The sequence below is a fragment of the Rhodoferax sp. ZS1R25 genome (assembly GCF_056521335.1).
Window position 1 is genome coordinate 1 of sequence record NZ_JBWMAZ010000002.1, and the last position, 55,360, is coordinate 55,360.

At 61.8% G+C, this 55,360-nt stretch carries 53 protein-coding genes and 5 tRNA genes (1 of these 58 cut by a window edge); 33 read left to right on the forward strand and 25 right to left on the reverse strand.

Annotated features, from left to right (window positions below; genetic code table 11):
• From AC097R_RS10780 to AC097R_RS10830, 11 genes are all read left to right on the forward strand, one after another.
• The coding region (locus AC097R_RS10780; protein ID WP_479598123.1) for an RHS repeat-associated core domain-containing protein at window positions 1–688 on the forward strand (688 nt) is incomplete at its 5' end.
• A 4-nt stretch (window positions 689–692) separates the two neighbouring features.
• Window positions 693–1,238, forward strand: coding sequence for a hypothetical protein (locus AC097R_RS10785; RefSeq protein WP_479598124.1), 546 nt, complete (start codon window positions 693–695; stop codon window positions 1,236–1,238).
• A gap of 485 nt (window positions 1,239–1,723) precedes the next feature.
• Complete coding sequence (locus AC097R_RS10790; protein ID WP_479598125.1) at window positions 1,724–2,059, forward strand: ankyrin repeat domain-containing protein; 336 nt, start codon at window positions 1,724–1,726, stop codon at window positions 2,057–2,059.
• 588 nt (window positions 2,060–2,647) lie between these two features.
• On the forward strand, window positions 2,648–4,132 hold the full coding sequence (locus AC097R_RS10795; RefSeq protein ID WP_479598126.1) for a sigma-54 interaction domain-containing protein: 1,485 nt from the start codon (window positions 2,648–2,650) through the stop codon (window positions 4,130–4,132).
• Between the two features lie 161 nt (window positions 4,133–4,293).
• On the forward strand, window positions 4,294–5,493 hold the full coding sequence (locus AC097R_RS10800; protein WP_479598127.1) for a substrate-binding domain-containing protein: 1,200 nt from the start codon (window positions 4,294–4,296) through the stop codon (window positions 5,491–5,493).
• Window positions 5,494–5,549: 56 nt separating this feature from the next.
• On the forward strand, window positions 5,550–6,323 hold the full coding sequence (locus tag AC097R_RS10805) for an ABC transporter ATP-binding protein (RefSeq protein ID WP_479598128.1): 774 nt from the start codon (window positions 5,550–5,552) through the stop codon (window positions 6,321–6,323).
• Entirely contained in the window at window positions 6,320–7,057 is a 738-nt protein-coding gene (locus AC097R_RS10810; protein WP_479598129.1) for an ABC transporter ATP-binding protein, read from the forward strand. Before AC097R_RS10805 ends, AC097R_RS10810 begins: the two co-directional genes overlap by 4 nt.
• A complete protein-coding gene (locus AC097R_RS10815) occupies window positions 7,054–8,034 on the forward strand; it encodes a branched-chain amino acid ABC transporter permease (RefSeq protein ID WP_479598130.1) in 981 nt (326 codons plus the stop codon). Before AC097R_RS10810 ends, AC097R_RS10815 begins: the two co-directional genes overlap by 4 nt.
• Window positions 8,035–8,046: 12 nt before the next feature.
• Complete coding sequence (locus tag AC097R_RS10820) at window positions 8,047–9,111, forward strand: branched-chain amino acid ABC transporter permease (protein ID WP_479598131.1); 1,065 nt, start codon at window positions 8,047–8,049, stop codon at window positions 9,109–9,111.
• A gap of 27 nt (window positions 9,112–9,138) precedes the next feature.
• Window positions 9,139–10,293, forward strand: a complete 1,155-nt coding sequence (locus AC097R_RS10825) for an ABC transporter substrate-binding protein (protein WP_479598132.1) — start codon at window positions 9,139–9,141, stop codon at window positions 10,291–10,293.
• Window positions 10,294–10,312: 19 nt separating this feature from the next.
• The gene (locus AC097R_RS10830) at window positions 10,313–11,197 is read left to right on the forward strand and encodes an alpha/beta fold hydrolase (RefSeq protein ID WP_479598133.1); all 885 of its coding nucleotides are present in this window, start codon (window positions 10,313–10,315) and stop codon (window positions 11,195–11,197) included.
• A 65-nt stretch (window positions 11,198–11,262) separates the two neighbouring features.
• Here the strand turns inward: AC097R_RS10830 and AC097R_RS10835 are convergent, their stop codons facing one another.
• Window positions 11,263–12,048, reverse strand: a complete 786-nt coding sequence (locus AC097R_RS10835; protein ID WP_479598134.1) for a TOBE domain-containing protein — start codon at window positions 12,046–12,048, stop codon at window positions 11,263–11,265.
• 53 nt (window positions 12,049–12,101) lie between these two features.
• Between AC097R_RS10835 and modA the strand changes: the two genes are divergently transcribed.
• The 4 genes from modA to AC097R_RS10855 all read left to right on the forward strand — a co-directional run bounded on the left by modA (window position 12,102) and on the right by AC097R_RS10855 (window position 16,349).
• Entirely contained in the window at window positions 12,102–12,851 is a 750-nt protein-coding gene (gene modA, locus AC097R_RS10840) for a molybdate ABC transporter substrate-binding protein (RefSeq protein ID WP_479598135.1), read from the forward strand.
• Window positions 12,841–13,518: a molybdate ABC transporter permease subunit gene (gene modB / locus AC097R_RS10845; RefSeq protein ID WP_479598136.1), complete on the forward strand. Its 678-nt coding sequence runs from the start codon at window positions 12,841–12,843 to the stop codon at window positions 13,516–13,518. The genes modA and modB overlap by 11 nt, the downstream gene beginning before the upstream one ends.
• Entirely contained in the window at window positions 13,515–14,615 is a 1,101-nt protein-coding gene (gene modC / locus AC097R_RS10850) for a molybdenum ABC transporter ATP-binding protein (protein WP_479598137.1), read from the forward strand. The genes modB and modC overlap by 4 nt, the downstream gene beginning before the upstream one ends.
• Before the next feature lie 105 nt (window positions 14,616–14,720).
• Entirely contained in the window at window positions 14,721–16,349 is a 1,629-nt protein-coding gene (locus AC097R_RS10855) for a GGDEF domain-containing protein (protein WP_479598138.1), read from the forward strand.
• 12 nt (window positions 16,350–16,361) lie between these two features.
• On the opposite strand, the gene AC097R_RS10860 is transcribed toward AC097R_RS10855, so the two are convergent.
• From AC097R_RS10860 to AC097R_RS10885, 6 genes are all read right to left on the reverse strand, one after another.
• Window positions 16,362–16,997 carry a LysE family translocator gene (locus tag AC097R_RS10860; RefSeq protein ID WP_479598139.1) on the reverse strand — a complete coding sequence of 212 codons (636 nt, stop codon included), beginning with the start codon at window positions 16,995–16,997 and terminating at the stop codon, window positions 16,362–16,364.
• A gap of 20 nt (window positions 16,998–17,017) precedes the next feature.
• On the reverse strand, window positions 17,018–17,230 hold the full coding sequence (locus tag AC097R_RS10865; protein WP_479598140.1) for a SlyX family protein: 213 nt from the start codon (window positions 17,228–17,230) through the stop codon (window positions 17,018–17,020).
• A 52-nt stretch (window positions 17,231–17,282) separates the two neighbouring features.
• Entirely contained in the window at window positions 17,283–17,858 is a 576-nt protein-coding gene (locus AC097R_RS10870; RefSeq protein WP_479598141.1) for a hypothetical protein, read from the reverse strand.
• A gap of 23 nt (window positions 17,859–17,881) precedes the next feature.
• Window positions 17,882–18,154, reverse strand: a complete 273-nt coding sequence (locus AC097R_RS10875; RefSeq protein WP_479598142.1) for a chorismate mutase — start codon at window positions 18,152–18,154, stop codon at window positions 17,882–17,884.
• A 167-nt stretch (window positions 18,155–18,321) separates the two neighbouring features.
• Window positions 18,322–18,783, reverse strand: coding sequence for a hypothetical protein (locus AC097R_RS10880; RefSeq protein WP_479598143.1), 462 nt, complete (start codon window positions 18,781–18,783; stop codon window positions 18,322–18,324).
• 95 nt (window positions 18,784–18,878) lie between these two features.
• On the reverse strand, window positions 18,879–19,658 hold the full coding sequence (locus AC097R_RS10885; protein ID WP_479598144.1) for a DUF2711 family protein: 780 nt from the start codon (window positions 19,656–19,658) through the stop codon (window positions 18,879–18,881).
• 181 nt (window positions 19,659–19,839) lie between these two features.
• On the opposite strand from AC097R_RS10885, the gene AC097R_RS10890 reads away from it, so the two are divergent.
• A complete protein-coding gene (locus AC097R_RS10890; protein WP_310338557.1) occupies window positions 19,840–20,049 on the forward strand; it encodes a hypothetical protein in 210 nt (69 codons plus the stop codon).
• Window positions 20,050–20,096: 47 nt separating this feature from the next.
• Window positions 20,097–20,318, forward strand: coding sequence for a hypothetical protein (locus AC097R_RS10895; protein WP_477887376.1), 222 nt, complete (start codon window positions 20,097–20,099; stop codon window positions 20,316–20,318).
• A 70-nt stretch (window positions 20,319–20,388) separates the two neighbouring features.
• Here the strand turns inward: AC097R_RS10895 and hemH are convergent, their stop codons facing one another.
• The gene (gene hemH / locus AC097R_RS10900; RefSeq protein WP_479598145.1) at window positions 20,389–21,492 is read right to left on the reverse strand and encodes a ferrochelatase; all 1,104 of its coding nucleotides are present in this window, start codon (window positions 21,490–21,492) and stop codon (window positions 20,389–20,391) included.
• Between hemH and AC097R_RS10905 the strand changes: the two genes are divergently transcribed.
• Window positions 21,491–22,210, forward strand: coding sequence for an HAD family hydrolase (locus tag AC097R_RS10905; protein WP_479598146.1), 720 nt, complete (start codon window positions 21,491–21,493; stop codon window positions 22,208–22,210). The two genes, hemH and AC097R_RS10905, sit on opposite strands and share 2 nt — an antisense overlap.
• Here AC097R_RS10905 and AC097R_RS10910 read toward each other — a convergent pair.
• From AC097R_RS10910 to hpnC, 10 genes are all read right to left on the reverse strand, one after another.
• A complete protein-coding gene (locus AC097R_RS10910; RefSeq protein WP_479598147.1) occupies window positions 22,207–24,606 on the reverse strand; it encodes a penicillin acylase family protein in 2,400 nt (799 codons plus the stop codon). The genes AC097R_RS10905 and AC097R_RS10910 overlap by 4 nt on opposite strands.
• A gap of 36 nt (window positions 24,607–24,642) precedes the next feature.
• Window positions 24,643–25,968, reverse strand: coding sequence for an ABC1 kinase family protein (locus tag AC097R_RS10915; protein WP_479598148.1), 1,326 nt, complete (start codon window positions 25,966–25,968; stop codon window positions 24,643–24,645).
• Window positions 25,943–26,491 (reverse strand): DUF2867 domain-containing protein, encoded by a 549-nt coding sequence (locus tag AC097R_RS10920; RefSeq protein WP_479598149.1) that lies wholly within the window; start codon window positions 26,489–26,491, stop codon window positions 25,943–25,945. Before AC097R_RS10920 ends, AC097R_RS10915 begins: the two co-directional genes overlap by 26 nt.
• Window positions 26,488–27,225, reverse strand: coding sequence for a TetR/AcrR family transcriptional regulator (locus AC097R_RS10925; protein ID WP_479598150.1), 738 nt, complete (start codon window positions 27,223–27,225; stop codon window positions 26,488–26,490). Before AC097R_RS10925 ends, AC097R_RS10920 begins: the two co-directional genes overlap by 4 nt.
• Before the next feature lie 13 nt (window positions 27,226–27,238).
• On the reverse strand, window positions 27,239–27,613 hold the full coding sequence (locus AC097R_RS10930; RefSeq protein WP_479598151.1) for a hypothetical protein: 375 nt from the start codon (window positions 27,611–27,613) through the stop codon (window positions 27,239–27,241).
• A 14-nt stretch (window positions 27,614–27,627) separates the two neighbouring features.
• Entirely contained in the window at window positions 27,628–27,993 is a 366-nt protein-coding gene (locus AC097R_RS10935) for a DUF6463 family protein (protein WP_479598152.1), read from the reverse strand.
• A 67-nt stretch (window positions 27,994–28,060) separates the two neighbouring features.
• Window positions 28,061–29,350: a hydroxysqualene dehydroxylase HpnE gene (gene hpnE / locus AC097R_RS10940; RefSeq protein ID WP_479598153.1), complete on the reverse strand. Its 1,290-nt coding sequence runs from the start codon at window positions 29,348–29,350 to the stop codon at window positions 28,061–28,063.
• On the reverse strand, window positions 29,347–30,186 hold the full coding sequence (hpnD, locus tag AC097R_RS10945) for a presqualene diphosphate synthase HpnD (RefSeq protein WP_479598154.1): 840 nt from the start codon (window positions 30,184–30,186) through the stop codon (window positions 29,347–29,349). Before hpnD ends, hpnE begins: the two co-directional genes overlap by 4 nt.
• Window positions 30,187–30,216: 30 nt before the next feature.
• Window positions 30,217–31,137, reverse strand: coding sequence for a hypothetical protein (locus tag AC097R_RS10950; protein WP_479598155.1), 921 nt, complete (start codon window positions 31,135–31,137; stop codon window positions 30,217–30,219).
• 149 nt (window positions 31,138–31,286) lie between these two features.
• Complete coding sequence (gene hpnC / locus AC097R_RS10955; RefSeq protein ID WP_479598156.1) at window positions 31,287–32,168, reverse strand: squalene synthase HpnC; 882 nt, start codon at window positions 32,166–32,168, stop codon at window positions 31,287–31,289.
• Between the two features lie 146 nt (window positions 32,169–32,314).
• Between hpnC and AC097R_RS10960 the strand changes: the two genes are divergently transcribed.
• The 13 genes from AC097R_RS10960 (at window position 32,315) to AC097R_RS11020 (ending at window position 45,481) form a co-directional block, all read left to right on the forward strand.
• On the forward strand, window positions 32,315–33,484 hold the full coding sequence (locus tag AC097R_RS10960; protein ID WP_479598157.1) for an efflux RND transporter periplasmic adaptor subunit: 1,170 nt from the start codon (window positions 32,315–32,317) through the stop codon (window positions 33,482–33,484).
• A 7-nt stretch (window positions 33,485–33,491) separates the two neighbouring features.
• Window positions 33,492–36,647: an efflux RND transporter permease subunit gene (locus tag AC097R_RS10965; RefSeq protein WP_479598158.1), complete on the forward strand. Its 3,156-nt coding sequence runs from the start codon at window positions 33,492–33,494 to the stop codon at window positions 36,645–36,647.
• A 113-nt stretch (window positions 36,648–36,760) separates the two neighbouring features.
• Window positions 36,761–36,847: transfer RNA gene (locus AC097R_RS10970), tRNA-Leu, on the forward strand.
• A 71-nt stretch (window positions 36,848–36,918) separates the two neighbouring features.
• Window positions 36,919–38,229, forward strand: coding sequence for a trigger factor (gene tig / locus AC097R_RS10975; RefSeq protein WP_479598159.1), 1,311 nt, complete (start codon window positions 36,919–36,921; stop codon window positions 38,227–38,229).
• A gap of 137 nt (window positions 38,230–38,366) precedes the next feature.
• Window positions 38,367–38,996: an ATP-dependent Clp endopeptidase proteolytic subunit ClpP gene (gene clpP, locus AC097R_RS10980; RefSeq protein WP_479598160.1), complete on the forward strand. Its 630-nt coding sequence runs from the start codon at window positions 38,367–38,369 to the stop codon at window positions 38,994–38,996.
• A gap of 101 nt (window positions 38,997–39,097) precedes the next feature.
• On the forward strand, window positions 39,098–40,363 hold the full coding sequence (gene clpX, locus AC097R_RS10985; protein ID WP_310338598.1) for an ATP-dependent Clp protease ATP-binding subunit ClpX: 1,266 nt from the start codon (window positions 39,098–39,100) through the stop codon (window positions 40,361–40,363).
• 143 nt (window positions 40,364–40,506) lie between these two features.
• Window positions 40,507–42,948 (forward strand): endopeptidase La, encoded by a 2,442-nt coding sequence (gene lon / locus AC097R_RS10990; RefSeq protein WP_479598161.1) that lies wholly within the window; start codon window positions 40,507–40,509, stop codon window positions 42,946–42,948.
• Between the two features lie 68 nt (window positions 42,949–43,016).
• Window positions 43,017–43,092 (forward strand) — tRNA-Gly (locus AC097R_RS10995).
• Window positions 43,093–43,134: 42 nt separating this feature from the next.
• Window positions 43,135–43,210 (forward strand) — tRNA-Gly (locus AC097R_RS11000).
• A 44-nt stretch (window positions 43,211–43,254) separates the two neighbouring features.
• Window positions 43,255–43,328 (forward strand) — tRNA-Cys (locus AC097R_RS11005).
• Window positions 43,329–43,399: 71 nt separating this feature from the next.
• Window positions 43,400–43,492 (forward strand) — tRNA-Leu (locus AC097R_RS11010).
• A 14-nt stretch (window positions 43,493–43,506) separates the two neighbouring features.
• On the forward strand, window positions 43,507–44,136 hold the full coding sequence (locus AC097R_RS11015; RefSeq protein WP_479598162.1) for a DUF6806 family protein: 630 nt from the start codon (window positions 43,507–43,509) through the stop codon (window positions 44,134–44,136).
• A 106-nt stretch (window positions 44,137–44,242) separates the two neighbouring features.
• Complete coding sequence (locus AC097R_RS11020; protein WP_479598163.1) at window positions 44,243–45,481, forward strand: HD-GYP domain-containing protein; 1,239 nt, start codon at window positions 44,243–44,245, stop codon at window positions 45,479–45,481.
• 109 nt (window positions 45,482–45,590) lie between these two features.
• On the opposite strand, the gene AC097R_RS11025 is transcribed toward AC097R_RS11020, so the two are convergent.
• The 4 genes from AC097R_RS11025 to AC097R_RS11040 form a co-directional block, all read right to left on the reverse strand.
• Window positions 45,591–46,865 carry an acyl-CoA dehydrogenase family protein gene (locus AC097R_RS11025; protein WP_479598164.1) on the reverse strand — a complete coding sequence of 425 codons (1,275 nt, stop codon included), beginning with the start codon at window positions 46,863–46,865 and terminating at the stop codon, window positions 45,591–45,593.
• A 54-nt stretch (window positions 46,866–46,919) separates the two neighbouring features.
• The gene (locus tag AC097R_RS11030; protein WP_479598165.1) at window positions 46,920–48,005 is read right to left on the reverse strand and encodes a phosphotransferase family protein; all 1,086 of its coding nucleotides are present in this window, start codon (window positions 48,003–48,005) and stop codon (window positions 46,920–46,922) included.
• 33 nt (window positions 48,006–48,038) lie between these two features.
• Complete coding sequence (locus AC097R_RS11035) at window positions 48,039–48,758, reverse strand: Crp/Fnr family transcriptional regulator (RefSeq protein ID WP_479598166.1); 720 nt, start codon at window positions 48,756–48,758, stop codon at window positions 48,039–48,041.
• Window positions 48,759–48,863: 105 nt separating this feature from the next.
• Window positions 48,864–50,384, reverse strand: a complete 1,521-nt coding sequence (locus tag AC097R_RS11040; protein WP_479598167.1) for a 3-hydroxyacyl-CoA dehydrogenase — start codon at window positions 50,382–50,384, stop codon at window positions 48,864–48,866.
• Window positions 50,385–50,543: 159 nt separating this feature from the next.
• Here AC097R_RS11040 and AC097R_RS11045 point away from each other — a divergent pair, with 159 nt between their 5' ends.
• On the forward strand, window positions 50,544–52,451 hold the full coding sequence (locus AC097R_RS11045) for a hypothetical protein (protein ID WP_479598168.1): 1,908 nt from the start codon (window positions 50,544–50,546) through the stop codon (window positions 52,449–52,451).
• Window positions 52,452–52,479: 28 nt separating this feature from the next.
• Here AC097R_RS11045 and AC097R_RS11050 read toward each other — a convergent pair whose 3' ends face one another.
• The 3 genes from AC097R_RS11050 to lexA all read right to left on the reverse strand — a co-directional run bounded on the left by AC097R_RS11050 (window position 52,480) and on the right by lexA (window position 54,579).
• Window positions 52,480–53,487 (reverse strand): D-2-hydroxyacid dehydrogenase family protein, encoded by a 1,008-nt coding sequence (locus AC097R_RS11050; RefSeq protein ID WP_479598169.1) that lies wholly within the window; start codon window positions 53,485–53,487, stop codon window positions 52,480–52,482.
• 69 nt (window positions 53,488–53,556) lie between these two features.
• The gene (locus tag AC097R_RS11055) at window positions 53,557–53,883 is read right to left on the reverse strand and encodes a hypothetical protein (protein WP_479598170.1); all 327 of its coding nucleotides are present in this window, start codon (window positions 53,881–53,883) and stop codon (window positions 53,557–53,559) included.
• A gap of 21 nt (window positions 53,884–53,904) precedes the next feature.
• Entirely contained in the window at window positions 53,905–54,579 is a 675-nt protein-coding gene (gene lexA, locus AC097R_RS11060) for a transcriptional repressor LexA (protein ID WP_310338623.1), read from the reverse strand.
• A gap of 114 nt (window positions 54,580–54,693) precedes the next feature.
• Here lexA and AC097R_RS11065 point away from each other — a divergent pair, with 114 nt between their 5' ends.
• Window positions 54,694–55,360, forward strand: partial view of an asparaginase gene (locus AC097R_RS11065; protein ID WP_479598171.1) — the 5' portion only. 305 nt of this gene lie beyond the right edge of the window; 667 of the gene's 972 nt are visible here — the first part of the coding sequence; it begins with the start codon at window positions 54,694–54,696; its stop codon lies off the right edge, out of view.

Consider the following 55,360-nt stretch of genomic DNA (forward strand, 5'->3'; position numbering starts at 1 on the left):
AGCTACGACCAATCCGAAGGTGGCGATTACCAACCAGCCGACCTTGCTGAAGGCCACGGCGCCTAGCTTTGCGGTGAATTTGAGGTTCCCGGGGCAGTACTTTGATTCGGAATCGAATCTCAGCTACAACGGATTTCGTTCCTACAGGCCGATGATGGGCGACTACCTTCAAATGGACCCTATTGGGTTGGCGGGGGGATGGAATCGGAGGGGGTACGTGGGTGGACTACCACTCAACAGAACAGACCCCTCTGGCCTGTGTCCGTTTTGCGTAGCGGCATACATCTTTCTTGTAGAGAATTCTGTAACTATTGGAACTGGAGCTGCAATCGCGGCGGAAGTAGCTGCCGGCGTCCCCAATCCGACGACGGGTCCTGTTTTTGCTGGACGAATGGCAGCAGAAGCGACTCATGACGTATATCTAGGTGTCAAAAATGGGGAGTTTGTCTATACCGGAATAACAAGCAATATTGCCAACCGTGCTTGCCAACATGGTGACCGTTTCGACAGCTTGCTGAAGCTCACTACTTCACAAGTTACAAAGGATCAAGCGCGTGCCATTGAACAAACACTGAAGAATAAAAATCCTCTGTTTCAGAATCAAATCAATTCAATTGCCCCAACGAGGTCGTGGTACGACGAGGCTGTGCAGTGGGGCAGTGAGTGGTTATCAAAACACGGGATGTAATCGCATGCATATTGATCTAATTCGAGATGCCGCAAAGGTGTTTCCAGAGCTTGAACGGGCCCATGAACTGAGTAGCCTACGTATTTGGCACTGCAAGTATAAAAGTCTGCAACAACTGGCTGAGCTTCAAAATTTAGAAGAGTTGGTCATTGGGACAATTCCAGATGAGTCACTCGAATTTCTAGTGCCGCTTCGCAAACTACGTTATCTGAGTATTCTTCATATGCCTAAAGTTCACAAACTTGAAGTACTCTCATGCTTGTCGAATATTGAGTCACTTTCTCTATCTACTTCTGCAGCATGGGATTCGACAGGAAAGTGCACGTTAGTTGATTCGCTTGAGCCTTTGGTAAAGATGGCATCACTCAAACATTTGGAACTTTTTGGTGTATGTTCAAAAGACAAATCTCTTGCAATATTGGAGCAATGTAAAGGCGTGCAAACGGCACGATTTACACAGTATCCAAAGAGCGAAATTGAACGGTATTACGCTGCATCTGGAGCCCTGAATCAGTTCAATCCTAAGCCACGGTTTGCGACAGCACTTTGATTCGTAGATCACAGATCTGTCGCACAATTGTGCGTGAACCCGCTAGGGAATTCCGATGCGTTAGGGTTACAGCCAGCGCTGGCATGGTGCTTTGGAGGACCGGTTCCATGTGCCGCTGGCGTGGGCGCAACAGCTGTAGCCCTGGGGTGGGGCGTGTGGTCCACGAATCACAACACTACCGCGCCCAGTGGTGATTTTAGCCCTTGGTCATCGGACCCGCTTGAAAACGATAGGTTTGTTCGGGATAGAGATGCAGTGAAGGAGTTTGATGTCCCTCCTGTTGCGTATCAAGATCCGAACGGGCCCAAATGTGATGAAGTACAAAAGAGAATAGACCATTACGACAGAGCAATTAAGGCTAGAGAGCTGCTGACGCAAAACTGGTTCGGAGGACTATTGAATCCTGGTCATGCAAAAAGGATTGAGATTCTCAAAAAGGAAAGAGATAAGCTACAACGACGTCTTGATAGGGGCGATTGCAAACCATGCTAAATACATTGCAGAAACTTCAAAAACACTGGTGGTCGCTAACTGATGATGACGGGCGAGACATACCTTTAACTGAAGTTAATCAAAAGAACGTTTTGGGGGAAAGTCCGATACATATTGCTGCATGGAAAGGTGATGTAGAGGATATTGAGTGGCTCATTGAAAACGGAGCCAATCTGAATGAGCGTGGTGAATTTGAAATGACGCCCTTGCACTATGCGTATATGGGCGGAATTCAACGCAATATTGATTTGCTTAAGAAGCATGGTGCAGATCCGCTAGCAAAATGTGATCGAGGATTGATGCCACATGAGCGACTCCAAAAAAGTTAGCTAGGGTAGACATCAATTGCTAACCGATTTGGGTATGTGGGGGCTGATCCGCTTTCATATATCGATCCAGAGGGACTGCTAGAAGTCCACCGAGACGGTATTGTCACAGTGCACGCCTACCCGTGCTGGGCAAGGATGAGCCCGCATCCCACTCCAAGCCCATGCACGGCGCTGGTGCGGCGTGTCAGCGGCTAAACAAGAATGTGGGAACTCCAATGCTCCCAGACAGCCAGGAAGAGGCGCAGTACGTTGGCCAGTTCTGAAAAACTGTGCAGGATGCTGGTTTCTGTCTTGGTGCGTTTGCGTGTCATGTGTGATTCCTTTCAATTGACACCTCCAAACTCTCACAGTTCGTTCATCTGTCAAGCCCTTGCAAGTAGTGCAAGGGCCAGAAAAATGCGGGGCACAGGGACTTGCGCAAACGCAAACCTGTGATACCGAAGCAGGGCGATGGATGCAATGGCCTGCCCTGGCTGCCTGAATCCGCTTTTAGGCATAAAAAGGAGCTGTAGCCCGCGTGGAATATGCGGGAGCAGCTCCTTTTTTCATAGTGCGTCTGACCGTATGCTCCACGGTTAACATTGCCGCATGGACACCCCCGACTCCCTGCCGCGCGACGCCCAGAGCATTCTGGAGCTGGCGGCACGCTCCATGTTTGCGCTGTTCTCCAGCGCCAGCGAAGGCATGATGCTGGTGGACCGCCAGGCCCGCGTGGTCTGGATCAACGATCAGTACAAGCGCTTCCTGCCCGCGTTGGGTTTTGAGCGCGAGGAAGACTTTGTTGGCCACCCGGTTTCCATGGTGGTGCACAACACCCAGATGCACCAGGTGCTGGAGACCGGCAAGCCCATCCTCATCGACCTGCTGACCAACCGGGCCGGCACCTTTGTGGTCAGCCGCATTCCGCTGCGCGACGCGGCGGGGCAGGTGATTGGCGCCTTGGGCATTGTGTTGTTTGACCATGCCGAGACCACGCTGCAGCCGTTGATCGAGAAGTTCTCGCTCTTGCAGCGCGACCTGGACGATGCCCGGCGCGAGTTGGCCACCCAGCGTCTGCAGGCCCCGGGCCAGCGCCAGTCCAAATACACCTTTGCCAGCTTTGTGGGCCAGAGCCCGGCGGCCGTAGAGGTCAAACGCCACGCACGCCGTGCCGCGCTCTCCAGCAGCCCCGTGCTGCTGTTGGGCGAAACCGGCACCGGCAAGGAGTTGCTGGCCCACGCCATCCACGCCGCGTCCAGCCGCGCACGCGGGCCCTTCATCAGCGTCAACATCGCCGCGGTGCCCGAAACCTTGCTGGAGGCCGAGTTTTTTGGCTACGCGCCTGGCGCTTTTACGGGGGCCGACCGCAAGGGGCGCGATGGCAAGTTCCGCCTGGCCGACGGGGGCACGCTGTTTCTGGACGAGATTGGCGACATGCCGCAGGCCCTGCAAAGCAAGCTGCTGCGCGCGTTGCAAGAGGGCGAGATTGAGCCTCTGGGCTCCAACAAGCTGCTCCCCGTGAATGTGCGCGTGATTGCCGCCACCTCGCGCGACCTGGCGGGCCTGGTACGCGCGGGCACGTTTCGCGAAGATTTGTTTTACCGCCTCAATGTGCTGCCCATCCGCGTGCCACCGCTGCGCGAGCGGCGCGCGGACATTGCGGCACTGCTGGAGGTGCTGGGTGAGGACGTGGCCCTGCGCAGCGGCCTGCCGCCGCCCGAGCTGCCGCCCGAAGCCCTGGCCCTGATGGAGGCCCAGCCCTGGCGCGGCAACATCCGCGAGCTGCGCAATGTGCTGGAGCAGGCGGTGATGCGCAGCGAATCGGTGCGGGTGGAGGCCGAGGTGTTTTCGCTGGTGCTCAGTGAATCGGGCGTGCAGCCGCTGCAGGCAGCGCCCCTGCGAACTGAAACCGTGCTGGTACAAGCCGCCGTGGTGGCGCCCGTGCGCCCGCTGGCCGAGCAGGTGGCTGCGCTGGAAGCACAAGCCATTCGCGACGCCATGCAGGCGTTGGGCGGCAACAAAGTAGCCGTGGCCAAGGCTTTGGGCATCTCGCGCGCTACGCTGTATGCACGCCTTGAATTGTCTGAAAGGTAGACATATGACTTATATTTAGACAAAAAATATGTCTGAATATTGATCAATTGCCGAGCTGACTCTTGCATGTGAAGCATTTTCCTGAATGAATTCAAGCACTTAGCTTTTGGCACAGATTGTGCGAATTGCTTGCTGCGAAACCACAACAACAGGAGACAGACATGCACCACCCCCGCTGGGCCGCCCAGGCCACGCTCATCGCCGCCAGCCTGTGCGCCGGCCTGATTTCTGGCGCTGCCTTTGCGCAGTCCAAGGAAATCAAGATCGCCCACATCTACAGCAAGACCGGCCCCCTGGAAGCCTATGGCAAGCAAACCCAGACCGGTTTCATGATGGGCCTGGACTACGCCACCGGCGGCACCATGATGGTGGCCGGCAAGAAGATCACCGTGATTGAAAAAGACGACCAGGGCAAGCCCGACCAGGGCAAGAGCCTGCTGGCCGCCGCCTATGGTGATGACAAGGTGGACTTGGCCGTGGGCCCCACCGCATCGCCCGTGGCACTGGCCATGCTGCCTGTGGCCGAGGAATACAAAAAGATTCTGGTGGTCGAGCCTGCCGTGGCCGACTCCATCACCGGCGACAAGTGGAACAAGTACATCTTCCGCACCGGCCGCAACAGCAGCCAGGACGCGATTGCCAACGCTGTGGCGCTGGACAAGGCCGGTGTGACCATTGCCACCATGGCGCAAGACAGCGCCTTTGGCCGCGACGGTGTGAAGGCCTTCCGCGAAGCCATCAAGAAGGCCAAGCTGGTGCACGAGGAATACCTGCCGCCCGCCACCACGGACTTCACTGCCGGTGGCCAGCGCCTGATCGACAAACTCAAGGACCAACCGGGCCGCAAGGTGATCTTCATCATCTGGGCTGGTGGCAACCCCTTCAAGATCGCCGACATGGACCTGAAGCGCCACGGCATCGAGATCGCAACGGGCGGCAACATCCTGCCCGCCATGGTGGCCTACAAGCAGTTCCCCGGGATGGAAGGCGCGGCCTACTACTACTTCGGCATGCCCAAGAATCCCGTGAACGAAGCCATGGTGGCGCGCCACTACAGCCAGTTCAAGGCACCGCCTGACTTCTTCACCGCAGGGGGCTTCTCCGCCGCCATGGCCGTGGTCACCGCGCTGAAAGCCAGCAACGGTGACACCAGCGCCAACACGCTGATCAAGACCATGGAAGGTATGAGCTTTGACACACCCAAGGGCAAGATGACCTTCCGCAAGGAAGACCACCAGGCCATGCAAAGCATGTACCACTTCAAGATCAAGGTGGACCCGGCCTTTGCCTGGGGCGTGCCCGAGCTGATCCGCGAGATCAAGGCCGACGAGATGGCCGTGCCCATCCGCAATAACCGTTGATGTTCCGGCGGCACCTAGGGGTGCCGCCTCTCTTCACCCCGACCTGCGGGGACCCTATGCTTGAAACCAAAGACCTCACGATCCGCTTTGGCGGCCACGTGGCGGTGAATGCTGTCAGCTGCAATTTCCTGCCTGGCACGTTGACCGCCATCGTCGGCCCCAATGGCGCGGGCAAGACCACCTATTTCAACCTGATCTCGGGCCAACTGCAGGCCACGCAGGGCAGGGTGTATTTGAACGGGGTCAACCTGTCGTCCCTCAGCCCTTCGGCCCGTACGCGCGCCGGGCTGGGGCGGGCGTTTCAGCTCACCAACCTGTTCCCCAACCTTAGCGTGCTCGAGAACGTGCGCCTGGCCGTGCAAGCCACGCAGGGCGGCAAGCATTTGCGTGGCCTGAACCTCTGGAGCATCTGGAGCGACCACGCGGGGCTGACGCAGCGCGCGCTGGAAATCTTGCAAGCCGTGGCCCTGCGCGACAAACAGGACGCCACCGTGGCCAGCCTGCCGCATGGCGACCAGCGCAAGCTCGAAGTGGCGCTGCTGATGGCGCTGGACCCAGACGTCTACATGTTCGACGAACCCACGGCCGGCATGAGTGCCGACGAGGCGCCGGTGATCCTGAATCTGATCCGCGCGCTCAAGCAAGACCCCACCAAAATCATCCTGCTGGTGGAGCACAAGATGGACGTGGTGCGCGAACTCGCGGACCGCATCATCGTGCTGCACAACGGCACGCTGGTGGCCGATGGTGACCCGGCCGAGGTGATTGCCTCGCCAGTGGTGCAACAGGCGTACCTGGGCGTGGCCCCCGCCGACAAGGAGGCCGCATGAGCGCCCCCGCTAACAACAACCTGCTCGAACTCTCGGGCCTGCACACCCACATCGGCGCGTACCACATCCTGCATGGTGTGGACCTGCAGGTGCCGCGTGGCCAGCTCACCATGCTGCTGGGCCGCAATGGCGCGGGCAAGACCACCACGCTGCGCACCATCATGGGCCTGTGGCACGCGAGCCAGGGCCGCGTGGTGTTTGACGGCAAAGACATCACCGCCACCGAGACCCCGCAGATTGCGGGCTTGGACATTGCCTATGTACCCGAAAACATGGGCATCTTTGCCGACCTGACCGTGCAAGAAAACATGCTGCTGGCTGCGCGCAAAGCCAAGCGTGCGCAAGACATCGATGGCGAGCGGCTGAAGTGGATCTTCTCGCTGTTCCCCGCGGTGGAGAAATTCTGGAACCACCCCGCGGGCAAGCTCTCGGGCGGGCAGAAGCAAATGCTGGCCGTGGCGCGGGCGATTGTGGAGCCGCGCAAGCTGCTCATCGTGGACGAGCCCAGCAAGGGCCTGGCGCCCGCCATCATCAACAACATGATCGACGCGTTTGCCCAGCTCAAGCAAACCGGCACCACCATCTTGTTGGTGGAACAAAACATCAGCTTCGCCAAACGCCTGGGCGACCATGTGGCCGTGATGGACGATGGCCGTGTGGTGCACGCCGGTGCCATGCAGGCCCTGGCCGAAGACGAAGCGCTGCAGCGCACGCTGCTGGGGTTGTCACTATGAAAACAGATTTCGATTGGAAGCCGCTGGCCCTGGTGCCACTGTTGGCGCTCTTGGCTTTGCCCTTGGTGGGTTCGCCCAGCACCTGGCTCACGCTCACCGTGGCCGGCCTGGCCATGGGCATGATCGTCTTCATCATCGCCTCGGGCCTCACGCTGGTGTTTGGCCTCATGGACGTGCTGAACTTTGGCCACGGCGTGTTCATCGCGCTGGGCGCCTTTGTCGCCACCACGGTGATGGGCGCCATGGGCGACTGGACCGGCTCTACCGAACTCTGGCGCAACCTGGTGGCGGTGTTTCCGGCCATGCTGGTGGCCATGGCGGTGGCGGGTGCGCTGGGCCTGGCGTTTGAGCGGTTTATCGTGCGGCCCGTGTACGGCCAGCACCTGAAGCAAATCCTCATCACCATGGGCGGCATGATCATTGGCGAGGAGCTGATCAAGGTCGTCTGGGGCCCCGCGCAGATTGCGCTGCCGCTGCCCGAGGGCATGCGCGGCGCGGTGCTGCTGGGCGATGCGGCCATCGAAAAATACCGCCTCATGGCCGTGGTGGTGGGCCTGGTGGTGTTTGCCGCGCTGGCCTGGGTGCTGGGCCGTACCAAGATCGGCCTGCTGATCCGAGCCGGCGTGCAGGACCGCGAGATGGTGGAGAGCCTGGGCTACCGCATCAAGCGCCTGTTCATTGGCGTGTTTGTGGTGGGCAGCGCGCTGGCCGGCCTGGGTGGTGTGATGTGGGGCCTGTACCAGCAGACCGTGACGCCGCAAATGGGCGCGCAGGTCAACGTGCTGATCTTCATCGTCATCATCATCGGCGGCCTGGGCTCCACGGGCGGCGCGCTCATCGGCGCTTTGCTGGTGGGCCTGATGGCCAATTACACCGGCTTCCTTGCCCCAAAGGTCGCGCTGTTTTCCAACATCGCGCTCATGGTCGGCATCCTGCTTTGGCGTCCGCAGGGCGTTTATCCCGTGGCGAATCGATAGAGGGAAATGACCATGTTGCAACGCATTCTTTCCAACGACCTGCCACGCAGCCGCTGGCTCGCCTTGATCCTGGCCGTGCTGGTGTTGGCACTGGCGTTCACACCGTTCATCTTTCCGGGCGTCAAGGCCCTGAACGTGGCGGCCAAGGTGCTGGTCTTCATCGTGCTGGTGGCCAGCTTTGACCTGCTCTTGGGCTACACCGGCATCGTGAGCTTTGCGCACACCATGTTCTTTGGCATTGGCGCCTATGGCATTGCCATTGCCACCACGCGGCTGGGCGCCACCTGGAGTGCGTTGGGCGTGGGCGTGGGGGGCGCGTTGGTCGTGTCCCTGCTGCTGGCCTGGCTCATCGGCCTGTTTTCGCTGCGCGTGCGGGCCATCTTCTTTGCCATGATCACGCTCGCCGTGGCCTCCGCCTTCCTCACGCTGGCCTCGCAGCTGCACGAGTTCACGGGTGGCGAAGACGGCCTGACCTTCAAGGTGCCCGCCGTGCTGTCGCCCAGTTTTGAGTTGAGTGAAACCCCGTTTTTAGGGGCTTCGCTCGATGGCCGGCTGCTGTGCTTCTACCTGCTGTTTGTCGTAGCCACCGTGTTGTTTCTCGCGTTGCTGCGCATCGTGAATTCGCCGTTTGGCCGTGTGCTGCAGGCCATCCGTGAGAACGAGTTCCGCGCCGAGGCCATTGGCTACCGCGTGGTGGTGTACCGCACGATCTCCAGCATCCTCTCGGCCGTGTTTGCCACGCTGGCCGGCGCCATGCTGGCGCTCTGGCTGCGCTACAACGGGCCCGACACCTCGCTGTCGTTCGAAATCATGATGGACGTGCTGCTCATCGTCGTCATTGGCGGCATGGGCACGCTGTATGGCTCCATCGTTGGCGCCGTGTTGTTCCTCGTGGCGCAGAGCTATTTGCAGGACCTGCTGCGTGTGGGTAGCGAGGCGGCCGCCAGTTTGCCATGGCTGTCGGCCCTGTTGTCGCCCGACCGCTGGCTGCTCTGGCTGGGCGTGTTGTTTGTGTTGTCGGTCTATTACTTCCCCACCGGCGTAGTGGGGCGTTTGCGGGCTGCGGCCCAGCGCTAACTAACAAACTTCACGTTGGAGACTTCCATGAACCGTGTGCATTTCTGGACGGCGCGCCTGCGCCTGGCGCTGGTGGTGACGGCCGTGGCCTGCATGGCCGCGCTGCCGCGCGTGCGCGCCGGTGACCTCACCATCGTGCAGGTGGCGCCGCTGAGTGGCGTGCTGGCCAGCACCGGCCAGCAGATGGTGCTGGGCGGCAAGATTTACTTTGACTGGGTGAACGACAACGGCGGCATTTTTGGCGCCAAGATCAAACACACGGTGCTCGATGACGGCTACAAGGTCGACGACACCGTGCGCCTGACCAAGGAGGCGTTGGAGCGGCCCGAGGTGATCGCGCTGTTTGGCTTTGCCGGTACGGCCAATGTGGCCAAGCTGCTCAGCGAGGGCATTCTGGATGTGGGCGGCGCACCGCTGGTGGCGCCCTACACGGGCGGCGAGGCGCTGCGCAGCCCGTTCAACCCCTACATCTTCCATGTGCGCGCTGGCTACGCCGACGAGACCGAGCACATGGTCAACCAGGTGGCCACGCTGGGCATGACGCGCATTGCCGTGATGTACCAGAACGATGCCTTTGGCAAAGCAGGCCTGGTGGGTGTGGAGGCGGCGGTGGCCAAGCGCGGCATGGCGCTGGTGGTCACCGCGCCCTATGAGCGCAACACCGACCAGGTGCAGGAGGCGGTCAAGGCCATCAAGGCGTCGGACGCGCAGGCGGTGATCATGATTTCGGTGAACCGCTCCACGGCGGCGTTCGCCACCCAGTACCGCGATGCGGGTGGCGGTGCGCAGCTGTACAACATCTCGGTGGTGGACCCGGCCGAGCTGGTCAAGCTGGCGGGGGTGAAGTCGGTGCATGGCCTGGGCATTTCGCAGGTGGTGCCGTACCCGTTCATGGCCAACAAGCCCGCGGTGCGCGAATACCACGCGCTGCTGCAAAAGTACGGCGACGGCCAGGGCGCCAGCTACACCAGCTTTGAAGAATTTCTGGGCGCCAAGGTGCTGGTGGAAGGCCTGCGCCGTGCCGGCCCCAACCCCACGCGCAGCAAGCTCGTCAAGGCGTTGGAGACGATCAACAACTACGACCTGGGCGGCACCCGGGTGAGCTTTTCGCCCAGCAACCGTGTGGGCTCCCGCTATGTGGAGGTCACCGTCATCGGTGCCTCTGGCAAATTGCTGCGCTAGGCCCGCAAGGACGTTGCCCATGAACCCTACCTCTTACTACCTGCGCTGCGCAGGCTACGAAGTTCACTGCACCGAATGGGGTGCCGCTGATGCCCCTGTGGTGATCGCCTGGCACGGCCTGGCGCGCACGGGCCGTGACATGGACGAACTGGCCCTGCACCTGAGCCCGCGCTACCGCGTCATCTGCCCCGACACCCTGGGCCGCGGCCTGAGCCAGTGGAGCCGCAACCCGGCCCAGGAGTACTGCCTGGCGTTTTATGCACGCATGGCAGCCGAGCTATTGGATGCGCTCAAGATTGAGAGGGCGCATTGGGTGGGAACCTCTATGGGCGGCGCCATTGGCACGGTGTGCGCGGGCGGAATGTTGGAGCCACAGCTGAAGCCTCGAATTCTCAGCCTGACGCTCAACGACAACGCGCCCGAGCTGGCCAGCGCCGCGCTGGACCGCATCCGCGCCTACGCGGGCAAGCCGCCCGCGTTTGACACCGTGCTGGAGCTGGAGGCTTTCTTCCGGCAGGTCTACCGGCCCTATGGCTGGCTCAGCGATGCGCAGTGGCGCCGCCTGACGGAAACGTCCACGCGCCGCCTGCCCGATGGCCGGGTGACGCCGCATTACGACCCGGCCATGGTGCAGCAGTTCACCGAACACCCGGACGACTACCGGATCTGGGACCACTACGACCAGATCCAGGCGCCGGTGCTGTGCCTGCGCGGTGCGGAGTCAGACCTGGTGTTGCGCGAGACCGTGCAGGCCATGACCACGCGTGGGCCCGGTGCTGCCGGGCGCCTGCAGTTGGTGGAGGTGCCGGGCTGCGGCCATGCGCCTGCGCTGAACGTGCCCTCGCAGCTCACGCTGGTGTCTGATTTCATCGACGCTGCGCAGGCTGCAGCGGCCCAAATTTAAGCAAAATAGGGCTCTAGCCCCCGTGGAACGTGCGCGAGCAGCTCCTGAAACAATAGCAATTTTGGCTAACCGCCGATGGCCAGCACCACGGCGGCATCGTCAAACACCACCACAGCGGCCTGGCCCACTTTGAGCTGCAGGCCTGGTGCGGCAAAGCCCACCATCTGCAGTCCGCAGGCCAGCGTCAGCACCACTTCGTCCCCCGCGGTAGAGCGCGCCAACCGTGCCACCGTGCCATGCAATTGGTTGGGCAAGGTAGCAGCCTTGGCGGGCGCGGCCACCACAGCCACCGCGGTGGCCTTGGCCAGGGCCAACACCTCGCTGCCCACTGCCAACCCCAGCAGCTCCGCACTTTCGCGCGTGATGCGGGATGCCAGGGTGCTGCCATCGCTCAGGCCCAGGCGCACCTGCATGGCTCGCCCGGCGCGCTGCAGCGCCAACACCTGGCAGGGCAGCTGGTTGCGCATGCTGGTGCGCAGGCCCAGCCCGACCAGGCGCGGTGCCGCGCCGGTTTGCGCGCCACTGCGCTGTGTTACCTGGGCCAGCGCCTGCTGGCGCAACGTGGCCAGTGTGTCCGCTGCCTCCAGCAGCTGCCGGCCCGTGGCGGTGAGCTGTGCGCCACCGCCGCCACTGCCGCCCACGGTGCGCTCCACCAGCGGGGCGCCGGCCAGGTTGGTCAGCGTGTCGATGGCCTGCCAGGCGGCCTTGTAGCTCACGTCGGCGCCGCGCGCGGCTTCAGAGATCGAGCCCACCTGGCCAATGCGGCGCAGGATGTCCAGACGCTTGTCCGCGACTTCGTGGCCCAGGGCGCCGGCCAGCCCAGGGCTGGTCAAAGGGGAAGGGGTTGTCATGCTGGCTATGCTACGCTATCCTTTTTTGGAATAGCGAAATTGCCATGACTCCGATGAAATCCATCCTGCGTTGGGCCGGTGTGTTGGCCTTGCTGGTGAGCCACGGCCTGCATGCCGAAGAAGTGACCGTGGCGGTGGCTGCCAACTTCAGCGCCCCGGTGCAAAAAATTGCCACGGCCTTTGCGGCAGCCACCGGCCACAAGGCCACCGTGGTATCGGGCTCCACGGGCAAGCTGTATGCGCAGATCAAGAACGGCGCGCCTTTCCAGGTGCTGCTGTCGGCTGACGACGAAACCCCCACGCGTCTGGGCAAGGAGGGCGCGGGCGTCGCCGCTTCGCAGTTCACCTATGCCACAGGCCGCTTGGTGCTGTGGAGCCGCCAAAGCGCTGTGGTGGACGACAAAGGTGAAGTGCTGCGCAGCGGCCGCTTTGACCATCTGGCGCTGGCCGACCCCAAGCTCGCGCCCTATGGTGCGGCAGCGGTGGAGGTGATGAACAAGCTGGGCGTGGCCGCCAGCCTGCAGCCCAAGCTGGTGCAGGGTGAAAGCATTGCGCAGGCCTTCCAGTTTGTGTTTACCGGCAACGCCACCCTGGGCTTTGTCGCGCTGTCGCAGGTGATGGTGGATGGCAAGATCACCGAGGGCTCGGCCTGGGTGGTGCCCCCCACTTTGCACACGCCGCTGCGTCAGGATGCCATCGTGCTGAACGCGGGCAAAGACAACGCGGCGGCGGCGGCCTTCATGGCCTTTTTGCGCAGCGATGTGGCGAAGGCCGTGATCCGCAGCTTCGGTTATGAGCCCTGACGACCTGGGCGCCATCGGGCTGACCTTGCGTCTGGCCACCTTGAGCACCTGCCTGCTGTTGCTGCTGGCCACGCCGCTGGCGTGGTGGCTGGCGCGCACGGCCTCGCGCTGGCGCGGGCCGGTGGGCGCGGTGGTGGCATTGCCGCTGGTATTGCCACCCACCGTGCTGGGCTTTTACCTGCTGGTGAGTCTGGGGCCGCAAGGGCCCTTGGGCCAGCTTACGCAGGCCATGGGTCTCGGCCTGCTGCCGTTCACCTTTGCGGGCCTGGTGCTGGGCTCGGTGATTTACTCTCTGCCGTTTGCGGTGCAGCCTTTGCAGTACGCGTTTGAGTCCATGGGCAACCGGCCCATGGACGTGGCAGCCACGCTGCGCGCCAGTCCGCTCGACGCTTTCTTTACCGTGGCTGTTCCCTTGGCGCGCCCCGGCTTTGTCACTGCGGCGGTCATGTGCTTTGCCCACACGGTGGGTGAGTTTGGAGTGGTGCTGATGATGGGCGGCAATATTCCCGAGAAGACCCGCGTGGTGTCGATCCAGATTTACGCCAATGTGGAGGCGCTGCAGTACACGCAAGCGCACTGGTTGTCCGCTGGCATGGTGGTGTTTTCCTTTGTGGTGCTGCTGGGCCTGGGCTGGCTCAATCCGCGGGGCAGCAGGTTGCGCGCATGAGTACCGCACCCAACCAGATTCGCCTGCGCTTGCCCCGCGCTGGTTTCACGCTGGATGTGGACCTGGCCTTGCCCGCGCGCGGCATCACCGTGCTGTTTGGCGCTTCGGGCTCAGGCAAGACCACGGTGCTGCGCTGTGTGGCCGGGCTGGAGCAGGCCGCCCAGGCGCATATCCACATCAATGGCCAAGTGTGGCAAGACGACGCAGAGGGCATTGCGTTACCCGCCTGGCGCCGCCCTGTGGGCTATGTGTTCCAAGAGGCCAGCTTGTTTGACCACCTGGACGTGCGGGCCAACCTGGCCTATGCCCAAAAGCGTGCACGCCGCGGTGCAGAGCAGGGCGAGTCCTTACTGGCGCTGGAGAATGCCATTGCGCTGTTGGGCCTGGAGCCGCTGCTGCACCGCCGTACCCAGGCGCTATCGGGCGGTGAGCGCCAGCGCGTGGCCATTGCCCGTGCGCTGGCCACGCAACCCGAGCTGCTGCTGCTGGACGAGCCCTTGGCCTCGCTGGACCCGGCACGCCGCCAGGACATCCTGCCCTGGCTGGAGCGGCTGCGCGATGAGTTGCACATTCCCATGCTGTACGTCACCCATGCCATGGAAGAGGTGACCCGCCTGGCCGACACCCTGGTGGTGCTGGAGCAGGGCCAGGTGCGCGCCAGCGGCCCCACAGCGCGTGTGCTGGCGCAAGTGGATGGGCCCGTGCGCGTGGGAGAGGACGCGGCGGCGTTGTTAGACGGGCATGTGTTGGCGATAGACACCACCTGGCACCTCGCGCTCATCGCCTTTGATGGCGGCAGCGTGTGGATCAGCGACCCCGGCCTGCCACAGGGCCACCGCGTGCGTTTGCGCGTGTTGGCGCGCGATGTGAGCATTGCGACGCAGCCACCTAGCCACACCAGCATACAAAATGTGTTGCCATGTGTAGTTGTCACAATCGCGCCGGACACCCATCCATCGCAAGCTGTCGTGCAACTGTCATGTGGCGCAACGCCCCTGTTGGCGCGGGTTACACAGCGGGCGGTGGACACTTTGGGCCTGGCAGTAGGGCAGTCCGTATGGGCCCAGGTGAAGGCCTTGGCCCTGGTCGGTTCGTAATCAACGGTTGCAAATTCACCCGTTTGGGGGAGTGACAGGTTTGGGTATTGGGGATTACCCTGCGTTATCAGCTTTTTCAGGCCCAACGCCCCAACCATCGTGCTTATGTCCGCGTCCAACTTGCCCTCCGAGACGGTACCCGTGCTCTCGCTGTTGCTTCAGGCCCAGCGCGCACTGGACCGTGGCGATGTGGCCCAGAGTCAGTCGCTTTCCAAAGCTGCGTTACAGCACGCGCAAAACACCCTTGATCTGCAGGCCCAAGCCCAGGCGCTGCTGTGCCTGGCGCATGGAGACCGCATGGTGTCCCGCTTTCGCCGGGCGCAGGAAACCGCCCAGCGTGCGGCAGCCTTGTTTGAAATCGTGGGGGATGTGGCCGGCGAGGCCGAGGCGTTGTCTGCCGTGGCCCACACCTTGAGCGTGATGGGCCACAGCGAAGAGGGCGTGGATGCGGCGTTGCTGGCCGCCAAACTCAACGAAGGCGGCGCGCCACTGTCGGTCGCCATGTCCTACAACTACCTGGGCGTGGCCTATGCCTGCGCCTGGAGCTTTGACAAGGCCGACGCCGCCCTGCAGCACGCCATCGACCTGCTGGATGCCAACGGTCTGTGGATGGAGTCGTACCTGCCGCGCATTAACCAGCGTGCCATGGAAATCACGCGCTGCTTCTTCGACCGCTACTACCACGGCGAATTTCGCTCGTTCAAACGGCTCGCCGATCTGCGCCATTCGCACGCCCGTGCAGCGGAAGTCCCGAGCAATCTGTTGGTGCTACAGGGAGCGTTTGTGAAAACCCAGGTGATGCTGGGTCTGGTCGATGGTTTTGAAGCCTGTTGGTCGGGCCAGTGGGACCTGGCTTTACAAAACGCCGACTTTGCCCAGAGCGCCCAAGCGCGTGGCGACAGCAACCCTTCGGTCACGCTGATGGAAATCTGGCTGCGCACCGAAATTGCATGGGCGCGTGAAGACTGGACACAGGCCGAAGCCCAGGCGCAGCGCATGCTGGAGATGGCCAACCAGATCGACAACGAGCACATGGTGGGCATTGCCTATCTGCTCAGTGCCCAGGTGCTGTCGGCACAGGGCAAAGACCGGCTGGCACAGGCCTTTTTACGCGCCCTCAAACTGCGTGAAAACAACCTGCGCCTGGAGGCCATGCGCAGCCGCGAAGAACGCATTGAATGGCAGCTCAAGGCCCGTGCCAACCACGCCAATGCCCGCAGGTTGGCGGAGGAAACCCAGCGCCTGCAGCAGCTGGCCCTGGAGGACGCCTTGACCGGCCTCTACAACCGCCGCCACCTGGAAGAAATGGTGCCTGAAGTGCTGCGCAAGGGCCAGGAGCGCCGCCTGTCACCCGCCATGGCGTTTGTGGATGTGGACCACTTCAAGCTCATCAATGACAACTTCTCGCACCGCGTAGGGGACATGGTGCTCAAGTCCATCGCCAGTATTCTGCGCAGCTTTGTGCGCGACGGCGATGTGCCGGTGCGCCTGGGGGGCGATGAGTTTGTCGTGGCCTTTGCGCACGTGGAGGGACGCGATGCCGAGGGCTTGGCCCAACGTATCCACGAGGCCATCCGCAGTTTTGATTGGGATGGTTTACACCCTGGCCTGGAAGTTACCGCCAGCGTGGGGGTGGCCGGGGCCGAAGCAGGCGATGCGCTGGACACCTGGCTGCACCGCTGCGACCTCTGCATGTACCAAGAAAAAGACTCCCGGCGCCAAGGCCTGGCCTAGCCCGGTGAATCGTTAGCGCGTGCTGGCCATCAGCGCGGCAAACCCTACGAACACCCCACCGGTCACCCGGTTGAAGGTCTTCATCACGCTGGCACGGCGCAGGTAGTGCGCCAGCTTTTTGCCGCTGGCCGCGTACACAAAATACCAGCTCACCTCTATCACCGCAAAGGTGCCCAGCAAAATGGCGAACTGCAGCAACTGCGGTTGCTCGGGGTGGATGAACTGGGGGAAGAACGCCGCAGCAAACAGAATGGCTTTGGGGTTGCTGGCAGCCACCAGCGCGCCTTGCCGGTAGAGAGCCCAAGCGTTGGCCGGTGGTGCGGAGGCGGCCGTGGTGTCTGTAGGTGCCTCGGCGGTTTCTTGCACCGGCGATCGCCAGACTTGCACACCCAGGTAGGCCAAATAGGCCGCACCCGCCAGGCGCAACGCGTCAAACACGGCGGGGAAGGCCTGCAGCAGCGCGCCCAGCCCCGCGGCCGACAGGCCCAACATCAGCATCAGCGACGTCATGCAGCCCGCCATGCTGATCACCGCGGTGCGCAAGCCCTGGCGCGCGCTGGTGCTCATCACCAGCAGCATGTTGGGGCCAGGCGTGGCAGACACTACAAACGTCATCATCACAAACAACCACCAGGTTTGCAGGCTCATACGGGGCTCCGTTTCAAAGGTCAGTAGTGGGGAGGCAACTCGTCACGCAAGTTGCGCGCCGCAGCCGGTTCGCTGGCCTGCTGGCGCAGGTGCGTGAGTTCACGAATCAGCAGGTCAATCTGCGCTTGCTGGCGAACAATGATTTTGTCGAGCTGGTCCAGCGCATCTTCAGCAAAGCTGGCCTTGATTTCCAGCTCCGTGATGCGCTGTTCGGTGCGTTCTGTGGTGTCCATGGGGGTATTGGACACTATGTGGCAATCACTGACGTGGCCGTTGGACTGTATTTCAGGGGAGGGTATTCAACTTGACGATGCGCCGGACCAAATTGAGGCGAGAGTTATGCCATACGAAATAGGAGATTCCTCTGCGCGTCTCATCCTCTTCTGGTGCTCCCACCAGCATCAGGAGTTCGCTGTCGGGCTGGAAGTGCAGGGAGCCTTGGCCATGCCATCGGGCATTGCTGCCCAGCAACTCGTCTTGCACGTTCACCGCGCTATTGGTGCTAGCCCCCTTGGGATGGAATACCTGCCCATTCTTGGCATCGATGATCATGATTTGGACGCAACTGGTGCCACACCCCCAGGTGGTCAGGATGTAGTGACCCGCAAAGTTGACCTTCTCTTTCGACCATTCCTGAAGGCGTGTTTTGTACCGTCTGGCTTCGGGGTCTTGTCCTAGTCGAAGCTTTGCGTTTCGGCCCTGGTAGAGGATGGCAGGATAGCCAGAGAAGGTCGGTGCATTCTGAGGAATGTCGGATAGTCGAATGGTGGCTGCGTTATAGCCATCGGCATCGGTTGCGGCTTGGACACCCAATGAAATGGCTGCTGCCAGCAATACGCCGAACTTTATTTGAAGATACATGTTGTGGACCGGAGAGTACTTGCTCAGACCTCGCGGTGATTGCGAACGACTTCTTCGATGATGCGCCTGAATACCTGAACGACTAGGTCTGGATTGAGATCACTACCTTGTGCCAGTTCTCGAAATCGTGCTTCCTGAGCGGCCTCTCGCTGTGGGTCAATAGCGTCCAGCGCGTGAAGCGCCTTCAGCTTGCCGATCTTTGAGGTAATGCGAAATCGGCTTGCCAAGAGATCGACAATTTTTGCGTCAACATCGTCTACGTCTGCCCTGAGCGATTGAAGTTCTAAGTTGGTCATATGAGTGGAGATTTTCTTAGCTGGCCGCAGTTGCTTGTCTAGGCCTCAATAGACTGAAAGCCGACTTTCATTGCTCTCTAAAGCGGTCGTGAACGTTGCTGTTGTCTGTCGGGAAGCACCGTCGCGCAGCTGCCTTCTGCTGCTGCATATCCTCTATGAAAAACCTGTTAAGTTGCATTTTTTCGGCCGATTCGTGCCGCCCGAAATACAACCACGGTGATCCAGGCAATGAACGATGCGAGGGCGCTGTGATAAATCACGGACGCCCAATACGCAATGGGATTTCCAGTCCGAGTCACATAGAGCTTGCTGTATTTTTGAAGCTCTTTGATTTCGCCATTCCAAAGGCCGAGTATCACGACAACGACCATTCCAATTGCCAAAGCAAGAATTGGAAGGAGTGCCAATCGGGCGATCCAATGCCCGTATCGATTGGACCATGCGTAGTGCTTGGCAAACGCATCCGTATCTCTGTCGAGTCTCTTTTTGGCTTCGGCGAAACTTCGATTCAACTCATGACCCATCGCATCAAGATTACGTCTTGCAGCTTCATCATGCGATTGAGCTCGTGAAAGGTTCGCGAGACTCTGCTTCTGTGCCGACGATATTTGAGGTGGGGGGCGAGACATCTTTGAAACTTAACGTGATCTAGAGGTGAAACGAATGCACATCGCTGGAAGGCGCCAGCAGACTGGAAGCGGTCGTTCGAGGTTGGTGTTAGTCGTCACCTCAAGCTCCAGTAGACCTCGGTGTCAAGGTGGCACTCAAAGCCTTCAAATCTTTGGTCTGAAGCAAGCTTTCCAATCGTCTCCTTTGTCCCACAGAAGAACGAGAAATGACTATCCCAATGAGTTGTCCAAAGAATACTTTTGTCTGGCGTAAACAAATTGCAGTGCCCCTCAGTAGTTTTCGAAGTTGGTTCCTTCAATTCATCTATCCAGTGCAGCTTCCGTTCAGTGCAAAACTCATCACCTACCCAAACCCACTCATAGCCTTGCTCTTGAATGAAAGACAGAACGTTGTTGTGGGATAGATCAGAGAACGTACCTTCGCTTGGTTCCACTATGCCAGCTTGCTCGCATCCGAAACGAAGCCTTGTCGCCAGCGATTTGTTGGAAAACTCCTCTCGCAAGCCTCCAATTTGCGTCCGCAAAGCGATATCTACCTCTGAGATAGATCGCAATCCCGTTACGCGTTGCACCTCTGACCAAAATACTGGTTCGTAGCGTGCCTGGATGGCTGCACGATCGAGAGGGGCATCGTTGCAGAAGTTTTCTAGAGATGTGGAAGTGGGCCGAAGGAATGGATGGAGCAAGACATAAGCGGCCTCAAAGTTGCCTTGGTAGAACGGTAGGACGGGCCCTCCATTGGGGCACACCGCGTACAAATCAGGAGCAGGCAGGACACGCTTGGTCATTGGTGCGAATTGTGCAGCATGACATTCAAACTCAGCTGCAGGTAAACATTCAAATTTAACAGTACCGTGAAAGTCGCTAACAAGCATATCCCGGCTTCGACGTTCCAATCACTCTTAGAAAAAATCATGGACGTCGGCTTCCGCCGCAAAGCTGCCCACCTCCACTTTCCAGACCGATCACCCATAACCCGACAACGTCATCCCTCCTTCAACGGTGATGCGCTCGAAAAAGCGCAGAAAATAGCGCTTTAAATACTGAGAAGTCCCCGTGAACCCATCCGCTGCCCATGCCGAACTCATCGCCACTTTCCGAAGAGCGGAAGCTGAGGCCGCGCACAAGTTCGGATTGATCAAAGCGGCTGGAAAAAAGGGGCCCAAGGCGATTCAGGTGGCTGTCGAAACAGCGGCAAAAGCCGCCAAGCGCAGGGATTCGTATGCGAAGAAGCTGAGTGCCTTGGGCGTGGATCTCAAGGATTGAGCCGCGCACGGTGGGTTGCAGATTATCGAAATTTGGAAAGAAGCCTGATGGAAATAGAAGAACCGGAGCCGATCGAGGAATACGTCCCTGGCGTCGCGGGCGGCCGGCATTACATGGCCAAGCTGTGCCACTTCCCTGATGGTCCTTGGACCATCGAGGTCATTCACGTGGAGTCGCTGCCGCCGTTGCAAGGCAGCGACAAGACATGGCCGACCCGGGAGGAGGCCGTTCAAGCGGCAGACAAGCTGGTGGCCGACCAGGCGCACTGAATTGCTATCACTTTAGTAGCTGCTAGCGCATATTCCACGGGGGCTAGAGGCCTAAATAGTCATGAAGAGCCTACTGCTTCGCCCCCATCTTCACCGCCGCCGCTCTTGATGCCTGCAGCACCGCCGCATCCGGAACCTCCAGCGTGGGCCAGCCTTGCAGATGTTTCTGCGTCAGGTTGCACAGTGCGGTGATCCACTCCGGGTCGTCGTTCAGGCAGGGGATGTAGTGGAACTCTTTGCCGCCTGCGTGCGTGAATGCCTCGCGGCCTTCCATGTTGATTTCTTCCAGGGTCTCCAGGCAGTCGCTGCTGAAGCCGGGGCAGACCACGTCCACGCGTTTCACGCCGGCCTTGCCCATGGCGATCAGCGTGGGTTCGGTGTAGGGCTCCAGCCACTTGGCACGGCCCAGTCGGGACTGGAAGCTGACCTGGTATTGGTCCTTGCCCAGGTTCAGTGCTTCCGCCAGCAGGCGTGCGGTCTTGTGGCATTCGCAGTGGTACATATCGCCCAGCTGCAGCGTGCGCTCGGGCACGCCGTGAAAGCTCATGAGCAGTTTGTCGGGTTTGCCGTTGACCTTCCAGTAGCGCTGGATGCTGCTGGCCAGGGCGTTGATGTAGCCGGCGTCGTCGTGGTAGCGGTTGATGAAGCGGAACTCGGGGATGGCGCGGGTCTTGGCGGCCCAGGCATAGACCGCGTCGCACAGGCTGGCGGTGGTGGTGGCGCTGTACTGCGGGTAGGCCGGCACCACGAGCACGCGGGCGACGCCCTCAGCTTTCATGGCGTCCAGCTGCGAGGCGATGGACGTGCTGCCGTAGCGCATGGCCCAGCGCACCTTGACCTGGTGGTTGCGCTGGCCCAGCCAGCCCTGCAACAGCTTGGCCTGCTTTTCGGTCCACACCTTGAGCGGCGAGCCTTCCTTGGTCCACACGCTGGCGTACTTGGCGGCCGACTTGGCCGGGCGGGTGCGCAGGATGATGCCGTGCAGGATCAGCAGCCACAGCAGACGCGGAATTTCCACCACGCGCGGGTCGCTCAAAAACTCGGCAAGGTAGCGGCGCACGGCCTGGGGTGTGGGCGCATCGGGTGTGCCCAGGTTGCACAGCAGCACCGCCGTGCGGGGTACCTGACCATGGGTGTAGGGGGGCTCGGGCTGGAAGGGGGAGGTGAGAAGCATGCGGTATTCTCCCGCACCTATGCTGGCACTTTCTTCCATACGCGCAATCACCCTGGATCTGGACGACACTTTGTGGCCCATCTGGCCCTGCATAGAGCGTGCAGAAAAGGTCTTGCATGCCTGGCTGCTGCAGTACGCGCCAACCACCGCCGCGCTGTATGCCGACCCGCACGAACGGCGCAGCCTGCGCGAGGCTACCGCGCTGAAATGGCCGGACCAGGCGCATGACCTGAGCGTGCTGCGCCGCGAATCCATTCGGCTGGCGCTGGAGCGCACCGGCGACGACACCGACCTGGCCGACCCCGCCTTTGACCTGTTTTTTGCCGAGCGCATGCGCGTGGAGTTGTTTGACGATGCCATTGCCACGCTGGAGTGGATGGCCGCGCGCTGGCCGATTTACGCGGTGTCCAACGGCAATGCCGATGTGAACGCCGTGGGCATTGGCGCGTATTTCAAGGGCAGCGTGAGTGCGCGTGATGCAGGGGTGGGCAAACCGGACCCACGCATTTTTCATGCGGCAGCGGATGCGCTGGGTGTGCCGCCCGAGGCCATCCTGCACGTGGGGGATGACGCGGCGCTGGACGTGCTGGGCGCCCTGGGTGTGGGCATGCAGGCCGTGTGGGTGAACCGCAGCGACACGCTGTGGAGCTACACCCAGCAGCCCCACGCCACCGTGGCCAGCCTGACCGAGCTGCGCGACCTGCTGGCCAGCGGCTAGCGCCCCGGCTTCAGCGTCAAGGTGCTCTCGGTGTGGGCCTTGACGTCGTCTTCGTCCAGGTGCTGTGGCACATACGCCCCTGCCGCATAGCGCTCGGCCTGGTCCGCGTAGTGCTTGTCAAACCGCACACCGCTTTGACCCACCGGGTTGATACCCACCGACAGGCTGGCATCGGCAAAGTCGATCACGCGGCGTGTAGATGGTCCGTAGCTCACCGCCCATGGCGCTGGGCCAATGGGGTTGGACAGGTTGTTGGGCGTCTCGCGGCCACCGGGTACCGCGAACGGGCCGACATTGAACAGCCAGTCCAGCGGCTTTTGCCGGCCCAGCGGGTGGTTGTGGGTCAAGGTGTGGGTCTTGCCCCAGGTCCAGTCCAGCAGGCTGGCGCCGTACAGGCCTTGCAGGTGCTTGAGCGTGTTGACCCAGGCAAGGCGCACCGTCTCAAAGCGGCTTTCCACCGCCTTGGTGTTTTTGTTGTCCCACCAGGGGGAGTTGGCGTCGGCTATCAGCAGCGGCAGGGCCGCGTCCAGCGCGCGGGTTTTCAGCAGGTTCTTGAACTGCACCTCGCCCATCTCATCCTCCATCGCACCCTTGGCCAGCTCGTACATCAATTGCGTGAACAGCGTGGGGGCAATGCTGTCGGTGGTGTAGTTGCCGTCCCATTTGGTCAGGGGTTCCAGAAACGCCTTGTCGTTGGGGTCGGTCACCACGGCCTGCAGCACCGGCAGTAGGTCTCGCAGGATACGTGGCCCATAGCCGTTGCTGGTGTCCAGCTGCAGGGCCTGGGCGGCCTTGGTGTCCCAGCGGATTTTGGGGTTGCTGAGCACGTTGTCCAGGCGCTGGGCGCGGTCGGCCAGGTTGTAGTAGCCGGGCACTGGCACACCGCTGCTGGGCTTGGGCTGTTGGTTGGCGGACATGACGTAGCCGCGCGCCGGGTTTTCTTCCTGGGGGTTGAAGGTGAATGCGTAGAAGCCCGGCTTCTCGGCCTCGCCCTTGGCGGCGTCCAGAATGAAGGTGGGGTTCACACCCGTGGGGCGCTGCGGCAGCTTGGCGGCAGCCCACCAGCCGATATCGCCCTTGGCACTGGCCCAGACAATGTTCAGGCCCGGCGCGTGGATTTTGCTGACCGCCTCACGCGCCTTGTCGCGGGTGTCGGCGCGGTTCAGCTCATAGAACGCCTGCAGGATGGGGTTCTCGGTTTCCAGATAGGCCCACCACATGGCAATGGGGGTGTCGCCCAGGCTGTCCTTGAAAGCATCGTTGATCAGGGGGCCGTGGGGCGAGCGGCGCAGGGTGATTGACACGGGCGCAGCCCCCTTTACCGTGATGGTCTCAGTGCGCGTTTCCAGGTTCACCCACTGGTTGTTGTGCCAGACCTGCTGGGCGTTGTCGGGGTTCACCTTCTCGGCGATCAGGTCCATGTCGTCATTCTGGAACATGGTCAGGCTCCAGCCAAAGTCCATGTTGTGGCCCAGCAGCGCGGCCGGGCTCAGGGCCTGAAAGTGGCCATACAACTCAAAGTCGGGCGCGCTCAGGTGGGCCTCGTACCAGACGCTGGGGGTGGAGAACGCAATGTGCGGGTCGCCCGCCAGCAGCGGCTTGCCGCTGACCGTGCGCTTGCCCGAGATGGCCCAGGCATTGCTGCCCTCCAGCAGGGGAATGCTGGCCAGCTCCATGGCCTCCTGGCTGACCTGTGCAATGCGGTTCAGGCCTTTCCAGTCGCTGTCTTTCAGTGCCGTGGTCGGCGCCAGCACGCCTTCGGGGTGCCAGTCGATGTCAAACACGCGCAGGTAATCGGCGCCCAACTTGTCGCGGATGAAGGTCATGGCCGGCTCGGTGCGAAACGCGGTCGCAAAGCTGTAGGCCAGGTAGCCCGACACGGCCACCGTGTCCTCGGGCGTGAAGGGCGTGTGGGGAATGCCCAGGATGTCGAATTCCACCGGCGAACGGTTGTGGTCCTGGTACTGGTTGACACCGTCCAGGTAGGCCTGCAGGGCCTTGTTGGCTGGCGTGTTCATGTCCATCGCTGCGGCCATGGCCTTGGCGCGGGCACGTATGCCCAGGGTGCGGAACAGCTTGTCGGTGTCCAGCAGCTTGGGGCCCAGAATTTCGGCCAATTCGCCCTTGGCCAGGCGGCGCACCATTTCCATCTGGAACAGCCGGTCTTGTGCATGCACATAGCCCAGTGCGCGGTACATGTCGATCTGGTTGGCCGCGTCGATGTGGGGCACACCGCGCTCGTCGTAGCGCACGGTGACCTTGGCGCTCAGGTTGTCCAGCAGCAGGGTGCCGCTGCGCACCGGTTGCTTGGTGTAGAGGTACCAGCTGCCCAGGGCTAGCGCGGCAATCACGAGCAAGGCCAACAGGCCACCAAGAATTTTCAGGATGAACTTCATGGCGGCTATGGTGCCACCAAATTTGCCCGCTGCGCCCTAAAAAATCCAGGGGTTGGTGGTGCGCACCCGCGCACCCAGGCTGCGCAGCATCTGCGTGAGCCCCAGGTAGGCGCGGTCAAAGTGCGGCAGGTCCGGGGGCAGGGCGTGCATGTGGGTTGTGGCGGCGCGCCGAGCGGCCGCGTCGGGTTGGGGCAGCGGTGGCAGTTGGCCAAAGTCGTACACCGCGCTGCGCAGTGGCAGGCATTGCCAGTCTTGCACGCCGGCCAGCGCGGGCAACAGCTCGGTCTCAAAGCGGTGCAGGTCCAGCGCGAGGTCAATCAGCTCCAGCGCCAGGTAGGCGTTGCGCAGCGCAGCCGTGTCTTTGGGGCGGCGCAGTGCAGCCCTCCAGGCAATGGTTGCCTGCGCGCAAAACAGGGGCGACAGCGTGCGCGTGCAGCCAAAGTCCAGCAGGCCTAGTCGGCCTTCGTCCATGAACAGGTAGTTGCCCGCATGCGGGTCGGCCTGCATGCGTTGCAGGCCCCAGGCGCACTGCATGAAAGTGTCAAACAGCAACTGGCCATAGTGGTCGCGCTGGGCCTGGCTGGGCTGGGTGGCCAGCCACTCGGCCAGGTGCAGGCCGTGCAGGCGCTGCATGGTGAGTACCCGTGGCGTGGTGCGGTCCATATACGGTTGGGGCAACACCAGCTGCGGGTGCTGCAGGTGTTGGGCAAACCATTGCTGTTGCTGGGCCTCGTGCACATAGTCCAGCTCTTGCGTCAGCGTCTGGGCGATGTTGTCTATCACGCGGGCCTGGATGTCGGGGCTGGGCAGCGCCTCGGGCCCCAAGCTGATGCCCTTGAGCAGCAGGCGCAGCATGCCCAGGTCGCTCTGGATGGTGGCGGCCATGCCGGGGTACTGCAGCTTCACGGCCACGGCCTCGCCGCTGAACAGCGTGGCCGCGTGTACCTGGCCCAGGCTGGCGGCGGCAAAGGCCTGCAGGTCAAATTCGGCAAACAGCGCCTCAGGGCTGTCACCCAACTCCTGGCGCAGCAGCTTGAGCACTAGCGCGCGGTTCAGCGGCGTGACCTGGTAGTGCGCGCGTGCCAGCTGCTGGCGCACGCCGTCGGGCAGCAAGCCCAGCTCCATGCTCAGCAGCTGCGATGCCTTCAGCGCCGTACCTTTGAGCTGGTTGAGCGCGGTGAACGCGATGCGGCCCATCTTGGCCTCGTGCTCCACGCGGGCGGCTTCCTGGTCGGCCGCGCTGGCATTGCGCTGCACCAGCCGGGTGGCCGATCGCGCCAGCTGCGTGGCACCGGCCTGTGCTGCGGCGGCGCCCACGATGGCGCTGCGCGCGAGCTTACTGGTGCGCGGTGCTTGCGGCATGCAGGGACTGGCTCAGCATTTTGGGCACGATGATCCGGTGCACCGGCCCCACGATGGCCATGTAGGCCCGGCCCAGCGCATTGTGGTTGTGCACCACGGTGCTGACCGACACCACGGGCTGGCCGTCGTGCTGGTGTTTGTAGACCGAGAGTTCCACGCGCAGGTGATTGTCGTCATCGCACAGGATGACCTCGGGCGCCGACAGGTAGCACAGGCTGAAGATGCCCGCGCGGTCGCCCAGCGCGTAGCGGGCGGCGGGCTTGCTGTCTTGCGCCTGCATCGTCACCTCTAGCCTGCCCAGGTGTTTGAGGCCCACCAGGCGCACGGCCTGGTTGCGCACCGACATGAGAAAGTTCATCCAGCCCGGGGTGTAGCCCATCACGGTCAGGTAGGTTTCCATGGCGCTGCTGGCGGGCTGCGGGTCGGCAAAGGTGTAGCAGTCGGCAAAGTCAGCACCCGCCGTGCGCTGGGCGATTTGGCTGTGCGGGGGCAGCGGGGTTTCGGTGATGGTGGTGGCGCTCATGGTTTTCCTGAGGTTTGCAGGGTTTGGCGGGCGCGCTGCATCAGGTCCAGCCAGCCGCCTCCGGGTTGCATCAGGCGCGCCAGTTGGCTGCGCAGCATGAAGCCGCCCAGCTCCAGCAGGCGGTCCACCAGGCCGCTGCGCAGCGCCACGGTCAGCACGCCCAGGCTCAGGTCGGTCATGCGCGTGGTGTCGGCAAAACCGTCCGACGTATCGCGCAACCAGAAGCCGAGCACCGCGTACACATAGTCGGCCATCAGGCTGGACAGGCTGCCCTGAAATCCGCAGGGCGGTATCTCGCCGCTAGCCTGCGCGGCCTCCAGCATCTCGGTGAACGCGGCCTGCAGCAGTGCCTTGCCGGGCAGGGCGCCGCTGAGCAGGGCCAAGGGCGCCTTGTTCAACAGCTGGTGCGCCAGGGCGACAAACTCGCGGTCGGGCAGCAGCGTTTCCAGCAGGTGGTCCACCGGCAGTTGCATGCGCTCTTGCAGCGAGAACGTGTCCAACCCCTTGGTCTTGCGGGTGCGGACCAGGGCATCGTCCACGGCCTGCTCGAAATAGGCCAGCACCAGTTTTTCTTTGCTGGGGAAGTACTTGTAGATGGTGGCATCGCCCAGCTCGGCGGCGCGGGCGATCTGCTTCATGGTGGTGCCGTCAAACCCGTGCTGGGTCATCAGATCGACCGCCGTGCGGATCAGCAGGCGGTGGCTTTGGGCTTGTTGGGCTTTGGTGGTGCGCATGGGGTAGAGGCTTTCAGGCAGTGCCTTCCCAGCGCGCATCGGCGCGCAGGGCAGAGTAGGTCCAGATGCCGCCGGCCAGGTCCGCCAGGCCAAACAGCATGATCATGGGGCTGCCCAGGCCCGCGAGGGCAAAGGCTGTGAACGCGCCGAAGACAACGAAGCGCGTGTAGACGGACGCGACCAGAAACGGCTTGAACTCATGGCTGGCCGCCACCCAGGCGTACACGCCAATCATGAAGGCCACCAACCCCACCACGCGAATCCACACCTCGGGTGTGGGCGGTATCTGCAGCAGCGCGAGTAACAGGTTGGGTACGGTGATGAGCACGGCGCCGGCGAGGAACAGATAGACGGCGAAGACCTTGGCGCTGAAGGCAGAGCTGGACATGGTGAATTCCTTTTTTAAAGCGAAAGCCAGCCACAGCCGGCAGCAATGAGCAAAGGCCCGGCAGGCAGTGCGGCCCAGAAAGGCGACTTGGGAAAGGCCGCCGCACCCACCACGCCGGTGAACAGCAGGTAGCCGCCCACGATCTTCAGCAGCGCCAGGTCACCAGAGCCTGCCGCGTGTAACGCAGTGTGGCCAGCCAGCACCAGCAGCGGGCCAAAGACCATGAACCAGAAGGCGGTGCGCCGCTCCTCAGACGCCGCGAACTGGCCGATGTAGCCGCTGGCCCAGGCGGCCCGCAAGGGGGCTGCGTATTTGCGCGCGCCATAGGCGATGTGCCCCAGACCCAGGAGGACCATGAACCAAGCGACGGTGTGTGCCATGGAATGCCTTTATGAAAACTAACTTTTCATAAATGTAGCATTTAACTTAATTTAAAGATAGTAAGTTTCATAAAATACCTGCGGCAGCCACGCCGCTGCGTACCGCACCTTCCAGCGTGGCGGGGTAGGGGCCGTCCACGTAGTCGCCGCAGGCCCACAGGCCGGGGGCGATGGTCTGGGTGGGGCGCACCAGCCCCGGTGTGCAGGCAAAGGTGGCGCGCTTTTCCACTACCGTTTGCAGCGGGGTGAGCGCCAGGCCCAGCTGCGCTTGGGCCTGGGCCAGCACCTGGGTTTGCAGGGTGTCGCGGTCGCCCTCGCTGGCGCTGACCACAAAGGCCAGGAGCCCTTGGGGACCACCGAGCTGACCGCGGTCGAAGACGAATTGGGCGGGGTAGGTCGCATCGCTGCGCAGCGCCAGCATGGGCTGGCTCAGGCGGGCGCCAGCGGCATGGGCGTACACGGTGGCAATGGCTTCAAACTGAAGCGCCTGCGCGGTGGCGGCCCAGGTTTGCAATGCAGTTGCTATGGTTTCAGGAGCTGCACGCGCAGATTCCACAATGGCTACAGCCGCATTCGATGATGCAGTGGCCCACAGCACGGCGTCAAAGGGTTGGCCGTTGACGAGCCAGCCTGTGCCTGCAGGTTGGGGTGTGAGCTGTTCCACGCGAGTGCCCAACTGCACCACGCCGCCCTGTGCCTGCAGCCAGTCGGCCGCGGCTTGGGGGAACAGCGCGGCTAGGTCGGCGCGTGGCAAGAGCAGGTTGGAGCTGCCGCGCCCGCCAAACAGCGAGTCACGCAGTACGGTCAAAAACACCTGGCCGCTGGCGCGCTCGGCCGGCGTGTTGAGGGCCGACACGCACAGCGGGTCAATCATGGTGGCCAGCACGGTGGGCGTGAGCGTGCGGCACAGGTCGGCTACGCTGGTGTGCGGCGCGCAGGCAAAGCCGCCCAGCTGCCAGCCGGTGGCGGCGCGCAACAGGCTCCATTTGTCGGCCCAGGTCCAGCCGCGCGCGCGCGCAATGCCGGCCAGCGCATCCAGCGGGCTGGGCCAGTCGGGCAAGGCCAGACCGTCGCCATCGGGGAACAGCAGCGTGAGCGGCAGGCGCAACAGGGTGGCCTCAGGGTCCACACCCACGGTGCGCATGATTTTGAGGGTCTCGGAATACGCGCCAATCAGGATGTGCTGGCCGTTGTCCAGCACCACGGGCGTACCGTCCGGCAAGGTGCCCTGCAGGGCTCTGGCCCGCCCACCGACTGCGCGGGCTGCTTCAAAAACTGTAGCGTGGTGGCCAGCTTGTGTAGCGGTCACCGCGGCGGCCATACCGGCCCAGCCGGCACCTACAACCGCTACTTTCACAGCCTGCCTAAGGCTTGCACCTTCCACGCCAGCCAGAACTTGCGCAGTGGCGTGAGCGCGATGCGCTGGTGCAGCACCTGGAAGTTGTCGGCCTCGATCTCGCGCAGCAGGGCGCGGTAGATGCTGGCCATCATCAGGCCGGGCTTTTGCGCGCGGCGGTCATCCGCGGGCAGCAGCGCCAGGGCTTCGTCGTACAGCGCTTGCGCGCGCTGCGCCTGAAATTTCATCAGCGCGGTGAAGCGGTCGGAATAGGTGCGCTTCAAGATCTCGTGCGCCTTCACGTCGAACTGCTGCAGCTCGTTCACCGGCAGGTAGATGCGGCCGCGCAGGGCGTCTTCGCCCACGTCGCGCAGGATGTTGGTGAGCTGCAGGGCCTGGCCCAGCTTGTGGGCGTAGGCGGTGGTTTGTGGGTCGGTCTGGCCGAAGATGCGCGCCGCCACCTCGCCTACCACGCCGGCCACCAGGTGGCAGTAGCGCTGCAGGCCGGGGTAGTCCAGGTAGCGGGTTTGCTCCAGGTCCATCTGGCAGCCCTCAATCACGCCCAGCAGGTGGCGGGCCTCGATGCCGTACAGCGCCGTGTGGGGCATCAGCGCCTTCATCACCGGGTGCACGGGGTTGCCGGAAAACGACTGGGCCACTTCGGTCTGCCACCAGGCCAGCTTGGTCGCGGCCACGCCGGCGTCCACCATCTCATCCACCACGTCGTCCACCTCGCGGCAGAACGCATAGAACGCGGTGATGGCGGCGCGCCGCGGTGCGGGCAGAAACAGAAAGGCGTAGTAGAAGCTGCTGCCGCTGGCGGCGGCTTTTTCCTGGACGTATTGCTCTGGGGTCATGGCGGGGATTGTTACATCCCGCGGCCGCTCTCAGCGGAACTCGGAGGGTTTGAAGTAGTACTCGTCCGGGATGCTCATGAAGGCATCGGTGAGCAGCGGGTTGTCAATGACAATGGTGGCGCGTTGGGCCAGCTTGGCGCGCTGTAGGGCGCGGCGTACCGAGGGGTCGCTGCCCAGCAGTTTCTGGAACGCGCCTTCGGCAAACGCCCGCTTGAGGCCCGACAGGATCATCGCGTGCAACTCGGTGCAATCGGACCGCAGGTAGAACAGGCGGGCAAAGCGGTAGATCAGCAGCACATGCGGGTCCACCACCATGGAGGGGGCGAAGTCGCCGTACTGCTCGGAGAAGCCGTACACCTCGTTCATGCCCAGTGGCAAAAAGTCAAAGCGCTTGGCCTCCAGCATGGGGAACAGCGACTCCAGCGTGGGCCCGGTCACCACCGAGATGCCGGCGGCCTGCATGATGGCGTTGTTGGACCAGCCCAAGCCTTGCCCCGCGCGAAAGCGACGCAGCTGCGTGAGGTTGCCCACGCGGGCAAACTCGTTCTCCAGGCTGTAGTGAATCAGGCTGAGCCGGTAGCCCAAAAGGCCGCGGTCAATGGGGAAGTAAATCGCGCTGAAGGCTTTTTCAAACTCGGCGCCCGAGCCAAAGTCCGCCACATTGACCTCTCCCCGGCGCAGCATGGCACGGGCGCGCTCGTCGTTGACAGCGATGGGGTGCAGGCTGAGGGTGTAGGGCTTGCCGCTGCGTTGCAGGGCCAGCTCCAGCACGCGGTAGCCCAGGTTGTCGGTGCCATTGGCATTGAGGTTGGGGTAGACCACGGCCACAGGCGACTGCGCGCGGGCCGCGCGGGCACCACCCAGCGCCAAGCCGGCACCGGCGAGGTGCAGCAGGGAGCGACGGGTCCAACGAACTGACGAAATCTCTTTTTTATTAACTGACGCAGGCATGCCATTGATTGGACCATGTCGACACGCCGCAACCTGGCCAAACTTCTAGGGGAAAGCACCAGTTCGGCTATCCAAAAGTGGACCGTTTGGTCAACTGCTGTTTGAGGGAAATAGCCCTCCAGACCGCGTGAAATATGCGCTTGCAGCTATCAATTTGGGAGCATTGGTTCGCCATGCGCGCGCATGCGCCAGGCGCGCCACAGCAGCAGCGGAAAATCCCAGGCCCGCAGCACGGGGCGTTGGCCCAGGGTGCGGTAGTCCAGCGCCGCGATCTTGTCCAGAATGCGCAGCCCGCCTTGCACCACCAGGCGCAGCTCCCAGCCGGCCCGGCCCGGCAGACGGTGTACCAATGGAGCGCCCCGCAGCATGCTAGCCCGCGCAGACGCTACGCTGGCAGCTATTAATTTGGTAGCGGACTCGGTCTGGCGCTGGGCCAGCACATCGGCCTGCGGCACGCCAAACTGCGCGCGCGCAGCATCGCTCAGGTAGTAGCGGCCGCGGGGAATGTCCACGCTCAGGTCTTGCCAGAAGTTGATGAGCTGCAGCGCGGTGCAGATGGCATCGCTCTGCGCCAGCGCCTCTGCGTCGTGCACGCCATACAGATGCAGCAGCAACCGGCCCACGGGGTTGGCGGAGCGGCGGCAGTAGTCCAGCAGCTCGGCCTCGTCGGCGTAGCCCGTGCGGTCGCGGGTCTTTTCAATGTCTTGTACAAAAGCGTCCAGCAGGTCGTGCAGCAGCGGGGTGGGCAGGGCGTGTTCACGGATCGCCCATTGCAGCGGGCCGAACACTTGGGGCCAGTCGGCAAAGGCGCTGCCACCGTCGGCGGCCTGCTGCAGCGCCAGGCGGTAGGCCTGCAGGCTGGCCAGGCGCTGGGCGGGGCTGGCATCGCCCTCGTCGGCCATGTCGTCGGCGGTGCGGGCGAAGTGGTAAATCGCCGCAATCGGCGCGCGCAGGTGCGGCGGGCACAGCCAGGACGCCACGGGAAAGTTCTCGTAATGGGCGATTGGCGTGGCGGCGGGGGCAGTATGCATGGGGCGATTGTGCCCGCGCAGGGTTTTGCTTTACCCCAGCTTGACAAAGCTCAGTAGTTACCCTAAATTACTAACCAGTCGGTCATTAGTCGGTGGTTGAGCCTGGTTTCAGCTGCCTTTTTCCTTTCCTCTTTGCACCTGCCACCATGCAACTCAAATCCTTTGCCACCGGGGCCTCGCTCATCGCAGCAGCGCTGGTACTCGCCGCGTGCTCCAAGCCCGCGCCCTCCGAAGAGCCGATCCGCGCGGTCAAAGTGGTCACCGTGGGGCTGGACAGCATCCAGTCCGGTGCCGAGTTTTCCGGCGAAGTGCGGCCCCGCGTCGAATCTCGCCTGGGCTTTCGCGTCGCCGGCAAGCTGGTGCGCCGCCCCGTGGAACTGGGCCAAACGGTGAAAGCCGGCCAAGTGCTGGCCCAACTGGACCCCCAAGACTACAAACTGGCCACCGAAGCCGCCCGCGCCCAAGTGGCCGCTGCTGCGACCAACCGTGACCTGGCCGCTGCCGACTTCAAGCGCTTCAAGGAACTGCGCGACCAGAACTTCATCAGCGGTGCCGAACTGGAACGCCGCGAAACCACCCTCAAAGCCGCCCAGGCCCAGTTGGACCAGGCGCAAGCCCAGCTCAACAGCCAGGGCAACCAGGCGTCGTACACCTCGCTGGTGGCGGACGTGTCTGGCGTGGTGACGGCCATTTCCGCCGAACCCGGCCAGGTGGTGACCGCCGGCACGCCGGTGGTGCAAATCGCCCAGGACGGCCCGCGCGACGTGGTGTTCGCGGTGCCGGAAGACAAGGTGGCGCTCATCAAAGCCGGCTCGTCGGTAGACGTGCGGGTCTGGGCCAGCAAGACCACGGTGAAGGGTGTGGTGCGGGAAGTGGCGGCCAGTGCCGACCCGGTGACACGCACATTCACCGTGAAGGTGGCGTTGGACAGCAAGGATGCATTGACTTTGGGTACCACCGTGTCGGTCGTGCCGCAGGCGTTTGACCGCAGCGGTGTGCAAGTGGTCAAACTGCCTACCAGCGCGCTCGTTCAGAGTGGCAAGTCCACCGCGGTGTGGGTGTTGGATACGGCCAGCATGACCGTGAAGCTGCAAACCATTACCGTGGCCACGGCCGATGGCAACGAGGTGGTGGTGGCCGACGGCCTGCAGCCCGGCACCCAGGTGGTGGTGGCGGGCGTGCACGTGCTGTCGCCCGGCCAGAAGGTCACCCTTTACCAGCAAAAAGGTACTCCAGCCCCCGTGGCTACTGCGCCAGCAGCTCCTGAATCTGTAGCAGCTGCCGCCGTGGCTGCCAGCGCACCTGCTGCCAAGTGAGCTGCCCATGAACCTCGACGAACCCAAAAAAGGTTTCAACCTTTCCAAGTGGGCCTTGGACCACGCGGCGCTCACGCGCTACCTGATGATCGTGCTGCTGTTGCTGGGGGTGGCTGCCTACTTCCAGCTGGGGCAGGACGAAGACCCGCCGTTCACCTTCCGCGCCATGGTGGTTCGCACCTACTGGCCCGGTGCCACGGCGCAGCAGGTGGCCGAGCAGGTCACCGACAAAATCGAACGCACCCTGCAAGAGGTGCCCTACGCCGACAAGATCCGCAGCTACTCCAAGCCCGGTGAGTCGCAGATCATTTTCCAGATCAAGGACTCCAGCCGCCCCGCGGATGTGCCCAACGTCTGGTACAGCGTGCGCAAGAAGGTGGGCGACATCCGCGGCACCTTGCCCGGCGGTGTGGTCGGCCCGTTCTTCAACGACGACTTCGGTGATGTGTATGGCGTGATCTACGCGCTGGAGGCCGATGGCTTCAACTACGCCGAGCTCAAGACCTTTGCCGACGACGTGCGCCAGCGCCTGCTGCGCGTGCCCGATGTGGCCAAGGTCGAGCTGTTCGGTGCACAGGACGAGAAGCTGTACATCGAAATTTCGCAGAAGCGCCTGGCCCAATTGGGGCTGGACCTGAACCAGGTGTTGGCCCAGCTAGGCCAGCAAAACGCGGTGGAATCCGCCGGCGCCGTGCAAACCCCGCTGGACGTGGTGCAGGTGCGCGTGGGCGGCCAGTTCAACCGCGTGGAAGAACTCGAAGCCATGCCCATCCGCGGCGCATCCGGCAACCAGCTGCGGCTGAAAGACATTGCCACCATCGCCAAAGGCTATGTGGACCCCCCATCCGTGAAGGTGCACCACCAAGGCAAGGAAGTCATTGCCCTGGGCGTCTCCATGACCAAGGGTGGCGACATCATTTCGCTGGGCCATTCGCTGGAATCGGTCTTCAAGGGCATCGAGAAAGACCTGCCTGCCGGTATCAAGCTGGTGCAACTGCAGGACCAGCCCAAGTCGGTGACCACCTCGGTGGGCGAGTTTGTGCGCGTGCTGATCGAGGCCGTGGTCATCGTGCTGGCCGTGAGTTTTATTGCACTGGGCCTGCACAAGCGCCCGGGCAACAACCCGCTGTGGAAGCGCTGGATTCTGGACATCCGCCCCGGTCTGGTGGTGGGCATCACCATCCCGCTGGTGCTGGCCGTGACCTTCCTCGGTATGTATTACTGGGGCATTGGCCTGCACAAGATTTCGCTGGGCTCGCTCATCATCGCGCTGGGCCTGCTGGTGGACGACGCCATCATTGCGGTGGAAATGATGGTGCGCAAGATGGAGGAGGGCTACGACAAAGTGCGTGCCGCCACCTTCGCCTACGAAGTAACCGCCATGCCCATGCTGACAGGCACCTTGATCACTGCCGTGGGCTTCCTGCCCATCGGCCTGGCCAAGTCCACCACGGGCGAATACACCTTTGCCATCTTCGCGGTGACGGTGCTGGCGCTGATCCTGAGCTGGTTTGTGTCGGTGTACTTTGTGCCCTACCTGGGTACCTTGCTACTGAAGGAGCACAAGCACCATGCGGGCGAAGAGTCGGTCCACAACGAGCACTTTGACACGCCGTTCTACAACATCTTCCGCAAGACGGTGAACTGGTGCGTGCAGCACCGCTGGCTCACCATTGGCGCCACCATTCTGGTGTTCGCGCTGGGCATTTTCGGCATGGGCAAGGTGCAGCAGCAGTTCTTCCCCGATTCCAGCCGTCCTGAAGTGCTGGTAGACATCTGGTTTCCCGAAGGTACGTCCTTCGCGGCCAACCAGGAAGTGACCCAGCGCGTTGAAAAACGCCTGATGCAGGAAGAGGGCGTCAACACCGTCAGCACCTGGATTGGTTCGGGCGTGCCGCGCTTCTACCTGCCGCTGGACCAGGTGTTCCCGCAATCCAACGTCTCGCAGTTCATCATCATCCCCAAGGATTTGAAGGTGCGTGAGACGCTGCGCGTGAAGCTGCCTGCACTCTTGGCCACCGAGTTCCCCGAGGTGCGTGGCCGCGTGAAGCTGCTGCCCAACGGCCCGCCTGTGCCGTATCCGGTGCAATTCCGCGTGGTGGGCCCAGAGCCTTTGGCGCTGCGTGAGCGCGCGGACGAGGTCAAGGCTGTGATGCGTGCCAGCTCCAACACACGGGGTGTGAACGACAACTGGAACGAGCCCGTCAAGGTGCTGCGTCTGGAAGTGGACCAGGCCAAGGCCCGCGCCCTGGGCGTGACCAGCCAGTCCATCGCACAAGCGTCCAAGACTGTGTTGGCCGGCACCACCGTGGGCCAGTACCGCGAGGGTGACAAGCTCATCGACATCGTGCTGCGCCAACCGCTGGACGAACGCAATGCCATCACCGACATTGCCAACGCCTACCTGCCCACGGCCAGCGGCAAGTCGATCCCGCTTACGCAGATTGCCAAGCCCGTGTTCACCTGGGAGCCCGGTGTGATGTGGCGCGAAAACCGCGACTACGCCATCACCGTGCAGGGCGACATCGTGGAAGGCCTGCAGGGCGCCACCGTGACGGCCGAGCTGCAGCCCAAGCTCAAAGAACTGGAAGCCCAGTGGCAAAAAGCGGGCTACCAAGGCTACGCCATCCAGGTGGCGGGTGCGGTGGAAGAAAGCTCCAAGGGCTCGGCCTCCATCGTGGCGGGTGTGCCCGTCATGCTGTTCTTGACCTTTACGCTGCTGATGCTGCAACTGCACAGCTTCAGCCGCGCGCTGCTGGTGTTTATCACCGGGCCGCTGGGTATTGCCGGTGTGGCGGGCGCGCTGATCCTGCTGGGTCGTCCGTTTGGCTTCGTGGCGCTGCTGGGTGTGATCGCCCTGATGGGCATGATCCAGCGCAACTCGGTGATCCTGATCGACCAGATCGAGCAGGACCGCGCCAATGGCATCCCGGCCTGGGACGCGATTGTCGAGTCGGCCGTGCGGCGTTTGCGCCCCATCGTGCTGACGGCGGCAGCCGCGGTGCTGGCCATGATTCCGCTGTCCCGCTCGGTGTTCTGGGGCCCTATGGCCGTGGCCATCATGGGCGGGCTCATCGTGGCCACGGTGCTGACATTGCTGGCACTGCCAGCCATGTACGCCGCCTGGTTTAGGGTCAAACGCGAGCCGGCAACGCCGGTCTGATGGAAGACGGTCTTTCCGCAGGTTAAAATAGCGGGTTGACCGATTTCAAATGGGGGGTCAGAGTCTTGCGGCGTGAGCCAGCAGGTACTTCCGGCCTCCCATTGTTGTTTTTTGCGCGGGTGGCGAAATTGGTAGACGCACCAGGTTTAGGTCCTGACGCTGGCAACAGTGTGGGGGTTCGAGTCCCCCCCCGCGCACCAACCTTTAAACAGGCATCTTTGAACGATGCCGCAGGTGAAAGTCCTGCCAAAACCAAAATTAGGAGTTAGCCATGGCCGTTACTGTAGAAACTCTGGAAAAGCTGGAGCGCAAGATCACGTTGACCCTGCCCGTGGGCGTGATCCAGACTGAAGTGGACAGCCGTCTGCGCAAGCTGGCCCGCACCGTGAAGATGGACGGTTTCCGTCCCGGCAAAGTGCCCATGAACGTGGTGACACAGCGCTACGGTTACTCCGTGCACTACGAAGTGATGAACGACAAGGTCGGCGAGGCTTTTGCCACTGCCGCCAATGAAGCCAAGCTGCGTGTGGCTGGCCAACCCAAGATCACCGAGAGCGAAGTCGCTCCCGAAGGCCAAATGGCATTTGACGCCATTTTCGAAGTGTTCCCTGAAGTCAAGATTGCTGATCTGGCGACGGCCGAAATCGAAAAACTGGCCGCCGAAGTGACCGACGAAGCCATCGACAAGACCATCGAGATCCTGCGCAAGCAGCGCCGTACCTTCGCCCAGCGCGCCCAAGGCACCGCTGCGCAAGACACCGACCGCGTGACCGTGGACTTCGAAGGCAAGATCGACGGGGAAGTGTTTTCCGGCGGCAAAGCCGACGACTTCCAGTTCATTCTGGGTGACGGCCAGATGCTGAAAGAGTTTGAAGACGCAACCCGCGGCATGAAGACCGGCGAAAGCAAGACTTTCCCCCTGGCATTCCCCGCTGACTACCACGGTAAAGACGTGGCTGGTAAAACTGCCGACTTCCTGGTGACCCTGAAAAAGCTTGAAGCCGCCAACCTGCCCGCCGTGGACGGTGAGCTGGCCAAGTCCTTGGGCATTGCCGAAGGCACCGTGGAAGCCCTGCGCGCTGACATCCGCAAGAACCTGGAGCGCGAAGTCAAGCACCGCCTGCTGGCCCGCAACAAGCAAGCCGCCATGGACGCCTTGGTTGCCAAGGCAGAGTTGGACCTGCCCAAGTCCAGCGTGCAAGCCGAACTGGACCGCATGATCGAAAACGCCCGTGCGGACCTGAAGCAACGTGGTATCAAGGACGCTGACAAGGCGCCGATTCCTGACGACATCTTCCGTCCGCAAGCCGAGCGCCGCGTGCGTCTGGGCCTGGTGGTGGCTGAGCTGGTGCGTGCCAATGACCTAGCGGCCAAGCCCGAGCAGATCAAGGCCCACATTGACGAGCTGGCTGCCAGCTACGAAAAGCCTGCCGACGTGGTGCGCTGGTACTTCGGCGACAACCGCCGCATGGCCGAAGTGGAAGCCATCGTGATCGAAAACAATGTGACTGACTTCGTGTTGGCCAAAGCCAAGGTGTCTGACAAATCCATCTCGTTTGACGAGCTGATGGGCCAGAACTAAGCACCTGTGCGCCCGGTGTGTTTTGCACGCCGGTACAGAAATGGGGCTTGCGCAGGACTTGCAGTCCAGCGGTCAAGCCCCATTTGCATGGAGGCAATGGTTTTTCGGTACAGTTACCACTTCAAATTGGAGAGCTTATGAACGTGAAATATGGAATGTCCGGCGCAATGGAAACCCAGGCCCTAGGCATGGTTCCTATGGTGATTGAGCAGTCGGGCCGCGGTGAGCGCTCCTACGACATCTATTCACGCCTGCTCAAAGAGCGCGTGATTTTTTTGGTGGGCCCGGTCAATGACCAGACCGCCAACCTGGTGGTGGCACAGCTGCTGTTCCTGGAAAGCGAAAACCCTGACAAGGACATTTCGTTCTATATCAACTCTCCTGGTGGTTCGGTCAGCGCTGGCATGGCGATTTTTGACACCATGAACTTCATCAAGCCTGATGTGTCCACGCTGTGCACCGGCATGGCGGCCAGCATGGGTGCGTTTCTGCTGACCGCAGGCGCCAAGGGCAAGCGTTTCTCGCTGCCCAACTCCAAGGTCATGATTCACCAGCCTCTGGGCGGTACCCAAGGCCAGGCTACCGAAATCGAGATCCACGCCCGCGAGATCCTGAAGACCCGCGAGCAGCTCAACAAGATCTTGGCCGAGCGCACGGGACAGCCACTGGAGAAGATCGAGCGCGACACCGAGCGCGACTATTACCTGTCTGCTGACGAAGCCAAAGAGTACGGCTTGGTGGACCAGGTGATTGCCAAGCGCCCCTGATCGGATCTGCGAAAGCGTCCCCCAACGGTGTCTTTCTGATGGAAAGGCACCGTTTTTATTTGGTTATCATTGGTTAACTTAGCGGAAAAGGCAGACTTCACATGGCCGAGAAAAAAGGCTCAACCAGCGAAAAAACCTTGTATTGCTCTTTCTGTGGCAAGAGCCAACACGAGGTTAAGAAGCTGATCGCTGGCCCGTCGGTGTTCGTGTGCGACGAGTGCATCGAACTCTGCAACGAAATCATTCGCGACGAGTTGCCTGCGACGACCGAGAACAAGGACGGCCGTGGCGACCTGCCCACGCCCTCCGACATCAAGGCCAACCTGGACAACTACGTCATCGGGCAAGAGCCTGCCAAGCGCACGCTGGCGGTGGCGGTGTACAACCACTACAAGCGACTCAAGCACAAGGAAAAAGCCAAGAAGGACGACGTGGAGCTGGCCAAGAGCAATATCTTGCTGATTGGCCCCACCGGTTCCGGCAAGACCTTGCTGGCGCAAACACTGGCACGCATGCTGGATGTGCCGTTCGTGATGGCCGATGCCACCACGCTGACCGAAGCCGGCTATGTGGGCGAGGACGTGGAAAACATCGTCCTGAAGCTGCTGCAAAGCTGCAACTACGATGTGGACCGCGCCCAGCGCGGCATTGTCTACATCGACGAAATCGACAAGATTTCCCGAAAATCCGACAACCCGTCCATCACGCGTGACGTGTCGGGTGAGGGCGTGCAGCAGGCCCTGCTGAAGCTGATTGAAGGCACCATGGCCAGCGTTCCCCCGCAAGGCGGACGCAAGCACCCCAACCAGGATTTCGTGCAGATCGACACCACGAACATTTTGTTCATTTGCGGCGGCGCTTTCTCGGGTCTTGAAAAAGTCATCGAGAACCGCACCGAATCGTCGGGCATCGGTTTTGGTGCCGCGGTGAAGAGCAAGCAGCAGCGCGCGCTGACCGAGGTGTTCAAGGAAGTGGAACCCGAGGATCTGATCAAGTTCGGTCTGATTCCCGAGTTGGTGGGCCGTATGCCTGTGGTGGCAACCTTGGCCGAACTGACGGAAGACGCCTTGGTGCAAATCCTGACCGAGCCGAAGAACGCGCTGGTCAAGCAGTACGCCAAGTTGTTGGCCATGGAGGGTGCGGAGCTGGAAATTCGTCCCGCTGCCCTTAAAGCCATTGCCAAGCGTGCCCTGATTCGCAAGACGGGTGCACGGGGCCTGCGTTCCATCCTGGAACAGTCCTTGATCGACACCATGTACGAGTTACCCAATGCGGTCAACGTCGAGAAGGTGGTGGTCGACGAGTCCACCATCGAAGAAAACAAGCCTCCGTTGCTGGTTTACCGCGAATCAGCCAAGAAGGCGTGATTGCTACCTGCCCAATGACCAGATTTACATGGTTTTTGGGCAGGTTCACCGGAACTACTGTCCTATTCCTCTGCTGATAATGGCAGTGAGCTTGAAATTCAGGCATCCCGGTCCATATTCAACAGGTAACAAAAAGGTTCCCCATGTCTGGCCACACACCGCTGCCTGCTACCCCCCTTGATTTACCACTGTTGCCATTGCGCGATGTGGTTGTTTTCCCCCATATGGTGATTCCACTGTTCGTGGGTCGTCCCAAGAGCATTAAGGCCCTGGAGGCCGCGATGGAGGCTGAGCGCCGCATCATGCTCGTGGCCCAGAAGGCCGCCGCCAAAGACGACCCTGTGGTCTCGGACATGTTCGATGTGGGCTGTGTGTCCACCATCCTGCAAATGCTCAAGCTGCCGGATGGCACTGTGAAGGTGTTGGTGGAAGGTCACCAGCGCGCACGCGTGAATGAAATCGTGGAAGGCGAGCAGCATTTCACGGCCAACGTTACGCCCATCGAAATCCCCGATGACACGAGTGACAAGGCCCGCAAGGTCGCCAGCGAAGTGGAAGCCCTGCGCCGCGCGGTTATGCAGCAGTTTGATCAGTACGTCAAACTGAACAAAAAGATTCCTCCTGAAATCCTGACCTCGATTTCCAGCATCGACGATGCCGGTCGCTTGGCCGACACCATCGCCGCCCACCTGCCGCTGAAGCTGGACAGCAAGCAGGCCGTGCTGAGCCTGCCCGAGGTTAAGGACCGCCTGGAAAACCTGTTTGAGCAGATCGAACGCGAAGTCGACATTTTGAATGTGGACAAGAAGATCCGTGGCCGCGTGAAGCGCCAGATGGAAAAGAACCAGCGCGACTTCTATCTGAACGAGCAGGTCAAAGCCATCCAGAAAGAACTGGGCGAGGGCGAAGACGGCGCAGACATCGAAGAGATCGAGAAGAAGATCAAGGCCGCCAAGATGCCCAAGGAAGCCTTGAAGAAGGCCGAGGCCGAGCTCAAGAAGCTCAAGCTGATGTCGCCTATGTCGGCCGAAGCCACCGTGGTGCGCAACTACATCGAAGTGCTGACCGGTTTGCCCTGGACTGCCAAGACCAAGATCAAGCACAACCTGGTGAATGCCGAAAATGTGCTGAACGAAGACCATTACGGCCTGGACAAGGTTAAGGACCGCATCCTGGAATATCTTGCAGTGCAACAGCGCGTGGACAAGGTGAAGGCGCCCATCCTGTGCCTGGTCGGCCCCCCTGGGGTGGGCAAGACCTCGTTGGGTCAGTCCATTGCCAAAGCCACGGGCCGCAAGTACGTGCGCATGGCCTTGGGTGGCATGCGTGACGAGGCCGAGATTCGCGGCCACCGCCGCACCTACATTGGTGCGATGCCAGGCAAGGTGTTGCAAAGCTTGTCCAAGGTGGGTACCCGCAATCCGCTGTTCCTGCTGGACGAGATCGACAAGCTGGGCACGGACTTCCGTGGCGACCCCAGCAGCGCGCTGCTGGAGGTGCTGGACCCTGAGCAGAACCACAAGTTTGGCGACCACTATGTGGAAGTGGACTATGACCTGAGTGACGTGATGTTTGTTGCGACCAGCAACTCCATGAACATCCCGCCAGCGCTGTTGGACCGCATGGAGGTGATTCGCCTGTCGGGTTACACCGAAGACGAAAAGACCAACATCGCCATTACCTACCTGCTGCCCAAGCAGATGAAGAACAACGGCGTGAAGGCCACAGAGTTGTCGATTTCCGAAGGTGCAGTGCGCGACATCGTGCGCTACTACACCCGTGAGGCGGGCGTGCGTTCGCTGGAACGTGAGTTGTCCAAGATCTGCCGCAAGGTGGTCAAGGGCCTGCTGCTGAAGAAGATGGAAGGCCAGGTGCAAGTCACCGTGGACAACCTGAACGATTTCCTGGGCGTGCGCAAGTACACCTATGGCCGTGCAGAGGAGCAAAACCAGGTGGGCCAAGTGGTCGGCTTGGCGTGGACCGAGGTGGGCGGCGATTTGTTGACCATCGAAGCAGCGCTGACTCCTGGGAAGGGCGTGATCACGCGCACCGGTTCACTGGGCGATGTGATGAAAGAGTCTGTGGAAGCCGCGCGTACGGTGGTGCGCAGCCGCTCACGCCGACTGGGCATCAAGGACGAGGTGTTTGAAAAGAAAGACATCCACATCCACGTGCCCGATGGCGCAACGCCCAAGGACGGTCCCAGCGCAGGTGCAGCCATGGCTACCGCTTTTGTGTCAGCGCTCACAGGTATTCCTGTGCGTGGTGATGTAGCAATGACCGGTGAAATTACCCTGCGGGGCGAGATCACCGAGATCGGCGGACTTAAGGAAAAGCTATTGGCTGCGCTGCGGGGTGGGATCAAAACGGTGTTGATCCCCGAACAGAACGCCAAAGACCTGCAGGACATTCCCGAGAATGTGAAGAACGGTCTCGAGATCGTTCCTGTGCGTTGGATCGACCAAGTGTTGGAGCTGGCGCTGGAGAGCCATCCCATTCCTTTGACGGATGAAGAGGCGCTGCCTGCGACGGCAGTGGCTGCCATTGCGCCCGTCGTGCAGTTGGATGATTCGGTCAAACACTAAGTGCTGACACTTTTTGAGTCTGAGTGGACTTGGGCTCAAAAAGTAGGCTATAATTTGAGGCTTGAAACGCGGGAATAGCTCAGTTGGTAGAGCGATACCTTGCCAAGGTATAGGTCGAGAGTTCGAACCTCTTTTCCCGCTCCAATTTCGTACTGGAGCATCGTTTCTAGTACAGTGATAGTTCATGCGGGAATAGCTCAGTTGGTAGAGCGATACCTTGCCAAGGTATAGGTCGAGAGTTCGAACCTCTTTTCCCGCTCCAATTCAAAAAATGGAAGTCTTGACTTCCATTTTTTTATTCAAAGTGGCGCGGTAGCAAAGCGGTTATGCCCCGGATTGCAAATCCGGTTAGTCCGGTTCGACTCCGGACCGCGCCTCCAGATTTATCTGGCTTAAAACGCCTCGTCGACCTCGGTTGGCGGGGCCTTTTTGTTTGACAATAGGCTCACGTGCCCGAGTGGTGAAATAGGTAGACACATCGGATTTAAAATCCGCCGCTTCGTGAATAACGGGCGTACCGGTTCGATTCCGGTCTCGGGCACCAATAAATCTACACCTATGCCAAACTACAACGCCCCCTTCGAAATTCACGTGCATGGCCAAGTGCTGTTGCGAGACGATGTGACATTTGCGAATCTGCAGGACGCGTTGAAACCCTTGTGGAAATACGCAGGTGCCAAGTCCCTGGCCGATGGAGCGAAAAGCAGCTACGAGGACGAACCCGGTATCCAACTCGACGCGCACGACCACGTGCTGCAGATGTGCTGGACCGTGGCGGGTGACGAAGACTTCCGCCAGACGCTGGATGAGGTGTGCATGAACCTCAACGAGTTGGCGAATGCCGGCGCGTCGATCGAGATCACTTTTTACGACACCGAATTTGATGAGGAAGAGGGCCCCACCGGTTCGCAGTCACGAGATGACTTTGTCGTGCTGTTTGTCGGTCCCAACCCTGCCGCCATCATGCAAGTCCAGCGTGATCTGTTGGTGCAGGATGTCATCAACATGATGGAGCGGCATTTCGATGGTGCGGAGCTCGGCGGTGTGGTGGCCGAGGTGGACAAGCTGTTCGCCCAGCGTTTTGACGATCTCGTGAATTCGTTGGAAATTGGCAAACCCCCACGCGGCTCCGGCGGCGGTTTGGGTGGCGGCCATGGCGGTGGCAGAAAGCCGCGTCACCTGCACTAAGGGGCAAACCATGCTGTGGTCTGGCGCATGGTCCCCTATACTGGTTCCAGCGCAACGAAGCGCTTGATTTACGCCCTCCCGATCGTTGGTGATTCCGCGGACCTCCATGCTCAAAAAAATAGGCGTTGAACAACTGACCGTGGGCATGCACCTCAAGGAGTTCTGCGGCTCCTGGATGGAGCACCCCTTCTGGCGGACCGGATTCGTGATCACCGATCCGAAAGACCTCAAGACCATTCTTGCCAGCAGCATCAAGGAAGTCTGGATTGACAGTGGCAAGGGCCTGGATGTCCCGGCAGGTCAATCTGCGGTGACCGAGTCTGAATCCGAAGAACAGGTGGAAGCCGAACTGCGCCAAGCCGTGTCCGCCCGGCGGGAGGTGGCACCGGTACCGGTGGACGTCGAAATTCAGCGGGCAGCGAAGATCTGCCACCAATCCAAACAAGCCGTGATTTCCATGTTCCAGGAAGCCCGTATGGGCAAGACGGTGGACGCGGGCGGCGCCAAGCAGATGGTGGAAGAGATTACCGACTCGGTGACCCGCAACCCTGGGGCCCTGATCAGCCTGGCCCGGCTCAAGACCGCGGACGATTACACCTATATGCACTCGGTGGCGGTGTGCGCCATGATGGTGGCGCTGGCCAAGCAGCTGGGGTTGGATGAGGCACAAACCCGCTCCGCAGGCCTGGCGGGCTTGCTGCATGACTTGGGCAAGGCCGCCATGCCCATGGACGTGCTGAACAAGCCCGGCAAGCTGACCGATGCCGAGTTTTCCATCATCAAGACCCACCCTGAAAAAGGCTACGACCTGCTGCAGGGCGGCAAGGGGGTGGACCCCATGGTGCTGGAAGTGTGCCTGCACCACCACGAAAAGATTGATGGCTCCGGCTACCCTAAGGGATTGAAGGGCGATGAGATCAGCCTGTTTGCCAAGATGGGTGCGGTGTGCGATGTCTACGACGCCATCACCTCAAACCGCCCCTACAAAATAGGCTGGGACCCGGCGGAGTCATTGCGCAAAATGGCCGAGTGGTCCAACGGCCACTTTGATGGCAAGGTGTTCCAGGCCTTTGTGAAGAGCCTGGGCATTTACCCCATTGGCTCGCTGGTGCAGCTCACGTCAGGGCGCTTGGGCGTGGTGGTAGAGCAGACTGCCAAGTCGCTCACCACGCCGTGCGTGAAGGTGTTTTTCTCGACCAAATCGAACATGCGCATCGTGCCCGAGGTGGTCGATCTGTCCCGCCCCGGTGGCACCGAAAAAATTGCCAGCCGCGAAGACCCGGCCAAGTGGCGGTTTGCGGATTTGAACGAACTGTGGTCTGGTTTGCCGCAGGCGCCGTGGTAGTCTTGCCGCCTGCCTTATAGGCGAAATAGGCCTCTAGCCCGCGTAGATATTGCGCAAGCAGCTATCAAAAAAAGAGCAAGTGTTTTTGGCACTTGCTCTTTTTTTTGTTTTAGCAGCCCCGGGTAATGGGCATCTCGACCGCCTTGGGGTTCAGTGCGTATTTGCCCAGCTCCAGTTTGGCGATCGCATTGCGGTGCACTTCGTCTGGGCCGTCTGCGAAGCGCAGTGTGCGAGCGCTGGTGTAGCTGTAGGCCAGCGGGAAGTCGTCGGACATGCCGCCGCCGCCATGCACTTGCATGGCCCAGTCGATGACCTGGCAAGCCATGCTGGGGGCTACGACCTTGATCATGGCGATTTCGTTCTTGGCGAACTTGTTGCCTGCAATGTCCATCATCCAGGCGGCCTTGAGTGTGAGCAGGCGCGCCATGTCGATCTTGCACCGGGCTTCGGCGATGCGCTCTTGCGTCACGGTTTGCGCGGCAATGGGCTTGCCGAAGGCCACTCGGCTGGAGGCCCGCTTGCACATCAGCTCCAGCGCACGCTCGGCCAGACCGATGAGGCGCATGCAGTGGTGGATACGGCCAGGCCCGAGGCGCCCTTGGGCGATCTCGAAGCCGCGGCCTTCGCCTAAGAGGATGTTGTCGACGGGCACACGCACGTTCTCGAACAGCATTTCCATGTGGCCATGCGGCGCGTCGTCGTAGCCAAACACGGTGAGCGGGCGCACCACGGTAATGCCCTTGGCGTCGGCCGGCACGAGCACCATGCTTTGTTGCGAGTGGCGGGGGGCTTCGGGGTCGGTCTTGCCCATGGTGATGTAAACCGAGCAGCGGGGATCGCCCGCACCCGAAATCCACCACTTGCGGCCATTGATCACGTATTCGTCGCCTTGGCGTTCGATGCGGGTGGCGATGTTGGTGGCGTCGCTGGAGGCCACATCGGGTTCGGTCATGGCGAAGGCCGAGCGGATCTTGCCTTCCAGCAGCGGCTTGAGCCAGCGCGCCTTGTTCTCGGCGGAGCCGTAGCGGGCGATGGTTTCCATGTTGCCGGTGTCAGGGGCGGAGCAGTTGAATACTTCGCTGGACCACATCACGCGGCCCATGATTTCCGCCAGCGGCGCGTATTCCTGGTTGGTCAAGCCGGCGCCGTGATAGCCCGAGGCTTCGGCACTGTCCACGGGCAAGAACAGGTTCCACAGGCCTGCGGCCTGGGCCTTGGGCTTGAGGTTCTCGATGGTTTGCAGCGGCGTCCAACGCTTGCCCGCGGCGGTGTTGGCGGTGATCTCTGCGTGGTACTCCGCTTCTGCGGGGTAGATGTAGTCATCCATGAACTTGAGCAGGCGCGCCTGCAGTTCTTTGGTCTTGGGGGAGTAGTCAAAATCCATGGGGTCTCCGGTGGGGATTGCGGGCAGTAAAGCGTGTTGGGGGCGTCAATGGAATCAAGCCTGGCGGGCAAACTTCCAGGCCATCTGGGCCAGCGGGCGTGCGCCAGCAGCCGAGCTGACGGCCTGTGCGCTGGAGGCGGTGCCTGCTTCCACGCGCTTGGCGATGCCCTGCAGAATGGCCGCGATGCGGAACATGTTGTAGGCCATGTAGAAGTTCCAGTCCGCCTTCAGCTGCGTGGGTTCGGCCAGACCGGTGCGTTCGCAGTACATGCGGATGTAGGTGTCTTCCGCAGGAATGCCCAGTGCTGCGAAGTCCAGCCCGCCAATGCCGCGGAAGGCGCCGGGCGGAATGTGCCAGGCCATGCAGTGGTAGCTGAAGTCTGCCAGCGGGTGGCCCAGTGTCGACAACTCCCAGTCCAGCACGGCGCGCACCTTGGCTTCGCTGCTGTCAAACATGAGGTTGTCAAGCCGGTAGTCGCCATGCACGATGCTGACCATGCTGTCGTCGCGCGCCATGGCCGGAATGTTTTTCGGCAGCCATTCCATGAGCTGGTCCATCTCGGGGATGGGTTGGGTAATGGAGGCCACGTACTGTTTGCTCCAGCGCCCAATCTGTCGCTCGAAGTAGTTGCCGGGCTTGCCATAGCCGGCCAAGCCGCGCTCGGCAAACTTCACGGTGTGCAGTGCCGAGATCACGCGGTTCATCTCGTTGTAGATGGCACCACGCTCCTGTTGGTTCATGCCGGGCAGGGACTGGTCCCACAGTACGCGGCCCTGCATGAACTCCATGACGTAGAAGGCGCGGCCGATGATGGATTCGTCTTCGCACAGGCAGTGCATCTGGGGCACGGGCACATCGGTACCGTGCAGGCCTTGCATGACCGCAAACTCGCGCTCCACCGCATGGGCCGAGGGCAGCAGCTTGGCCACGGGGCCGGGCTTGGCGCGCATCACATAGCTTTTGCCGGGCGTGTTGAGCTTGTAGGTGGGGTTGGATTGGCCACCCTTGAACATCTCGACTTGCAGCGGGCCGGCGTAGCCGGGCAGATGGCCTTGCAGCCATGCGTCCAGTGCGGCCAGGTCAAACGCGTGTTGGTCCGAGACGGAACGTGTGCCTACAAAATGGTCGAAGTCGCTCATGCAGTGGTGTGGAGTGGGAAGGTCAAAAAAGAATCAGACGTCGGCGTCAATGATGTGCATCAGCGCCGCGCGGTCGCGTATCACCAGGCCACCCGGCTCGATACGAATCACGTCTTCGCGCTCCATGGCCTTGAGTTCCTGGTTCACGCGCTGGCGTGATGCACCCAGCAGCTGCGCCAGCTCTTCCTGCGCCAGCTGCAGGCCAATGCGTACCTCGCTGCCGTCGCTGAGCGAGGGAACGCCGTAGCTGCGCACCAGGTGCAACAGTTGCTTGGCCAGCCGTGCACGCAAGGGCAGGGTGTTGAGGTCTTCCACCAAGCCGTAGAGTTGGCGAATGCGCCGCGCGTGCAGGCGCAGCATGGCTTCGTACAGTTCCACATGGTTGGCCAGAATTTTCCGGAAGTCGGCTTTGGCTACGCACAGGATGGTGGTGTCGCCATGTGCATAGGCATCGTGGGTGCGACGGTCCCCGTCGAAGATCGCTACGTCCCCAAACCAGATGCCCGGCTCCACATAGGTCAGCGTGATTTGCTTGCCCGAGATGGAGGTAGAGCTGACCCGCACTGCACCTTTGGCGCAGGCAATCCATTCCTCGGGCGGCTCGCCGCGCGCTGCAATCAGCTCGCCGTCTTTGTAACGTTTGACGTAGGCGCATCGAAGAATGTCGTGTTTGAGAGAAGGTGATAGGGATGAAAACCAGCGTCCTGCGTTGATTGCGGAACGTTCATCAATGGTAAGAATGGGTTCGTCCATGGCCTGTCTTTTGTGTGACTTGCTGAAGGGAAATAGCGCTCACATTGTCACCCCCGGGACCGCGCCAGGTACCGGGGGTTGTCACCAGTGCGTCTGGTGCGGGATCTACTCTTCTTCGTGCAGCAGGCTCAGGCCGATGGCGCCGCGGCGACGCAGCCAGGGGCTGGGGCGGTAGCGCGTGTCGCCGTACACGGTCTGCATGTTGAACAGCACTTCCAGCACATTGGTAGGGCCGCACAGATTGCCCAGCGCCAAGGGGCCCATGGGGTAGCCCAGACCCAGCGTCACTGCGGTCTCCAGGTCCTTGGGGCTGCAAATGCCTTGCTGGCACATGTCGGCCGCAATATTGACGATGTTGGCCACCACGCGCTGCGTGACGAAGCCACCGCTGTCGCGCACCACGCTCACCGCCTTGCCATCGCGCGCAAACAGTGCGTGTGCGGCGTCACGCATGTCGGTGCGCGTGGCTGGGTTGGTGGCGAGCACGCGGCGTTTTGTGGTCGCGTCGTCCAGCAGCATGTCGATACCCACCGTGCGGGCCGGGTCCAGGCGCTCCACCACGGCCACCGTGGTGATGTCGAAGCCCAGCGGTGCGACCAGCGTCAGCGCGATAGGCGAGGGCGACTGCCCAGTCTCGATTTTTGCACCTAGGTTCTTCAGCAGCATCAGCAGTTCCATGCGCCGCGATGCGCGAGGTGATAGCCACACGGGGGGCATCTCGTCCACCACAGGCACGGCAGGTTCTGCGGTGATTGCCGCCTTGCCATCGGTGTATTGGTAAAACCCTTCGCCGACCTTGCGGCCTGTGAGTCCACCGGCCAAGCGCTGCGCAGTGATCACGCTGGGTCGGTAGCGCGGCTCCTCGTAGTACTGGTGGTAGATCGATTCCATCACCGGGTGCGACACGTCCAACCCGGTCAGGTCCATCAGCTCAAACGGACCGAGCTTGAAGCCCAACTGGTGGCGCAGGATGCGGTCGATGGTGGCGAAGTCCGCCACGCCTTCGGAAGCGATGCGCAGCGCCTCGGTGCCATAGCCGCGCCCCGCATGGTTGACGATGAAACCCGGTGTGTCCTGCGCCAGCACGGGCGTATGGCCCAGGTCTTTGGCGTATTGCTGCAAGGCTTGCACCACGGATGGTGCGGTCTTGATACCCGGAATCACCTCCACCACTTTCATGAGCGGCACGGGGTTGAAGAAGTGAAAACCAGCAAGCTGCGCGGGCCGTTGCAGACCCGCAGCCAGTGCGGTGATCGACAGTGACGAGGTGTTACTGGCCAGCACGGTGGATGGCTTCGTGCACGCCTCCAGCGCCTGCAGCAGCTGGGTTTTAACATCCAGACGCTCGACTACAGCTTCCACCACCAACTGACAATGCGTCAAGTCTTGCAGCTGGGTGGCTACCTGGATGCGCGCGGTGAACGTGTCGACATCCTCGGGTTGGATACGCTGTTTGGTGGCCAGGCTTTGCCATTGCGTGTGCAATTGCTGTCTGGCTGTATGAGCAGCCTCGGGGTTGAGGTCAAACAGCAGCACGGTGCTGCCGGCCTGCGCCGCGATTTGCGCGATGCCGCGCCCCATGGCGCCTGCGCCAACAATGCCGATATGGAGAAAGTGTGGGTTCATGCGGCAATTATCTGGCCGCGACCGCGAGGAAACACCCCCTGTTGTCGCCCAAACGATAGCTTTAGCCTCCAATGGGATATGCGAGAATTGTTCTTATCAATGAAGCCGGTCTTTAAAGTGAAAACAAGCGTTGTGGGGGTAGTGTTGCTATGCGCCGCAATGGGTAGCAACGCCTTGACGCTGGGCCGTGCGCGCGGGGCTGCCATCCTGGGCCAACCGCTGGAACTCACAGTGCCTGTGCAGTTTGCTGCGGACGAAGATAGTACCGGCTTGTGCTTTGAGGCCGATGTTTATTACGGTGAAAATCGTCAAGAATCCAGCCGCGTGACGGTGACGGCTGATACGCCCGGCAGCGGGCAGCCGGTGGTGGTGCGTATTGCCTCCCGCCTGCCCGTGGACGAACCCGTGGTGACCCTGTATGTGCGGTCTGCTTGTGGCGTAAAAGCCTCTCGAAAATACGTGCTGCTGGCCGACTTGGTGTCGGAACTGGCTCCCCCTGTGGCTGCGGCCGCCCCGGTGCGGCCCAGTGTGCCTGCCGCTGTGCCGCCAGTGGCAGCCATCGCGCCCGAAGCCAAGCCGGCGAATGCGGGTAGTGGCTCTAAATCTGGCAAGGCAGCCACAGCGCCACGCGTGACCACCGAGTCTGCCAAGCTTGGCAAACCCGCGGCTTCTGCTGCGGTGCCGGCGCCCAAATTGTCTGGCAGTTCCCGCGCCCGCCTGAAGCTGGCCCCGCTGGACCTGTCGCAAGACTGGGACCCGAACCTTAAAACATCCCCGGACCTGATCAGCGCACCCACGGAAGATGCCGACAAGCGCATGGCCGCTGCGGCGCTGTGGCGTTCGCTGAACCTGACGCCTGAAGAGGTGATGCACGACGCCGCCCGGCTGCAGGGGCTGGAGCAAAACGTGCAAAAGCTCAGCGACCTGACGGCTCAAAACCAGCGCCAGATGCAGACGCTGCTGGCGCGCCTGGAAAAGGCTGACGCACAAAAGTACGCCAACCCCCTGGTCTATGGCTTGGTGGTGGCGCTGCTGGCATTGGCAGGGCTGCTGTTGTGGGGTTGGCGCCGCTGGCGCAGTGCCGATGCAGGCGCCCCCTGGTGGCGCGGTGATGCCGCAGAGCAAGAGGACCCCGCTTCTGCCCGTGAATCAGTGGCGGTCAGCGTGGATACCGGACCGCTGCCTGCGACCCAGCAAGAGCCGCACAAGCGGCCCGAATTGCGCACCCAGCCACGGGCCCCCATGGTCCAGGCACTGGCCTCGGTCGACATTGATTTGCACTTGGACGATATGTTGCCGTCCGCAGCCGCCCCCATCAGCCGGTCTGGCCCCATGTCGCGCCCACCTGCCAATGACAGAACGCCTTCGCGGATGACGGGTCTGCGGGATTTCCATTCCAGCATGTCGGGCAGCTTGCGCTCCATCAACACCCAGGAGGTGTTGGATGTGCGCCAGCAGGCCGAGTTCTTCATGACGCTGGGGCAGTACGACGACGCGATTGCCCTGCTGGAGACCAGCATCCACGACAACGCCGAGTCCAACCCGCTGGTCTACCTGGACCTGCTGAAGGCACTGCACACGCTGAGCCGCAAAGAGCCCTTTGACCGCTACCGGGACGAATTCAACGCCTTGTTTACCGGCCAGGTACCGGTCTATGCCCAATTCAGCCAGCCCGGTCAGAGCCTGGACGCGTACCCCGAGTTGTGTGGCCACATCGCATCGCTGTGGCCTAGCAAGGCGGCGCTGGAGTTCATTGAGAAATGCATGGTGCGCGAAGCGAATGCTGCCGCCGTGGTCAATTTCGACCTGGAAGCGTTCCGCGAACTGCTGCTGTTACATGCGGTACTTACCCGTTTGTCGGAAGTGTCGGAGAGCGCCATGATGCCGTTCAGTGCGGCCAAAGCAGCGGTGGCGGAGGCTTCTGAGACCGATGCGGCCCCAGTGGCCGCCGCGCCCATGGAGGTGGACTTTGAGATATCCGACCTCGAAACGCCGGCGCCGCACAACCTGATCGAGTTCGAGGCGCCGGACGTGTCGGTGACGCCGCCTCCCGACACGCGCCCCTGAGAAAGCGCAGGCACCGTAGTGCCACGCTTTAGCGGCGCACTTGCAGGGCGCCGGGGTTGATGATGTTGGAGGGTGTGCCCTTGATGAAATTGACCACGTTGTCAAACGCCGCACCAAAGTACATCTCGTAGCTGTCCTGCTCCACGTAGCCGATGTGCGGGGTGCAAATGCAGTTTTCCAGGCGTAGCAGCGCGTGGCCCTGCAATATGGGTTCAGTCTCGAACACGTCAATCGCTGCCATGCCCGGGCGCCCGCGGTTCAGGCCCCCAATCAGCGCGTCGGTCTCAATCAGCTCGGCCCGCGAGGTGTTGACCAGCAATGAGGTGCTCTTCATGCAGGCCAGATCGGCTGCCGTAACCAGGCCCCGGGTGCTGTCGTTCAAACGCAGGTGCAGGGTGAGCACATCGCTTTCCGAGAAAAAAGCCTGTCGGTCAGCCGCGGCGGTATAGCCGTCTTGGGTGGCCTTTTCGCGCGAGGCTTCGCTGCCCCACACGAGTACCTGCATACCAAATGCCTTGCCATAGCCGGCAATGAGCTGGCCAATGCGGCCATAGCCCCAGATGCCTAGAGTTTTGCCTTTGAGCACATTGCCCAGACCAAAGTTGGCGGGCATAGAGCCCGCCTTCAGCCCGGACTGCTGCCAGGCGCCGTGCTTGAGGTTGCCGATGTAATGGGGCAGCCGGCGCATGGCGGCCAAGACCAAGGCCCAGGTCAGTTCAGCGGGTGCGATGGGCGAGCCTACGCCTTCGGCCACTGCAATGCCGCGCTCCGTGCAGGCCTGGACGTCGATATGGGAACCCGCGCGCCCGGTTTGGGCGATCAGCTTGAGTTTGGGGAGTTTTTCGATCAGGGAACGCGTGATATGGGTGCGCTCCCGGATCAGCACGATCACATCTGCGTCCTTGAGCCGGATCGACAGCTGGCCCATGCCCTTGACGGTGTTGGTGTAAACCTTGGCGGGGTAAGCCTCTAATTTTGCCGAGCATTGGAGTTTGCGTACGGCGTCCTGATAGTCATCCAGAATCACAATGTTCATGCGCCCCATTGTGCCTCGTCGGCAGGGGCGTTTTGCGCAACGCCCCTGCCTGGAATCGTTGTGCGGTGTTCAGGCGGCTTCGCAAGCCGCCAGGCGGTCCAGTTCGGCGCACACATCGGCCATGCGGCCTGAGATCACCATACGGCCCACGTCGGAGCGGGGCTGCCCGCTTTCCATGACACGAACCACGCGCAAGGGCTTGGGTTGGTGCACATTTGTGCCTCTAGCCCGCGTAGAGCTTGCGCGAGGCACTACAAAATTAGGAGCAACGAGGCGCTCGGCCGGCTGCGGTGCGGCGTAGCTCGGCAACTGGCACGCGGGGGCGGGCAACAACCAGGCCAGGAGGTGGCGCAGAGGCGCCAGAAAGTCGGGCTTCATCACGAGGGCGGTATTCATGGTCGGGGCTTTCTGTCTGCGTTACATCAACATGGTGTTACGAATCAGGCCGACGGCCAAGCCCTCGATCTCGAAAGGCTCACCGGGCTCGACCACGATGGTTTGGTAATCGGGGTTTTCGGGGTGTAGCTCGATCAGGTGTTTGTTGCGGCGAAAGCGCTTGACCGTCACTTCTTCACCCAGGCGGGCCACCACGATCTGGCCATTCTTTGCGTCCTTGGTGGCTTGCACGGCCAGCAGATCGCCGTCCATGATGCCGGCGTCGCGCATGGACATGCCGCGCACCTTCAGCAAGTAGTCGGGCTGACGCTGGAACAGGCTGTTTTCCACGTAGTAGGTGCGGTCCACATGCTCTTGCGCCAGGATGGGCGAGCCCGCGGCCACACGGCCAATCAGGGGCAGAGCCAGCTGGGCCAGACCGGGCAGGGGAAGGGCGAACTGCTTCATGCGCGACTCTTGCATGGAGCGCAGCACATCGCCCTTGAGGCGGATGCCGCGCGAGGTGCCGCTGACCAGTTCGATCACACCTTTGCGGGCCAGGGCCTGCAAATGTTCTTCGGCGGCGTTGGCAGACTTGAAGCCCAGCTCGGTGGCGATTTCCGCCCGGGTGGGGGGGGCGCCGGTGCGCGCAATGGCGCCCTGGATCAGATCCAGAATTTGCTGTTGGCGGGCGGTGAGTTTGGGACTTTCAAGCATACTGACTCCTTCATGTTGGGTCGGCGCTGGCTGTGTGTCTGTACACACTGTTTTCTCATCCAGTAACTGTATTTTTAACCAGTTTTTTGATAAATGCAAGTGGGGCGGTGATGTATGGCTAAAAAAGTAGTGGTTTTGGGCACAGGGGGCACGATCGCAGGCCGCTCGGAACGCGGATCGGACAACGTGGGCTACAAGGCCGGGCAGGTGGGCGTGCAGTCACTGTTGCAGGCCATTGCCCCTCTGCAAGCCGCGCTGCAGGGTCGCACGCTGGTGGCGGAGCAAGTTGCTCAGGTGGACAGCAAGGACATGGGCTTTGCCGTATGGGCCGCGCTGGCACAGCGCTGTGCCCAGTACCTGCAGGACGAGGACGTAGAAGCGGTGCTGGTCACCCACGGCACCGATACGCTGGAGGAAACCGCATTTTTTCTGGAACAGGTGCTGCCCCCCGCGTTGCTACAGGCCAAGCCGCTGGTGCTGACCTGCGCCATGCGTCCGGCCTCTGCCCTGACGCCTGATGGCCCACAGAACGTGCTGGACGCCGTAGCCGTGGCCCTGGATAGCGCGGCGCGTGGCGTGCTGGTGGTGTGCGCGGGCGCGGTGCACAGCGCCCGACGGGTGCAGAAGAGCCATACCTACCGCGTGGACGCCTTTGATTCAGGCGACGCCGGGCCGGTGGCCGTGGTGGAAGAAGGGCGGGTACGTTGGTTCGGTGTGCCGGCCGCTGTGGCGCCATCACGCGCGGTGGATCTGCAGGCGCTGCCCAGTGCGGTCTGGCCCC

What these genes read in the sequence shown, in the direction of transcription:
- AC097R_RS10785 (WP_479598124.1), top strand. Translation starts at nt 693, where the DNA reads ATGCATATTGATCTAATTCGAGATGCCGCAAAGGTGTTTCCAGAGCTT.
- AC097R_RS10790 (WP_479598125.1), top strand. Translation starts at nt 1,724, where the DNA reads ATGCTAAATACATTGCAGAAACTTCAAAAACACTGGTGGTCGCTAACT.
- AC097R_RS10795 (WP_479598126.1), top strand. Translation starts at nt 2,648, where the DNA reads ATGGACACCCCCGACTCCCTGCCGCGCGACGCCCAGAGCATTCTGGAG.
- AC097R_RS10800 (WP_479598127.1), top strand. Translation starts at nt 4,294, where the DNA reads ATGCACCACCCCCGCTGGGCCGCCCAGGCCACGCTCATCGCCGCCAGC.
- AC097R_RS10805 (WP_479598128.1), top strand. Translation starts at nt 5,550, where the DNA reads ATGCTTGAAACCAAAGACCTCACGATCCGCTTTGGCGGCCACGTGGCG.
- AC097R_RS10810 (WP_479598129.1), top strand. Translation starts at nt 6,320, where the DNA reads ATGAGCGCCCCCGCTAACAACAACCTGCTCGAACTCTCGGGCCTGCAC.
- AC097R_RS10815 (WP_479598130.1), top strand. Translation starts at nt 7,054, where the DNA reads ATGAAAACAGATTTCGATTGGAAGCCGCTGGCCCTGGTGCCACTGTTG.
- AC097R_RS10820 (WP_479598131.1), top strand. Translation starts at nt 8,047, where the DNA reads ATGTTGCAACGCATTCTTTCCAACGACCTGCCACGCAGCCGCTGGCTC.
- AC097R_RS10825 (WP_479598132.1), top strand. Translation starts at nt 9,139, where the DNA reads ATGAACCGTGTGCATTTCTGGACGGCGCGCCTGCGCCTGGCGCTGGTG.
- AC097R_RS10830 (WP_479598133.1), top strand. Translation starts at nt 10,313, where the DNA reads ATGAACCCTACCTCTTACTACCTGCGCTGCGCAGGCTACGAAGTTCAC.
- AC097R_RS10835 (WP_479598134.1), bottom strand. Translation starts at nt 12,048, where the DNA reads ATGACAACCCCTTCCCCTTTGACCAGCCCTGGGCTGGCCGGCGCCCTG.
- modA (WP_479598135.1), top strand. Translation starts at nt 12,102, where the DNA reads ATGAAATCCATCCTGCGTTGGGCCGGTGTGTTGGCCTTGCTGGTGAGC.
- modB (WP_479598136.1), top strand. Translation starts at nt 12,841, where the DNA reads ATGAGCCCTGACGACCTGGGCGCCATCGGGCTGACCTTGCGTCTGGCC.
- modC (WP_479598137.1), top strand. Translation starts at nt 13,515, where the DNA reads ATGAGTACCGCACCCAACCAGATTCGCCTGCGCTTGCCCCGCGCTGGT.
- AC097R_RS10855 (WP_479598138.1), top strand. Translation starts at nt 14,721, where the DNA reads ATGTCCGCGTCCAACTTGCCCTCCGAGACGGTACCCGTGCTCTCGCTG.
- AC097R_RS10860 (WP_479598139.1), bottom strand. Translation starts at nt 16,997, where the DNA reads ATGAGCCTGCAAACCTGGTGGTTGTTTGTGATGATGACGTTTGTAGTG.
- AC097R_RS10865 (WP_479598140.1), bottom strand. Translation starts at nt 17,230, where the DNA reads ATGGACACCACAGAACGCACCGAACAGCGCATCACGGAGCTGGAAATC.
- AC097R_RS10870 (WP_479598141.1), bottom strand. Translation starts at nt 17,858, where the DNA reads ATGTATCTTCAAATAAAGTTCGGCGTATTGCTGGCAGCAGCCATTTCA.
- AC097R_RS10875 (WP_479598142.1), bottom strand. Translation starts at nt 18,154, where the DNA reads ATGACCAACTTAGAACTTCAATCGCTCAGGGCAGACGTAGACGATGTT.
- AC097R_RS10880 (WP_479598143.1), bottom strand. Translation starts at nt 18,783, where the DNA reads ATGTCTCGCCCCCCACCTCAAATATCGTCGGCACAGAAGCAGAGTCTC.
- AC097R_RS10885 (WP_479598144.1), bottom strand. Translation starts at nt 19,658, where the DNA reads ATGCTTGTTAGCGACTTTCACGGTACTGTTAAATTTGAATGTTTACCT.
- AC097R_RS10895 (WP_477887376.1), top strand. Translation starts at nt 20,097, where the DNA reads ATGGAAATAGAAGAACCGGAGCCGATCGAGGAATACGTCCCTGGCGTC.
- AC097R_RS10905 (WP_479598146.1), top strand. Translation starts at nt 21,491, where the DNA reads ATGCGGTATTCTCCCGCACCTATGCTGGCACTTTCTTCCATACGCGCA.
- hemH (WP_479598145.1), bottom strand. Translation starts at nt 21,492, where the DNA reads ATGCTTCTCACCTCCCCCTTCCAGCCCGAGCCCCCCTACACCCATGGT.
- AC097R_RS10910 (WP_479598147.1), bottom strand. Translation starts at nt 24,606, where the DNA reads ATGAAGTTCATCCTGAAAATTCTTGGTGGCCTGTTGGCCTTGCTCGTG.
- AC097R_RS10915 (WP_479598148.1), bottom strand. Translation starts at nt 25,968, where the DNA reads ATGCCGCAAGCACCGCGCACCAGTAAGCTCGCGCGCAGCGCCATCGTG.
- AC097R_RS10920 (WP_479598149.1), bottom strand. Translation starts at nt 26,491, where the DNA reads ATGAGCGCCACCACCATCACCGAAACCCCGCTGCCCCCGCACAGCCAA.
- AC097R_RS10925 (WP_479598150.1), bottom strand. Translation starts at nt 27,225, where the DNA reads ATGCGCACCACCAAAGCCCAACAAGCCCAAAGCCACCGCCTGCTGATC.
- AC097R_RS10930 (WP_479598151.1), bottom strand. Translation starts at nt 27,613, where the DNA reads ATGTCCAGCTCTGCCTTCAGCGCCAAGGTCTTCGCCGTCTATCTGTTC.
- AC097R_RS10935 (WP_479598152.1), bottom strand. Translation starts at nt 27,993, where the DNA reads ATGGCACACACCGTCGCTTGGTTCATGGTCCTCCTGGGTCTGGGGCAC.
- hpnD (WP_479598154.1), bottom strand. Translation starts at nt 30,186, where the DNA reads ATGACCCCAGAGCAATACGTCCAGGAAAAAGCCGCCGCCAGCGGCAGC.
- AC097R_RS10950 (WP_479598155.1), bottom strand. Translation starts at nt 31,137, where the DNA reads ATGCCTGCGTCAGTTAATAAAAAAGAGATTTCGTCAGTTCGTTGGACC.
- hpnC (WP_479598156.1), bottom strand. Translation starts at nt 32,168, where the DNA reads ATGCATACTGCCCCCGCCGCCACGCCAATCGCCCATTACGAGAACTTT.
- AC097R_RS10960 (WP_479598157.1), top strand. Translation starts at nt 32,315, where the DNA reads ATGCAACTCAAATCCTTTGCCACCGGGGCCTCGCTCATCGCAGCAGCG.
- AC097R_RS10965 (WP_479598158.1), top strand. Translation starts at nt 33,492, where the DNA reads ATGAACCTCGACGAACCCAAAAAAGGTTTCAACCTTTCCAAGTGGGCC.
- tig (WP_479598159.1), top strand. Translation starts at nt 36,919, where the DNA reads ATGGCCGTTACTGTAGAAACTCTGGAAAAGCTGGAGCGCAAGATCACG.
- clpP (WP_479598160.1), top strand. Translation starts at nt 38,367, where the DNA reads ATGAACGTGAAATATGGAATGTCCGGCGCAATGGAAACCCAGGCCCTA.
- clpX (WP_310338598.1), top strand. Translation starts at nt 39,098, where the DNA reads ATGGCCGAGAAAAAAGGCTCAACCAGCGAAAAAACCTTGTATTGCTCT.
- lon (WP_479598161.1), top strand. Translation starts at nt 40,507, where the DNA reads ATGTCTGGCCACACACCGCTGCCTGCTACCCCCCTTGATTTACCACTG.
- AC097R_RS11015 (WP_479598162.1), top strand. Translation starts at nt 43,507, where the DNA reads ATGCCAAACTACAACGCCCCCTTCGAAATTCACGTGCATGGCCAAGTG.
- AC097R_RS11020 (WP_479598163.1), top strand. Translation starts at nt 44,243, where the DNA reads ATGCTCAAAAAAATAGGCGTTGAACAACTGACCGTGGGCATGCACCTC.
- AC097R_RS11025 (WP_479598164.1), bottom strand. Translation starts at nt 46,865, where the DNA reads ATGGATTTTGACTACTCCCCCAAGACCAAAGAACTGCAGGCGCGCCTG.
- AC097R_RS11030 (WP_479598165.1), bottom strand. Translation starts at nt 48,005, where the DNA reads ATGAGCGACTTCGACCATTTTGTAGGCACACGTTCCGTCTCGGACCAA.
- AC097R_RS11035 (WP_479598166.1), bottom strand. Translation starts at nt 48,758, where the DNA reads ATGGACGAACCCATTCTTACCATTGATGAACGTTCCGCAATCAACGCA.
- AC097R_RS11040 (WP_479598167.1), bottom strand. Translation starts at nt 50,384, where the DNA reads ATGAACCCACACTTTCTCCATATCGGCATTGTTGGCGCAGGCGCCATG.
- AC097R_RS11045 (WP_479598168.1), top strand. Translation starts at nt 50,544, where the DNA reads ATGGGTAGCAACGCCTTGACGCTGGGCCGTGCGCGCGGGGCTGCCATC.
- AC097R_RS11050 (WP_479598169.1), bottom strand. Translation starts at nt 53,487, where the DNA reads ATGAACATTGTGATTCTGGATGACTATCAGGACGCCGTACGCAAACTC.
- AC097R_RS11055 (WP_479598170.1), bottom strand. Translation starts at nt 53,883, where the DNA reads ATGAATACCGCCCTCGTGATGAAGCCCGACTTTCTGGCGCCTCTGCGC.
- lexA (WP_310338623.1), bottom strand. Translation starts at nt 54,579, where the DNA reads ATGCTTGAAAGTCCCAAACTCACCGCCCGCCAACAGCAAATTCTGGAT.